The organism is Bacillus marinisedimentorum (assembly GCF_001644195.2).
GTDB classification, from domain to species: domain Bacteria; phylum Bacillota; class Bacilli; order Bacillales; family Bacillaceae_O; genus Bacillus_BL; species Bacillus_BL marinisedimentorum.
Genome location: NZ_LWBL02000054.1, coordinates 1 through 57671, shown reverse-complemented (window position 1 = coordinate 57671; position 57671 = coordinate 1). Strand labels below are relative to the sequence as shown.

Below are 57671 nucleotides of genomic sequence, written 5' to 3'. Positions count from 1 at the left end.
CATCTACTTTCCATGTCATCCGTACAAAACCGGATTTGTCCGTATCGATGATGAACGATCCGTTGCTGTAACGGTCATTGAGGCGCAGGTTCTTTGGATCGACCGCTTTCACTTCATCGTGCTCGGTTTTCAAATAGATGATATCACCGGGGTCAATGGCTTCAATGCTGACGATGCGGTGTGGATTGTTTTTCAATTCCCTCAGCATGACAACGCCGCGTTTTGCCCTCGATGTCTTTTCAAACTCTTTCATCGGCATCCGTTTCATTGCACCGCGGTGGGTGGTAAGGACAAGCTGTGAATCGCCGCCTGAATCGAGCGTCCTGGCACTGACGACGCTATCGCCGTCTTTCAGGTTAATGCCTTTGACACCGGCAGCCCTGACACCGACAACACTTACATCTTCTTCATTGAACCAAAGGCCATACCCATTCCGGGTGGCGAGGAAAAGATCGTGGGTTCCTCCGGTAAGATGGACCTCTATGCATTCGTCATCATTCTTCAGATTGATTGCCATCAGCGGCTTGGAATGCCGCTGTGCCTTATACTGGGACAGCACTGACTTTTTGACCATCCCGTTTTTGGTGACAAACACGAGATATTGATTATCGGAAAAATCCTTTACAGGTAGGGCGTTTATCAAGTATTCCTCTTTCTCGACCGGCAGCATGCTGGCAACGTGCTGACCGAGGTCCTTCCAGCGGATATCAGGCAGCTGGTGGACAGGAAAGTACAGGTAATTCCCTTTATTGGTAAAGAGGACGAGCGTGTCAGTTGTGTTCATTTCGAATTTTCCGATGAGATGGTCCGTTTCTTTCATGCCGAAGTCCTGTCCGTTCGATGCGGAAAACGACCTGAGGCTTGTCCGCTTCACATACCCGTCATTTGTGACCGTGACAATGACATCTTCTGACGGAACGAGAACTTCAAGATCGATTTTGATTTCCTCAATTTCCTCTTCAATTCCTGTTAATCGTTTATCAGAATAATTTTTCTTAATGCGTTGTAATTCCTTTTTAATGACATTAAAAAGCTTTTTTTCACTCGCCAGAATCGCTTCAAGCTCCGCGATCTTTTTGTCAAGCTCCTCTTCCTCTTTCTGAAGAGCTGTAATGTCCGTGTTGGTGAGGCGGTATAGCTGCAATGACACAATCGCTTCAGCTTGCGGTTCTGTAAAACCGTATTCTTTGATTAGATTATCCTTGGCATCACGCTTATCTTTCGATGCCCTGATTGTTGCAATCACTTGATCAAGAATGGAAAGGGCCTTCATGAGGCCTTCGACAACATGCTTCCGATCCCTGGCTTTTTCGAGCTCGTAGCGGGAACGGTTGGTGACAACTTCCTTTTGATGGCTGATATATGCCTGGATGATGCCTTTCAGGCCGAGAAGTTTCGGCGTTTTGTTATGGATTGCGACCATATTGAAATTATACGATATTTGCAGGTCGGTATGCTTATATAAATAGTTGAGGACACCGTTGCTGTCTGCTTCTTTTTTCAGCTCAATGACAATCCGCAAGCCTGTCCGGTCTGTCTCATCCCTGACTTCTGCGATCCCCTCGACTTTTTTATCAAATCTGATTTCATCCATCCGCTTGACGAGGTTCGCTTTATTGATGTCATAAGGGATCTCGGTGATGACAATTTGCTCTTTGCCGCCCCGGACTTTTTCAATTTCGGCCCGTCCGCGGACAACGATGCGGCCTTTACCGGTTTCATAAGCTTTTTTGATGCCGTCAATCCCCTGGATAATCCCGCCTGTCGGAAAATCAGGGCCCTTTATGACAGTCATTAGTTCATCGACCGTGCAGTCAGGCTTGTCGATTTGCATAGTGACGGCGTCAACTACCTCTCCCAGCTGATGGGGCGGAATTTCGGTTGCATAACCGGCCGAGATGCCTGTCGAACCGTTAACGAGCAAATTCGGGAACATCGCCGGCAGCACAACCGGCTCTTCGATCGTATCATCAAAATTGAGCGCAAATTCAACTGTATTTTTGTCAATGTCCATCAGCAGCTCTGATGCAATTGCGGATAAGCGGGCTTCCGTATAACGCATCGCCGCCGGGGGATCACCGTCAACGCTTCCGTTGTTGCCGTGCATTTCAATCAGGACATTTCTTACTTTCCATTCCTGGCTCATGCGCACCATTGCTTCGTAGACGGAAGAATCCCCATGAGGATGGTAGTTGCCGATTACATTACCGACTGTTTTTGCTGATTTCCGGAAGGCTTTATCAGCCGTATTTCCGTCATTGTACATGGCGTATAGGATACGGCGCTGTACCGGCTTCAAACCGTCCCTTGCATCAGGAAGGGCACGTTCCTGGATGATATATTTGCTGTAGCGGCCAAATCGGTCGCCGAGCACATCTTCAAGCGGTAAATCCAAAATTTTCTCTAATTCTGCCATACTAGAAACCTCCAACCTTCATTGCCGTTACACTTGTTCTCCCTGTGTCAGATTATCGTTTTCAAGAATATTTGTTTCTTCGTTCAAGCCGAATTCCACATGGGTTTCAATCCACTTCCGGCGCGGTTCCACCTTATCTCCCATAAGGGTGGTGACCCGTTTTTCAGCGCTGGCGCTGTCTTCTACTTTGACCCTGATCAATGTACGGGTTTCCGGATTCATCGTCGTTTCCCACAATTGGTCGGCGTTCATCTCGCCAAGTCCTTTGTACCGCTGGATGGCATAGCCGCGCCCGACTTTTTTCGTAACTTCCTTCAGTTCATCGTCATCCCATGCGTATTCAATCACTTCTTTCTTTCCTTTCCCCTTGCTTACTTTGTAAAGCGGAGGCAGCGCGATATACACTTTTCCGGCTTCTATAAGCGGACGCATATAGCGGTAGAAGAAAGTGAGCAAGAGCACCTGGATATGGGCTCCGTCCGTATCGGCATCAGTCATGATGACGATTTTGTCATAGTTGCTGTCATCAAGAAGGAACTCAGGCCCTACCCCTGCACCGATCGTGTTGATGATCGTGCTGATCTCTTCATTTTTGAAAATATCCTGAAGCTTAGCTTTTTCCGTGTTGATGACTTTGCCCCTTAGCGGCAGGACCGCCTGGAACTTGCGATCGCGTCCCTGCTTTGCAGACCCGCCTGCGGAGTCGCCCTCAACAAGGTATAATTCGTTTTTTTGCGGATTTTTAGACTGTGCCGGTGTGAGCTTTCCGCTCAGGATGGCATCTTTCTTCCTTTTCTTTTTCCCGTTGCGGGCATCTTCCCTTGCTTTTCGTGCTGCTTCCCGGGCCTGGGATGCCTTCACGGCTTTTTTGATCAGCAGGGAACTGATATCCGGGTTCTCTTCCAGGAAGTAAGAAAGCTTTTCACTTACGACTGCGTCCACTGCCGATCTGGCTTCACTAGTTCCAAGCTTCCCTTTTGTCTGTCCTTCAAATTGGAGTTTCTCCTCAGGCACCCGTACAGATACAATGGCGGTGAGGCCTTCTCGGATATCAGAGCCCTCTAGATTCTTTTCTTTTTCTTTCAGCAAACCGACCTTGCGCGCATATTCATTGCAGGCGCGGGTCATGGCCGTTTTCGCGCCTGACTCGTGGGTGCCGCCGTCCTTTGTCCTGACATTGTTGACAAACGAAAGCATATTTTCGGAAAATCCGTCATTGAACTGGAAGGAAAACTCGATCTCGATGCTGTTTTGTATTCCCTCCATGAAAACGACATCATGCAGCGTGTCTTTTTCCTCATTCAAATATTCCACAAAAGCTTCGATTCCTGATTCATAGTGATAGACATCATGAAAGTCGTGCCGTAAATCGTGAAGTTCTATCCGTAAGCCCTTTAACAAAAACGCGGATTCACGCAAGCGCTCAGACAGGGTATCAAAGTTATACGTAAGTGTGCTGAAAATGGATGGATCAGGTTTGAAATGAACGGTTGTCCCCGTTTTTTTGGTTGTCCCTTTTTTAGTCAGGGATGTGGCCGGCTTTCCGCCGTTTTCAAACCGCTGTTCATATATCTGCCCGTCGCGGCAAATGGTGACAACAAGCCATTCGGACAGCGCATTTACAACAGAAGCACCGACACCGTGCAGCCCGCCGCTTGTCTTGTAACCGCCCTGTCCGAATTTGCCGCCCGCATGAAGCACGGTCAAAATGACTTCGGGTGTCGGACGGCCCAGTTTGTGCATGCCGGTCGGCATTCCGCGCCCGTCATCCTTAACACTTATGCTGTTATCTTCATGGATTGTCACGATTATCTTATTGCCGTATCCGGCCAGCGCCTCATCGACAGCGTTATCGACGATTTCATATACAAGATGGTGAAGCCCGCGGTTGTCTGTACTTCCTATGTACATTCCCGGGCGTTTCCGTACTGCTTCCAGCCCTTCGAGTACCTGGATTGCATCTTCATTGTAGTTAAATTGTTGATTCGCCAATGACTTAAACTCCTTTCAACTGCCAGCTCCAATGGAGTGACTCCATCATACCATACGGGAACACTTGTTTCTATCAAGGTGTATGCAAACGCGTGTAAATGCCGTAACACCTTTCATATCAAGGGTGTATGAAGTAGTGTCTGACTCTTATTGTATCTTTTCCTGGGAATTTCGCAAATGGAGATTTTAAGAACAGCTTGGAAAACCCCCGCAGAAGATGCGGGGGCATTGCAAATCTGTATGAAACTACTGCTTCATCATAGCATGCTCAACTTTGATGCAGCGGTCCATAATTACTGTAATATTGTGTGCCTTCAATTGTTCATATGCTTCATCATGATAGACACCGAGCTGTGCCCAGAAAACGTCCGCACCTATTGCGGCAGTTTCTTTTGCCAGCTCAGGCAGGAACTCGGAGCGCCTGAAAACATTCACGATGTCCACATGGCCTTCAACTTCTGATAAAGCAGGAACAGCCTTGATGCCAAAGACGCTGTCAACATTAGGATTGACCGGAACAATTTCATATCCTGCTTCTTTCATTGCCTCTGAAACGGAATGGGATGTCCGCATCGGATTATCAGAAAGGCCGACAACAGCAATCCGTTTTTTTGTTTTTAAAATTTCAGCGATCTCACCGCGATTCGGATTCTCAAAGCTCATGGTCGTACTCCTTTCGTGATGGTTTACTTCAGAAGCCCGGCTTCGGTCAAAAATTGCCGAGCCACATCTTCGGCTGGCTTGTCTTCATAATCAACCTGGTAATTCATCTGTCTCATTTCATTATCGGATATTTTGCCGCCGAGCTGATTAAGGATGTCCTGCAGTTCCGGGTGTTCATCAAGCGTGCTTTGCAGCATCAGCGGTGCACCCTGGTATGGCGGGAACAGGTTCTTGTCATCCTCAAGCACGGTCAGGTCAAGTTCAATCATATAAGAATCAGTTGAATAGGCATCAATGACATCGACCTGTCCTTCAGAAATGGCTCTTTGCCTGATCCCCGGTTCCATTGTTTTGAGCTGCGCAAAGTCGATTCCATATACGTCCTGCATGCCTGCATAGCCGTCATACCGGTCTGTGAATTCCAGTGTAAACCCGGCAACGAGTTCATCATCGGCTTTGCGGAGGTCACTGATCGTTTCAAGGCCGTATTCTGCCGCTGTCTCTTTCGTCAGTGCGACTGCATACGTATTATTGAATTCCATCGGCTCCAGAAATGCCATGTCATATTTTTCTTTCATACCCTTTTTCGCCTGTTCATATACTTCCCGCCTGTCATTGCTGACGGCTTCTTCACCAAGGTGGGTGACGATTGCCGTACCGGTGAATTCCGGGTAAATGTCGATCGATCCTTTTTGCAAAGCACTAAAAACGAAGGGGGTCTTTCCGAGTCCCGGCTCTAAGGCTACCTCCAGGTCGGAATTTTGCTCGATCAGCAGTTTATACATATTGATCAAGATTTCCGGTTCTGAGCTCTCCTTTCCACCAATCACAAGATCCGGTTCATCGTCTGCCTGCAGAGCGAGAGGCGCAGCTGTGATCAAAACAGCTGAGGCAATCACGATTAACAGCGGCTTTAAACTTGTTCCAGCGGACCGCCTTTCAACAATCCGTAAAATGACATCCAATATAATCGCCAACAGAGCGGCCGGAATGGCTCCAAGAAGAATCAAGTTCACATCCGCCCCTCTGTCAAGGCCAAGCAGGATCAGTTCACCGAGTCCGCCGGCACCTATCAAAGCGGCGATCGTTGTCGTGCCGACAATCAGCACCATCGATGTGCGGATGCCGGCCATGATGACAGGCATCGCGAGCGGGAGCTCCACTTTAACGAGGCGCTTTGAAGAGCTCATACCCATTCCGGTTGCCGCTTCAATCAAGGATGGATCAACTTCTTTTATGCCTGTATATGTATTCCGCAGAATCGGCAGCAAAGCATATGCGATCAGGGCTATAATGGCAGGCGTCTTCCCTATTCCGAACAGCGGAATCAGGAAAGCCAACACCGCAAGGGATGGGATGGTCTGTATAATGGCTGTAAGCCCGATCACCGATTCAGCCGCTTTTTTCCTCCTGGTTAACATGATGCCAAGGGGAACGGCGATCAGCGCAGCGATGACAAGAGAGATTAACGAAATTTGCAAGTGCTCCCATACTTTTTCCAGCAGCACGTCCTGCCTGCTTTCCAAAACGGAAAAAAATGTGCTCATTTTTCCACCCCGCTCGCCTGCAAGCTTTGCTTCTCCAGAAAGTGGATAAGGTCTTCATAAGACAGGGTTCCGGCCAATTTGCCGTTTTTCAGGACTGGCAAAACCTGATAAGGTGTATCTTTAAAGTACCTGACAGCTTCCTTCAGCACAGCCGAGTGTGCCAATACAGGGCTGTCAACCGGTTTCCCGCTGCTGAACGCTCCGCTGTAACTGCCGTCTTCCCTGCGGGCAAAGACAATGCTTTCTGACGAATTTTCCGCCTGGGTATCATCTATGATATATCGTGACGATTCTGACATCATGACATCAACTGCCGTCATCCATGGGGATTTATGCTCACCTATAAATTCACTGACAAATTCACTGGCCGGATTAAGAATTAGCTGCTGGGGTGAATCGATCTGGACGACTTCCCCCTCGCGCATCAGGCAGATTCTGTCGCCGAGCGCCATCGCTTCATCGATGTCATGAGTGACAAATACGATTGTTTTTTTGATTTCCTGCTGAAGGGCTGAGATATCTTTTTGCAGCTGTTCACGGCTTATAGGGTCCAGCGCGCTGAATGGTTCGTCCATCAAAATGATATCCGGGTCAGCGGCAAGGGCCCGGATCACTCCGATGCGCTGCTGCTGGCCGCCTGACAGCTCTGCCGGTTTCCTGTCCCTGAAGATCTCCGGTTCAAGACCGACCATCTCAAGTAATTCATCAACACGGTTCTTTATTTTTTCTTCGCTCCACTTTTTCATTTCCGGAACGACCGCTATGTTTTCTGCTATTGTCATATGAGGGAACAATGCGATTTCCTGCAAGACATAACCAATGTTCCAGCGCAGTTCATGTATGTTATACGAATTGATGTCATTGCCGTTGATTGCGATTATGCCTGTTGTCGGTTCAATAAGGCGGTTGATCATCTTCATCGTCGTTGTTTTTCCACAGCCGCTCGGACCGATAAATACAAAAAACTCTCCCCTTTCTATCGTGAGATCAAGCGAGTTTATCGCCTGTGTTCCATCGGGATATTTCTTGGATACACCCGAAAACGAAATCACAATTACCACTCCTACTTCCCTCTTGCCGGAAACAGCAAGAGGTTATGAAATTAGATTTTAACTATTGGCTTCACTTCAACTATACCATTGGCATGGGAGGACTAAAAATGATAACCCATTCTGGGGGAATTGCATGCTGCTTAAAAACCTTCTTCATAAATGAACTTTATGTGGTGTAAAATGGACTATGGACAACTTTTCATCCAATTTTGCCAGGCGGCATGATAAAATAAGAAAAACAAAAACCATGATATGTAAGGAGCTTCTGTTTTATGGATGTATTTTTGATTATTGCAGCAGCATATCTGCTCGGTTCGATTCCGTTCGGTTTGATCATCGGCAAAGTCGGATACGGGATCGATATCCGCGAACACGGCAGCGGGAACCTTGGCGGAACGAACACGTTCAGGACATTGGGAAAAAAAGCGGGCCTCATTGTTACGACAGGGGATATCTTGAAAGGTACGCTTGCCGCTTCATTGCCGGTCCTTTTCAGCGTGGATATCCACCCGCTGCTGGCAGGTGTCATGGCGGTTATCGGCCATATGTATCCGGTATTTGCGAACTTCCGCGGCGGTAAGGCCGTCGCCACATCCGGCGGTGTGCTGCTGTTTGCGGCGCCATTGATGTTCGTTCTGCTGCTGGCCGTCTTTTTTATCGGTTTATATCTTACAAAATTTGTTTCTCTATCTTCCATCATTGTAGGCATCACCGCTGTGCTTTACAGCTTATTTGTCAGTGATGACCGGGTACTTTTGATTGGCACATCGGTTCTTTGCCTATTTGTCATATACAGGCACAGAACGAATATTAAGAGAATCATGAATAAGACAGAACCGAAAATCACCTGGTTATAACAGGCCGGGAAGCACCTTTCTTGCGGCAAGGTGCTTTTTATATTATGTAGGATCAGTAAGCAAATGAAGGGAGAAAGTGACTATGAATGAAGAGAAAGTGATCTCTGTTTCTAAAGATCTTGTTACCCGGAGGTCACTGGCAGCGGATTTACGGGAACTTGGATTAAGACAGGGCATGACGGTGCTGGTGCACTCTTCGTTAAGCTCCATCGGCTGGGTATCCGGAGGGCCTGTTGCCGTCATCCAGGGGTTGATGGATGCTGTAGGGAAAGACGGTACACTGGTAATGCCGGCTCATTCAGGTGATTACTCGGATCCTGCCGACTGGTCAAATCCTCCTGTCCCTGAAGAGTGGCACCAGGAAATCAGGGACACGATGCCCGCTTACCATCCCGGCTATACACCGGCACGGGGGATTGGAACAATCCCCGAATTGTTCAGGAGCTTTCCCGGAACTGCGAGAAGCGGCCATCCTCAGTACTCTTTTTCAGCATGGGGAAAGAATAAAAAAATGATAACCGAAAAACATCCGTATGATTACGGACTCGGGGAAAACTCCCCGCTCGGCCGCCTTTACGATAATGATGCAATGGTGCTGTTCCTCGGCACGGGTTATGATTCCAATACATCTTTCCACCTTGCAGAGCATCTGGTTCCTTACCGGAAAGAAACAGTGACGGGAGCCCCGGTTTTTAACAACGGAGAGAGAGTCTGGGAAACATTTCGCAATATAGAGTTCAACGATGATGTATTCGAAATCATTGGACAAGAGTTTGAACAGAACGCAGAAGTCAGGAAAGGAAAAGCCGGTGGAGCAGATTGCAGGTTGTTCCGCCAAAAAGCAGCAGTTGACTTTGCGGTAGAATGGCTGACAGATTACTGCGAAAAAGAACGTTCATAAAGAAAACCCGCTGACTGCGACCCATTAGGCGAAGAACAGAGGAATAGTTGATCTATCTTTTTAAAATTTGACATGCTTCGAAATGCTTCCGTACAGAAAAAAGAAGGCTGCTGATTTCAGCAGCCTTCTTTTTTCACGACGCCTGTCGGTTTGATCTGCACCCTTGATAACCGATCATGCGGAGAGGCTGAAGGCGTTTCGGCCTTCTGCTATATTCTTACGCTCAACCGGCCGTTTTGTACAGGGCATCCACCCCCTGACAAACATGGATTTTTATTCTATGGCCAGTTTTATCAAAGACTTTAATTTAAAAGGCCTCCGGTTACATCGTCCACAGTATCAAGGGTGTCATCTACCGTTTCTTCGACCGCCCCTTTTTCTTCACTGCTGTCAGCAGGTTTGGTTTGTTCCTCGTTCGCCTGCTCTTTTTGCAGCAATGTCAATTTTTCGTTTACTTTATCCAGAGTCCCGGATGTTGACGTTATTGACTCCGTCACGCTTTCAAGTTCCTTTTCAACTTCATTCACTGTCATGGTGTTTATCCCATCGGGGTCCTCCAGTTCCTGGATTTTTTCTTTTAAGGATTTTTCCATTTTATATAGCTTTTTCAGTTCTTCTGTTTTTTCCCCGCCAGGTATTTTTTCGGCAAGGGCGATTGCTTTTTCTACCTCTTTCAGCAGTTCTTTAAGGTCGCTTATTGTTTCCTCTGTTGTCTCGAGAAGCTGCTCCGCTGTTTTTCCTGCTGTCCCAGTCGGATCTTCCAGTAAGTCCCTGACCGTTTTTTCCGGATCAAGTGGTACCTGCTCCAGAACCCGGTCTTTTGTTTCATCAATTGTTTCTGTTGTTTTATCAATCACATTTGCGGCATCTTCCGTTATTTTCTTTGCTCCCTCTTCAATGCCGTCCTTAAGCTTTTTGTCCTCTATACCGGGAAGCAGCGCTGTGCCTTCCTCGCCATTTTCATCTTCAGTGCTGCTGTCGCATGTGAAAGGTGCCTCACCGCCGAGAATTTTATTCAATTGTTCCTCGGCTATGTTAGAAGACTTGTCTGGAACGCTGGTTAGTGTCTTGCCAGGTGAAGGCCGGGCGATATCTTCTTTTCCGTATTCTGTCGTCAGTTTAAGGCCGTCTGCCGACATCGTCCCGGTGGACATTCTTGATGCAACAAGTGTCACTTTCGTCAACCCGATTTCCGGATATGTTTCCCCGAAGCTTAAGCACGGACCTTCAAAGTCGAACGAAGACGCATCGACTTCCATATCAGTTACATGGATGGGGCTGTCGGCAGAAATGTGGACAGTCATTGGGCCGTTTGATGATTGCACTTCCTTCACCATCCTCATCCCATAGATCACTGCGCTTTCGTATTTAAAGCGCACGCCCGGGTTGTTTCCATTTTGAATAAGTTCAGGAACAAGCGTTTTCCCGACAATTTTATCCGCGTATATGACAAATCCGTTTGTATCCTTTTCCGCACCATTAGCGGTAAAGGGAGGCAGCAAGAATCCGATCAACAGGATGGATAGAACCAGAACGTTTATGCTGCGATTATTTGTGAAAAAATTCATCATCCTGATCCTACCCTGCAGAAATCTTACCGGCTGTTAATTTGGAAGATCCTTTTTGTGATAGCGGCTGTTTATCAGATTGGTTTGCATTTGTGTTAACTTGCTGCCAGCCGATGCAAAACGATCCGCCGGTGATGCCGAGAATTGTGCCGATGAACATGCCGCCCAGAGCCCCCATTACAGAAAGTACCGAAAAAAAGATGACAAATACTCCGAGAATGGTTGAAAATTGCGGAAAAATGTAAGCCATGACGGCCGTCAATACAATCAAACCGCCAAACAAAAAACCGACAAAGGCCATACTGCCCGGCAAGAAAGCGATTTTCGATAGATTGAAAGGGATCCACAAAATCAGGAGTCCTGCCAGAAGAGACAGGGTGGCTCCGAGAAACGGCCGCTTGCTCCGCCAGTTTTTAAAGGCCGAAGGTTTTTTTTGTTGTTTTGTCGCCATCATCCCGCCCCCTTATTTTTTAATTCTGTCAACAGTGAGCTTCATCCCATTCATGGTGATTGTTTTCTGGAACAGATAATGGGTTTTCAGTTTTGCATCTTTCAGTACGATCGTATCAGATTCTTGTTTGAATTGCTTTTGCCAATCGGTGCTGTTTTGCTCTTTCAGAACCAGGTTGTTGAACTGGGCATTTGCCAGGATGCTTCCGGCATCATGCTGAAGTCCCGTGATCTGGACAGGCTCTGAAGCTTTAATTTCGACCCTGACCCAGTTCCCTTCTGTCACCTCGAACTCTTTCGAAAGGACCAGGCCGTCAATTGTCAGGCTTTCAATAAGGTTCGTTCCCTGGGGTGTGCTGTCGGAACTGCTCGTTTCACCGAGTTTCGGATAAAACGTATATCCATCACCTTCCAACTTGTCGAATTCGACATAAAAATCACCTACTCCGGCAATCGGAACCGCATATGCGACACCCGACATCCCGAATACTGCAGCAAGCAGACCGAGAAACAAAAAACCGGATCCAAATGCCGCGAAAAATTTCTTTTTGTTGATCTTTGATGAGGAAACGCTTTCAACTGCATGTTGACTTTCTTCCAAGTGCACTCACTCCTCACATGTTCTTTGTTTCCACTTTAATGTTAAAAATATTCTGACACAATTCCGTAAAATGTCGTATTACCGCTCATTTCTATATTCTTTTTTATAGTACTTTGGTTATAAAACGGTTACTGCATCAGCCATAAATTAGCAGGAAACGTCCAAAAGAGGTTTGAGCAGTTCGAAAAAAGTGGATATAAGATTAGTTATCAATAATTGAAAGAGGTGAGCAGAATGGAGAACTCCTACAGAATGACACTAGAGGGATATTTGATGCATGCGGTTGATACTATTCAGCAAAACCGGGAGGATCTTCTCGGCAACTGGCGTGAGACTAAAACGTCACTCGGCCAGACGGTAAGAAAACAGGAAGCCATTCAGGCGATTGAAGGTCTTCTATTTGATATTCTTCTGGAAAAACACCATTCAATACAGGATTTCGAGAAACACCTCAAACAGTTTCATTTCCGTTCTGTCTATTTTCAAAACTCGGATAACGAACTATTTATTTTATTGACCTGGCTTGAAAAAACGATCCAGCAAGTTCTCAGGGAGAAAGAAACCGTCAGTGAATTGGATTGCAAGGCTGTCCAGTACTTGTTTTTAAAGCTGAATCAGTTTCTATTCGCTTCTGAACACCAGCGGAAAATTTCGCCGCACTGGCAGGACTCCGTGTTTTTATTCCAGCAATGGCTGATTTCCTCAAGCCGTTTCTTCGATACAGCCCAGCGAATTGCATCAGGACTTGTACACTTCACGCCGTTCACCCGCTGCGCAGTCTTCACGAAATCTCCGGGAGATGGACTGGGGGTCGGGCTTGTCGGATACAAGGTTGAGGGAATTTCATCAATTAAAGAGGAACTGATCAATATACCGCTTATAAAAAACCATATGAAAAGGCTGGAGCGGATGGAGCCCATTTTCATTGAAGAAGCGTCCCTTCATTTCCCCGGCGAGTATACGGAGAAATTCAACCTCGAATCAGTAGCTGTACTGCCGCTTTACGTCCCTTCCCAGAATAAGCTTATCGGCATCGTCATCCTTGATAAAGGACCTGGCAACCGGTTTGCCCCTGTCGCAGAAACGTTTTCGGCGCTCATACAGTTCGGCCAGATTGCCGGTGAAATGCTGTATAAATATTGGGGGGACTTCAAGTTATCTGCAGCAAGTAAAAAAATTCCGCTTTCCCCTCGTGAGCTTGAGGTCCTCCATTATATAGCCGAGGGCCATTCCATTAATGAAGCAGCAGAACAATTGTACTTAAGCAGTTATACGGTAAGGGATTATGTTGCTTCGATTATAAAAAAAACGGAAGCCAAAAACCGTTCCCATGCCATTTCAATCGCTTATCAACATGGTTTAATTTCATAAATTGGTTTTGGTATCAGGGGGATGTTTTAACGATATGCGGATCTCCCGCATCGCAACTTGCCCATTGGCGACCTTTAGGTGCAGACAGAGGCACGGCTGTACTAATTATTATTCTTAAGATTGGCCATTAAGGCGACTTTCATAAAACGGCAAAAAAACCGCCGGAGAGATTCACACGTCCGGCGGACCGCAATGTACAGGATTCAGCTTCCGACAGGAGCTTCAGCACCAAATAACCGCATTGGATTATCGATGAAAATCTTATCAATTTGTTCGGCTGTGACCTCTTCTTCTTTAAGCATCTTTAATATGTTTTCAAACAAATGGTTAGGTCTCCTGTTTACCACAAGCTGTTCAACCTGTACCGGCATGACCGGCGGCCGTCCCAGCCAAAATTCACGGTATCATGGGATAAGAAAACCTGTCCCCGTATCCTTCATTCAAAAGCCCCACAAGCAGCGAAACCCGCTCCGTATCGAATGGAGCACCGACCATTCCCTGCAGGCCGAAACGGTCAAGTGCAACCGAAACGCCGTATTCAAGCGTGCGCTGATAATAGTCAGCAATCGGTCCTGTGACACTTTCAACTGTTTTTCTCATGCTTTTTATCCTCTCCCTGGTTCATTATTCCTGCTTTGTTCTTTCCAGGCCAGGGATCCGGCCAGTGAGGTGTTACGGCACCAGGATCAGCTTGCCCTGTGTTTTTCTGCCCTGAAGCTTCCTGTGCACTTCAGCAGCTTCTTCGAGTGGATATACACCGCCGATTTTCAGTTTCAGCCTGCCTTCTGTGAGATAACCGGTCAATTCGTTGAGGCTTTGCTGGAATAATTCCGGTTTTGTCATGATTTGCGGAAGGAAAAAGCCTGAAACGGTCAGGTTTTTTCCCATTAACAGCGACGGCGTCAGCCTGCTTTGTTCCCCGCTTGCAACCCCGTAAATAACCAATCTTCCAAATGGGGCCATGCAATCAAGCGTTTTGTTGAAAATGTCGCCACCAGCCATTTCAAGGGCGACATCCACCCCTTTTCCGCCTGTACTCTCTTTGACTACCTTTTCCCAGTTATCTTTGGTGTAGTTGACAAGAACATCCGCTCCAAGGCTCTTCGCCAGCTTTAGTTTCTCTTCGGAACTGGCAGTGGCGATTATTTTGCCGGCTCCAAACAGTCTGGCCAGCTGTACGGCAATACTGCCCACTCCCCCTGCGGCGGCATGGATCAGTACACTTTCACCTTGATCAAGCCTGCCCATTGTTTTTAAAATGTGATAAGCACTTAATGCCTGCAGCGGGAAAGCGGCCGCCGTGTTAAAGTCCAGTTCATCCGGTATCGGAATGACGGATCGTTCATCTGTAACGGTGTATTCCGCATAGCCGGTGGCATTTTTGGATCCGATCAAAGCCGTCACCCGCATCCCCTTTTCAACATTTTTTACATCCTTTCCCGTCTCAATGACGATCCCGGCCACCTCGGCGCCTGGAACGAAAGGAAGCGGTGTCGGCACAACATACTGTCCTTCCCTTCTGGCTGTGTCGGCATAATTCACTCCAATGGACTTGATTTCGATTAAGACTTCCCGGCCGGAAGGTGTGGGCTTTTCGATCTCAACCAGCTTAAGAACTTCCGGCTCTCCGTATTCGGTAAACTGTATTGCTTTCATTCGGTTGCATCCTTTCCGTTATCTTCTATGATTCTTATACTTTATATTTTTGTGCTGAAATCATCCGGTCAGCGATTCTGCGGTTTCTGTTTATGCCGCCTTCCGGCAAATAGCGTCCGAGATCATCCAGGACGAGCCTCAGCGTTTGCCTGGCTTCTTCGCCGGAAAGCACTCCTGTCAGGAGCTGCCTGACAACGGCTTCAGCTTCAGTTTGGATGTCAGCGATAAACGATAATGCAAGGTCTTGTTTCAGCGTTTCTTTTTGCTGGCCGTTTGTTTCGATTGCCTTTTTGGTTCTGAGCACAACGGATTCTCCGGCATAAAGGAGAATCGCCAGGTCGGCCAGGTTTTTCAGCGACTCCTGTTCATGCTTAAGCTTTTGGCCGTACACCCGGTAAACGGTGCCGGAACAAATGAGAAAGGCGCGCCTGATGGCGCGGACAGCTTCAAGTTCGTTTTCGAGTGTGCCGTTTACGGTCTGTTCTATACCGCCAATCTTGCTTTCGCTTACAGCTGTCTGCACTGCTTTTTCCAGGTCCAGTTCTCCCGTGGCCGCCTTTTTTAAAAGGGTTGAAGGAATAAGAAGGCGGTTCACTTCATTCGTCCCTTCAAAAATGCGGTTGATGCGGGAATCCCGGTACATCCGTTCCACATCATACTCCTTGATGAATCCGTACCCTCCATGAAGCTGTACTGCTTCATCGGCCACATAATCAAGTGTTTCGGAACCGAACACTTTGCAAATGGAACACTCCACTGCATATTCCATCATGCTTCCAGCGATCAAGCGGTGATCATTTGAATCATACAGACCGCCAAGCGCACCTTCCAGAAGTCCGGAAGTCCGGTACTGCACGGATTCAGCCGCATAGATGCGGGCCGCCATTTTCGCTAGTTTTTCTTTTGACAGTGGAAAATCTGCGATTGCCGTTCCGAATTGTTTCCGCTCAGTTGTATAGGAAAGCGTCTTTTCAAACCCTTGTTTTGCGCCTCCTGTACAGGCGGATCCCAGGTTGAAGCGGCCGAGGTTCAGGACATTCAGGGCGATCACATGGCCTTTGCCGACTTCCCCGATCACGTTTTCAACCGGAACCTCACAATCTTCAAAAATGACAGACCTGGTTGATGACCCTTTGATTCCCATTTTGTTTTCTTCAGGCCCGAGGCTCAGTCCAGGAAAGTCTTTTTCAACGAGAAATGCAGTGAATTTCTCACCGTCCACTTTCGCATAGACGATGAACGTATGTGAGAATTCCGCATTAGTGATGAAAACCTTTGTACCATTCAACAGGTAGTGTGAGCCGTCTTCATTTAGTACAGCAGTTGTTTTTGAAGATAATGCATCAGAACCGGCCTCCGGTTCTGTCAGGCAATATGCCCCTATATATTCACCTGAAGCGAGTTTGGGCAAATACTTTTCTTTTTGGGCCCGCGTGCCGAAATATGTAATCGGAAGGGTGGCGATGCATGTATGATTGGAATGGGCCACCCCGTAACTGCCGGTTGCCCCGACCGCTTCACCGACAATTCCCTTGCTTATTTTATCGAGGCCCAGCCCTTCGTATTTTTCAGGGATACTGTGGGCTAGAAGACCGAGTGAACCCGCCTTTTTCATTAACTTGGAAACCAGGCTGTAGCCCTGTTTCTCGATCTCATCCACAGCGGGAAGGATTTCTTTTTCAACAAACTTTCTGGCGGTATCTGCGATCATGTGATGTTCTTCTGTCATGTCTTCAGGAGTGAAAATGTAGTCGCTGTCAGTTTCTGATGTCAAATAACTGCCGCCTTTTTCATGTACAGATTGAGTCATTGCTATTCCTCCTATTACGATTTACGAAAGAACCGCACCAAACCCTTATATCGTCCTAGCGGCATTCTCACGCGCATATTCGATAAGTGAGGCTGCTTTATCATTGAACCTGGCAAAACGATCATCATTTGTCTGGCCGTTTTTCCAGCGGAAATAGATCTGCTGGCATATCACTGCAAGCTTGAAATAAGCGAACGTAAGGTAAAAATGGATAGCTGAAACATCGCGTCCGCTCTTCTTTGAATAGAGGCTGATGAATTCATCACGTGTCAAGAAACCGTTTGTGACTGTCACCGGCGGCTTTCCGAAACCTTCTTTGAGGATTTCCGGGTCGTCATCCTGGATCCAGTAACTCATTGCAGCGCCTAAATCGGCAAGAGGATCGCCTGCCGTAGTCATTTCCCAATCGAATAAGCCGACCATTTTTGCCGGGTCATTGAAATCGAACATCGCATTATTCAATTTGTAATCATAATGGATAACTGCCGGCCGGGTTGAGGATGGGATGTTTGCGGCCAACCAGCTCTTCAACTCCTCCACGCCTTCAACTTCATCAGTTTTGGCCCGTTCATACCGCTTGATCCAGCCGTGGACCTGGCGTTCCATAAACCCTTCAGGCCTGCTCAATTCCGTTAACCCCGTTTTCGTATAGTCGATGCTGTGCAGCTCCACCAGCCGATTTACCATTTCTTCAGACAGCTTCCGGCAAAATGATTCGGTTACAGCTAAATCATCTGGAAAAGAAGTGTCGTAAACAAATCCTTTTCTCCGTTCCATAATGAAAAACGGGGCACCCAAAATGGACTCGTTCCCAAAAGCGAGCGGTTTAGGGGCAATTGGGAAACGGGGGTGCAATTCTTGCAGCACTTTAAATTCCCTCTCCATGTCATGTGCCTTGGGGGCAACAGGACCGAGCGGAGGACGCCGCAGCACCCCTTCCCACTTCCCAACTTTTATTTCATAAGTCAGGTTTGAATGACCGGCGCCAAACTGTTTCACATCTATCCCGTCCGCTACAGGGAGCTCCAGGTTTGTTTGTAAAAATCGGCCAAGGGACCCAAGGTCGATCTCCTCTCCTTTTCTGACAGGAATTGTATCAAGTGAGTAAGCCATCTTTAAACCTCCTTAATTTGAAAATTCGGAAATATCAAGCCGTGACAAGATATTGTTCAAGTTTTGCCCGCAATGAATCAGGAACTGTCTCGCTTTGCTGCGTGTGGAAATTGAAATAAACGATTGTTTCCAACCCCCTGGCGATCAGTGTACGGCTTTCTTTATCTTTGATCTCATGGGTGAGGCCGAAGCTTTTCGTCCCGATTCGGTGGACAGTTGTTTCAACGGCAAGCGTCTGGCCGAAGTAGCCCTGGCTGAGAAAATCGCATTTCGTTGAGGCAAGTATGAAGTGCCACTCACTGGCATTAAGTTCATAACCGAGCTTACCGAAAAATTCGACCCGTGCCTCTTCTTGATAGATAAAATAACTCGTATTATTGACATGGCCTAAAGCATCCGTTTCCGCAAATCTCACTTTGACTGTTAATTCTTCATGCACGAAAAGTTCCTCCTTCGATTTCAACCGCTGTTTTCCTGAACACTGATCAGTTCTTTATGATTGCCTGGCCGTATTCATACCAGCCTTTACCGGTTTTGCGCCCAAGTTCGCCTGCTATTACCTTTTCTTCGATGAAATGAGGGGGGTTATCTGCAGGATCTCCGGTTTCATCAAAACGCTGCTTCATCACAAAATAGACAACGTCATTCCCGGATAAATCCATTAACTCGAATGGGCCAATTTTATGGCCGAGCGCTTTTTTCACGATCAAATCAATATCTTTGTAATCGGCGACCCCCTGGTCATATAAATTCATCGCTTCTTTCTGCATAGCTCCGAGAATGCGGTTGGCGACAAATCCTGATATTTCTTTATGAATGAGCACACCGGTTTTGTTGATCTTTTCGCATACCGCCAATGTAGTTTGCGCGCTTTCCTCCGATGTCTGTTCACTTACAACAACCTCTACACATTCCATCACAAGCGGCGGGAAGAAGAAATGCATATTGATCACTTTATCCGGCCGGCTTGTTACTCCTGCAATCAGCGAGTTGACAATGGTGGAACTATTCGTAGCCAGAATCGCATCTGAAGGGGCGATTTTGTCAAGTTTCTCGAATACCTCCTGTTTGATTTCCAGTTTCTCGACAACTGCTTCGATGACAAAATCGGCATCACCGGCCGCTTGTTCCAGGTCTGTCGTGAACCTGAGGCGTTCAAATGCTGACTGCATTTCATCTTCCAAAATCTTACCTTTGGCGACCCACTTTTCCATAATCGACTGGAGTTGGTTTTCAGCTTTCTTTAATGCACGTTCGTTAATGTCCTGAAGGGTGGTTTCATAGCCTCCGAGCGCGCAAAGCATACTTATCTGATGTCCCATCGAACCGGCGCCGATGACACAAATTTCCCTTATTTCCATTGGACCGCCTCCGTATATACCGAATGGTCAGTATGTTATAAGCAGGCACCTTTAAAAAAGCTGCCTGTATCAATCACTTTAATGAAATGCCGTTTAAAATCATTTCAACAAAAATGCCTGCCACTTCTGTATCGGATAATTCACCTTCAGGCTTGAACCATTGATAACTCCAGTTAGTCATTCCAAGCACCCCGAGAGCAACAATATCAGGATTAAGACCCTCTTTGAACTCCCCTTTTTCAATGCCCGTTTTGATCAATTGCTGGAGGTTGGCAAGAAACTTTTCCCTTCTCAAGGTGATTTCTTCAATGTGCTCACGGCTTAAATTCCGGATTTCCCGGAAAAAAATCCTTGCCATGAACCCCTGTGATTCAATGCTTGTAATCAGCATCGTAACTATGGTCCGCAATTTTCCCCTTGCTGTTTTGCTTTCATCACCAATGATTTTTTCCTGTTCCTCAAGAACATAGGAAATATAATCAAGGTGAATATCCCTTAATAGTTCTTCTTTGCTGTTGAAATAGTAATAGAACGTGCCTTTAGTGACATTTAGAGAATCAACGATATCCTGGATGGAAGTTTCAGTGAATCCTTGCTTTTCAAAAAGTTTTATACTGGCCTGTACAATTTTTTGTTTCATAGTTGGACTCCTTTTTCCCTTTTTGAACGCTATATTAAATTCCGCCGTTGATTTCCGCTCCAAGCAATCGCTCTCCGCGCCGCGGGGCGGCCGGGAGTCTCCGCGGCCTGGAAATGCGCCTCGGGGCCCCCTGCTTTGCCACATCCGCATGAGTCTAATGCCTTCCACTCCAAGCAATAGTGTCGTTAACCAACAGTGAGCTTTAACACAGCCTTTTTGAGAATTGTATCATACCAGCCAGAATGTTTTTTGTCCAAATTATCGTAAAAGAAAGGATTATCCTTGAACTTCTCCAGCTTTCTCCTCACGTAAAGCCCGCCGCAATATTTTACCTACGCTTGTTTTAGGCAGCTCGCTGCGGAATTCGATTATTTCCGGAACCTTATATGACGCAAGGTTTTCACGGCAATACGCTTTTAATTCCTCAGGAGAGGCATCCTGGCCCTGTTTAAGCACGATGACCGCTTTGACCGTCTCCCCCCTGTACCGGTCCGGAACCCCGATTGTGACCGCTTCCTGCACGGCCGGATGTTCATAAAGCACTTCTTCGATATCACGTGGATAAATGTTATATCCGCTGGCGATAATCAAATCTTTTTTCCGATCGACAATATAAACATAGCCTTCTTCGTCCATTTTTGCGATATCACCGGTATGGAGCCATCCGTCACGGAGCGTGGCCGCCGTTTCTTCAGGCATATTCCAATATCCTTTCATTACTTGGGGTCCGCGGATGACAAGCTCGCCCAGTTCTCCGGGAGCAAGTTCTTCTGTGCCAGAACCGATATCAACCACTTTGTATTCCGTTGAAGGCAGCCCGATGCCGATGCTTCCCGGTTTACGGCCGGCAAACGGAGGGTTGCAGTGTGTTGTAGGTGATGCCTCGCTTAACCCATAGCCTTCGAGAATGTTTGCACCTGTTTTCCTTTCGAAGTCATTCATCAGGCCCAGCGGCATCGGTGCCGATCCGCTGTTGCAAGTTCGGATGCTGTCGATACCGAATTTTTCAGCTTCAGGGTGGCTAGTGATCGCCACATACATTGTCGGTACGCCGGGGAAAACAGTAGGCTGTTCACGCTTGATTGTCTGAAGCACTTCCTCAAGTTCAAATCTAGGCAGCAAAATGTTTTTGGAGGCGGTGTAGACGGCGAGATTCATGCCGGATGTCATTCCGAATACATGGAAGAGCGGAATGACGGTAAGGACTCTGTCCGTGCCTATCTTAATATCGTCTTTGAAAAACATGTATGTTTGTACAAGGTTTGCGACAAGGTTCCGATGCGTAAGCATGGCGCCTTTTGAACGTCCGGTCGTTCCGCCTGTATACTGCAGGACAGCCACATCATGAGCCGGGTCAATTTCCGGATCTTCGACATAACCGTTACCCGATTTTAAAAACGTTTCGAATGAATAATCAGGATCGAACTTTTCCCCGGATGGAGGCAGCGTGACGACGATGATTGTCTTGAGGTTCGTATCAGCCTGGACAGCTTTAACACGGGGATAGAGCTTATCAAGCACAAAAATCGTCTCGGCTCCTGAATCCTGGAGAATCATTTGCAGTTCCCTTTCAACTAACATCGGATTGACCTGCGTAATGATCCCCCCAGCTCTTAATGTCCCGAAATACGCCATAACATATTGCGGGCAGTTCGGGAGCATGACTGCAACCCTGTCTCCTTTTTGCATCCCGTTTTGCTGAAGGGATGATCCGAGCATATCAACCGTCCGGTTCAGCTCATAATAGGAAGTTTCCTTGCCGTAAAATGATAGTGCGGGTTTGGAAGGATGGTCACTTGCAGTATCGCTAAGCAGCTGTGCAACCGGTATATCCGGAACTTCAATTTCAGTGGAAATATGATCAGGATAATGCTTTAACCAGCTTTTCTCCAATCTGAATCCCCTCCTGTGTTATATAAAAGCTTTTATCTGTACACCCGGCATTCTCCAGCATCGTGCCTTCTGAAGCCGCCGGGAGTCCATTCGATTCCCAGAAAAATCACATGGCGTGCATGCCCCCGTCGACAGAAAGAATATCCCCCTGAACATAACTTGATGCATCGGACGCGAGAAATACGGCAGCCCCTTTTAATTCAGCATCAGAACCAAATCTTCCTAGAGGTGTAGCTTCAAGTATCCGGTCGCCGCCGAATTTCAGGACATCCTTTGACATTTTTGTTGGAAAAAAACCTGGTGCAATAGCGTTGACATTGATTCCGTGCGGACCCCATTTCACGGCCAGATCTTTTGTGAACGTGACAACGGCACCTTTGCTGGCATTATAGCCAATCGCGTTTAAAAAACGGGAATCCGCACCGCCCAGGCCTGCTACGGATGCAATGTTGATGATTTTGCCGCTTTTTTGTTGAATCATGACTTTCCCTGCAGCCTGAGACATCAAAAAAGTGCCGGTCGCGTTCACATTCATGACTTTATTCCATGCTTCAAGAGGCATTTCTTCCACAGGTGCCCCCCACGATGCTCCGCTGTTATTGACGAGGATATCGATTTTTCCGAAAGCGGAAAGGGTTTCATCCACTACGTTTTTAACATCGTCAGGGTTGGTGACATCACACTTCAATGCAAGTGTCTTACCCCCGTTTTCTTTCAAGCGTTCTGCTGTTTCTTCGCAAGCTTCCAGCTTTCGTGAGCACACGACGACATCAGCACCCGCTTCTGCAAAACCTTCGGCTATTTGGGCACCGAGGCCGCGTCCGCCCCCTGTGACAATCGCTGTCTTTCCTTTAAGGCTGAATAAATCCATAACGTGCATTATATATTCCTCCTAAACAGGTTGGTGAATTATTGAGACTCTTGCGGGTATTTCTTTAACTCCATCCGTGCAACTGCTTCTCGATGGACTTCGTCTGGACCATCGGCAATCCGCAGTGTACGGGCGTTCGCCCAGTGCGCTGCGAGCGGGAAATCATCACTGACTCCGGCACCTCCGAACGCCTGGATGGCCCTGTCGATGACGTTCAAGGCAAGATTCGGCGCGACCACTTTGATCATGGCGATTTCAGCTTTCGCCACTTTATTTCCGACAGTGTCCATCATGTAGGCGGCTTTCATCGTGAGCAGACGCGCTTGCTCGATTTCGATGCGGGAATCCGCAATCCACTCCCTTATGACACCCTGCTTTGCCAGGGGCTTTCCAAAGGCTATCCTTTTTTGCACCCGTTTTGTCATCAATTCCAGAGATCTTTCAGCCGCACCGATTAATCTCATACAGTGATGGATTCTGCCTGGGCCGAGCCTGCCCTGGGCAATGGCAAATCCTTTCCCTTCCCCCCAGAGGATATTGTCAGCAGGAACACGGACATTGTTATAGTCAATTTCAGCATGTCCGTGCGGCGCATGGTCATATCCAAAGACAGGGGTGACCCTTTTGATGTTGACTCCTGGTGCATTAAGCGGCACAAGGATCATCGATTGCTGTTCATGCCGCGGTGCTTCGGGATCGGTCTTTCCCATGACAATCGCTATTTCACAGCGCGGATCACCGGCGCCTGACGACCACCATTTTGTTCCGTTGATGACATACTCATCTCCGTCCCTGGTGATGCTTGCCTCGATATTCGTAGCATCTGCGGACGCGACACCTGGTTCAGTCATGGAAAAACAGGACCGAATCTCGCCTTCTAAAAGCGGCTTCAGCCAGCGTTCCTTCTGCTGCTCGTTACCATAACGGACAAGCACTTCCATATTTCCGGTATCAGGTGCATTGCAATTGAATACTTCGGGTCCGATTAAAGACTTGCCCATGATTTCAGCGAGCGGAGCATATTCTGTGTTTGTCAGTCCGGCGCCGTATTCGCTGTCTGGCAGGAACAGATTCCATAATCCGGCCGCTTTCGCTTTTTCTTTCAATTCTTCCATGATCGGCGGGATACGCTGCCAGCGGTTTTCCTGTTCATTAAGCTGCTGCTCGTATACGGTCTCGTTAGGATAGACGTGTTCTTCCATAAATTCATTGAGCTGATCCTGTAAGCGCTTTACTTTTTCAGAGTGATCAAAGTTCATTGCCTTATCCCCTTTTGTTTATTTTACTAACCGGTCAGTATGTATGCCTATCTTTAATATAACTCATAATTCAGAAAATTCAAGGCTTCCATCTCAATTTTTTCTATTTTCATTATCCTATGTTGTATTTGGGTATTCTTGCTGAAAAACAAGTGATTTTCGTTTGGAATGGTATAGGGATAAATGTGAAAGATAGTTGAATTCTCTTAAATAATAATCTTTTGGCAAGGTTGATTGATCACCTGATACAGCTATTCTGTGCCCTTATATTTATAAGTACAGTTATCCTCTCTTTGTATATTTCAAAAGAACTTTTTTTATCCTTTAACTTAAATAAGAAGGAGCTTATAACCTTATGTGACAACAAAAAAACGAGTATGAAACCTTTACAGTTCCATACTCGTTTTGAACGCTTGCATTTAAAATGTTACTTGTTATTAAAATTGTATTTTTTCCTTCAAGTATGACTTCAACTCATTAATCGGAAGGCGGACTTGCTCCATCGTGTCACGGTCACGGACGGTCACGCTGTTGTCTTCAAGTGAATCGAAGTCGAATGTGATGCAATATGGCGTTCCGATTTCATCCTGGCGGCGGTACCTTTTTCCGATCGATCCGGATTCATCGTAATCTACCATGAAATCGCCGGCCAACTCCTGCCAGACAGCCTGAGCCTGTTCGGATAGCTTTTTCGAAAGCGGAAGAACGGCTGCTTTATAAGGAGCTATTGCTGGATGGAAATGCATAACGGTACGGCTTGTGCCGTCTTCCAATTCTTCTTCATCATAGGCATCAATTAAGTAACTCAGCGTCACCCGGTCTGCTCCCAGTGACGGTTCGATGCAATATGGAATATAGCGCTCATTCGTTTCCTGGTCGATGTATTGGAAATCTTCACCGGAATGTTCCTGGTGCTGCTTCAAGTCGTAATCGGTCCTGGACGCGATGCCCCAAAGTTCCCCCCATCCGAACGGGAATTTGTACTCGATGTCAGTTGTCGCGTTGCTGTAATGGGAAAGTTCATCATCATCATGGTCACGGAGACGGATGCTGTCTTCATTGATTCCAAGTGAAAGAAGCCATTCTTTCGAGAAGGTTTTCCAGTAATCAAACCATTCCAGCTCATTGCCCGGTTTGCAGAAAAATTCGAGTTCCATTTGTTCGAATTCGCGGGTGCGGAACGTGAAGTTGCCCGGGGTGATTTCGTTACGGAAACTCTTTCCGATCTGAGCGATGCCGAATGGGAGTTTTTTCCGCATTGATCGTTGGACATTTTTGAAATTCACAAAAATTCCCTGAGCGGTTTCAGGCCGTAAATAAATTTCGCTGCCGGATCCTTCTGTGACACCCTGGTGGGTTTTGAACATCAAATTGAACTGCCGGATTCCGGTGAAGTCTTTTGCACCGCACTCCGGGCACTCGATGCCTTTTTCGTCGATCATTTTTTCCATTTCATCGAAAGAAAGACCATCGGCAATGACTTCTTCCCCATTTTCATGGGCGTGTGTCTCGATGAGTTTATCAGCCCGGAACCTCGATTTACATTGTTTGCAGTCAATCATCGGGTCGTTGAAGTTGCCGAGGTGCCCGGAAGCTTCCCACGTCTTTGGGTTCATCAGGATTGCCGCATCCAGACCGACATTATGCGGGGATTCCTGGACGAATTTTTTCCACCAGGCATCCTTGATGTTATTTTTGAGCTCGACGCCGAGCGGGCCATAATCCCATGTATTGGCAAGCCCGCCGTATACATCGGATCCCGGGAAGATGAATCCCCTGTGTTTGGCATGCGAAGTAATCGTGTCCATAGATTTTTCCATATTTCTGATTCTCCTTTAGTCCAATTTAATAGAGATATAAAAAACTCCCGTCCGAGGACATGCATGTCACATGTCCAGGGACGGGAGTCGGTTCCCGCGGTTCCACCCTGGTTGATACGGAAGTATCCCGTATCCCCTTTTGCTGGGCAAGATGCTCCGGAATGCCGTTTCACCATAACATTGTTCCGGGCTTCCACCATCCCCGGATCGCTTTGACAAGTGGTTAAGGCTATTATTGTTCCATCAACGCTTCATCATTATGTTCTAAGTATCCTATATGTTACTCAATAAAAAGATTCCGGTCAAGTGCAGCATGGAAGTAAGTTTTAAAATAAACAATCCCTGTTCAAGACAGGGATTGGCTTCTGTTTAGCAATTTGATTCACTTGTGAACCGCTTTTGTTCCCCATGGATGATATCGAATCTTCCGCCGCCCATGAATGACCGGACAAAATCAAGCTTCGAGTTATCGAAAAATTGGCGGTCCCCCTCATGTACGAGGAATTTCAAGCCGCCTTCCTCCACAACAGTGTCACTGTCTAAAGCTGACTCTTCCAGAGCCAGTCGAAGCTGAGGGCCACCTCAGCCAATGCCCATTGTCAGGCGGATGAAGTAATCTTCTTCGCTCACTTCAAACCGTTCAAGTTCTTTTTTAAGCTGCTCAACTGCAGCATTAGTAACTGAAATCACGTTGTCGACCTCCCTTTTATGTGAATAGTGTAGCAACACATGTTTTTATACGGCAATAAATATGCTTGCCGGGGTATTATGACACTGGCTTATTATAACATAAGTGCTTTTATAGGAAAGCCGTATCCAAAAATATTTATGACATTTCAGCGATATTTCAATTTCATTTACAAATCGTAATCATTACGATATAATACGGCTATGTCAATATGCTGTATCCGAATGAGAAAGGAGATAAACACTTGAAAAGAATAATGAAGGTTGCTATCATATTTTCCCTTGTTCCCATCCTTTTCCTGGCAGGCTGTGCCGGGGGAAATAAAGAGGACATGCCTAAAGATGGCGAGTTATCCATTTATACTTCATTGTTCCCAGTCGAAGACTTTACTGAAAAAATCGGTGGGGAACATGTCAAAGTCACCAATATCATGCCGCTGGGCGGGGACGCCCATACATTTGAGCCGACCCAGAAAACGATCGTGAAAGTTGCTGAAGCCGATGCTTTCATTTATAACGGAGTCGGAATGGAACCCTATGCAGACAAAATGGAAAGTGCGCTGGAAAAAGAAAACGTGAAATTTTACGAGGCTTCGGCAGGCATCGAGTCCGGAGAGCATGATGAAAAAGAAGAAAATCACGAAGGTGAAGAAGGAAATGAAGACGATGAACATGCCCATGGCGATGTGAATCCGCACATCTGGCTTGACCCGGTCCTTGCTGTTACGATGGCTGAAAATATTAAAAATGCGCTACAGGAACTGAAACCTGAAGCGGAAGATGACTTTGAAGAGAATTTTAAAGTTCTGAAATCCGATCTTGAAAAGATCAATGCGGAGTTTGAAGCGGCTGCCGGAAAAACATCCACTAAAAAGTTCATGGTTTCCCATGCTGCCTACGAATATTGGGAAGACCGCTACGGCCTTGAGCAGCTGGCCATCACCGGTCTTTCACCATCTCAGGAACCAACGCAGGCCGAACTTGAAAAGCTGATAAAGCAAGCACGCGAGTACAACATCGATACGATTTTATTTGAGCAAAACGTCACACCGAAAGTCGCTGATATCATAAAGGAAGAGATCGGTGCAGATGTTCTTTACCTCCATAATCTCGCTGTCCTTACAGAGGAAGATGTGGAAAATGATGAAGATTACTTCAGCCTGATGAGGAAAAACATCAAGTCGATGGAAAAAGCGCTGGATTAAACTTGAAAGAGCCCGCACAAAATGGCGGGCTCTTTTTGCTATTTTAAATCTACCGCTACATCACCATTGCCGACAGAAAGGTTTATTCGGTGTTCACCCTCGCCGAGTATGAGCTCGCCTTCTTTTTTATAGGCGGGACTATCTTTCCGGTTCGGCCGGATCCAATCAGCACTCCCTTCAACAGTACCGTTTTTTGCAGCGGCTTTAACTGTTGCATTACTGGTTCTGGCAAGACTGAATTCCATATCGCCATTTGTGAGACCGACCTTCCAGTCATCTGTTACTTTCCCCTGTTCTGCTTCAATCGAGCCGTTCACCCCTTCTGCCTTCACCTCTCCCTCTATATTCTTCAATAGAATATCCCCGTTGGTAAGACTGGCATCAAGGCCGTTTTGCACATCGAAAACTTCAATCTTGCCATTCACCAATCGAATTTCCGCACCGTTCGAAAGTTTCTCTGCAACTATTTCGCCGTTCGTTACGTTGATGGATGTATACAGGTCGGATGGGAGATGGACCTTGAGGTCTGAATGAAACCGATCCAGGTTCAAAAACGATGTCTTTTTCGGCTGCTTAATTTTAAAATAAGCTTTATTGCCCGATGTCGTGTAAGTGATGGCATCATTGAAGGCGTTTTCTGCCTCCTGCCTGTCTTCAGCGTTTGCTTCAAGTGTTCCTGATACCATCAATTCATCTGTCTCTTCACCTTCCAAAACAAGATCCGCATTCGGAATTTCAATGTAGATTTCCTCAATATTTTCTTCAATTTCATAGGACTCATTAATATCCCGGGAATATTCAGACGTGCTCACAATTCCTTTTACTGCTGTAAATAGCCCGGATGCTTGCATGGAATAAACACCGATGGAGATAAAACCGAGAAAAATAAGCAGGAAGATACTTAAAAAGTCTATTTTGACCGGTGTGTCTTTCCGATACAGCTGGTGAAAAAGGATTTCAGCACCAAGCAAAATGAGCAGAAACGGCCATCCATTGGCAATAACTCGGTCGAGCGGTATATTCCACACCTGGTTGCCGAGCCAAACCACGCCGATGGCGATCAGAGAAATCCCGGCGGTGAACGTACCGATTTTCCAGTTTCTCATTTGAGTTCCCCTTCTTTCCAGTCAGCATCAGGAGCATCCTTGTCCTCTGGTTCATCTGCAGGCTCACGCACTCCATCATCCTGAAATGCAGGAGATTCTAAGCTGCTTTCTGCCCGGCCGGACTCTGTCTCGTGGCCGCTGCTGCCTCCTCTGCCCTTTATTAAATACCAGCCAAGTACGATGAGGAGGACACCGACAAGTGCGTTTCTCATCATGATGAATAGCGGCATGTTGAAAAAGTAAATGGTGAGTTTATCAAGGATCAACAGAATGCCAAAGACGATCAGGCCCCAGCCAAGTAAGTCTTTCCGCTCATGCAGATGCCCCCACTCGATAAACGGACGGTCCGGATGCCCGTCTTCTGTTGTTACAAGCCGGTGCTGCTGCAGGGCGTCGAATAAACCGAAAAACCAAATAACAGGCATTAAAAACCCGAAAAGATGAAATAGGTCACTGAGAAACATAACGGAGAAAAAGGCAATCATAATTTGGAGGCCCCTGTTCATCAAGCCGAGATAAAAATGGCCGAGCCCCGGGACAAAGGATAAAAAGAATGTCAGTCCTTTAGATTTTTGCTGCATGGAAATTTCCCCCTTCTATTTGATCAAATCGATCACTTTATTCCAGTTGAACTGTTCGAGTACGTTAAAACCCTCATTAAGGCCGACCTGCATATAATCGGTTGTTTGATCGAGAGCACCAATCATATAAGTAGGCAAACTGCTGAATTCCTGCATCCACCCGTAATAGATGAAGAGGAAAGTTGCAGCGGCGGACAGGCCCAGGTTCAGCCATGTGGCTTTATTCGACAGTCGGCGTTTTCCGGTCTTTCCAGCTTCAGAAATTAAACTATGAACAGGCTGGCCAGGCAAGGACGCCATGACAGCTTCTGTGAATTCCCCGTCATCCCAATTGTCTACAGGCGAGTCCCAGGCAGCATGAAGTTCGTCCAGATCCTGTTTCAATTCCCGGCAATGCAAACATGTTTGGAGATGATTCAATACGGCCTCTTCCTTTGCAGGTTCAAGTGCACCGAGCTGAAGCGAAATCAGTGTATCTTGATTGATATGTCTTTTCATCCCAGGCCCTCCTTCCTGAACTGTTCGCGAAGCATCGCTTTTGCCCGGTAAAGCCTTGATTCGACTGTTTTGACGGCTATGTCCAGCTTTCTTGCGATTTCCTGGTAAGATAACTCATCAAAATAATAGAGTTTCAATACCGATTGGTACTTATCCGGCAGGCTATTTATCCGTCCTATGATGAATTCATGATCGGCTTTGTTGATCAGCAAATCCTCCGGAAGCAGTTCCTGGATCGGCACGACTTTCTCACTAACCGTGATATCCTGCTCCATTTTTTCCTTGGAATGTTTCCGTTTCCAGTCGAGTGCTTTATTCATGGAAATACGGTAGACCCAGGTTGAAAAACTGGATTCATTTCGGAATGAGCCAATTGAACGGTAAATCTGTACAAAAACTTCCTGTGCGATATCTTCAGCATCTTTGCGGTTTCCTGTCACTTTAAAGGCAACCGAGAGCACTTTACGTTCATAGCGGGAGACAATATCTCTGAAATAGTCACGTTTGCCGGATTGCACATATTTGATTAGTTGATCGTCACTGTACATTGTCTCCCCCCTTTTTGGCCCTTCCATTTACTTTGACGAACCTAATCGGCTGAACCCTGCAATTATTTTTAAATAGGTATATATTTCTCCTGATTGAATGAAAAATAAGGTGTAGGAGGTGCTGTCATGGAAAATAAAAATAACAGACGCAGAGACATACCCGATTTTGATGAACTTAATGACAGGATGATCATGGAGGCCTCAGAAAGCCCGTCTCTTGTCATAAAAACGAATTTGGATCCTGCCGATCCCAACGAAAAAAACCCGTATATAGACCGGGGCGAAACGCAGGAAAAGGAAAATAGGAAATTCAACCGTTTTTTCGGAAACAGCGGCAATAACAGTTAACAGGGGGGTCCGGCATCATATGCCGGACTCTTATTTATTGCAAGCTTTGCCCTTATTCGTAATTTTGCGTCCAGTCCCTTTTTCATTTCAGGTTCAGAATTTATTTTCTTCGCTGCATCTTGTAGTGTCTCAACGGCGAATACGTCCGCTGTAAGAGAGGAAATGAATCTGGTTCCCTTCTCAGCTCAAGACTCCGCCGATAAAAACTTTGCCAAAAATCCACCGCAAGATTAACATAGCCATTCATGCAAAGAGAAATCCGTTTATGAATACTGGCAACTTGATTTTGAGGATTGGATTTTACAAAAAAATGAATTATTGGCATTATGCTATGGAATTCATGGTTGAGATGGTATAAACTAGAAAGTAAATATTTTTCAGCTTGCAAAAAATACAGCGCAGACTGGTTAATTTGCAGTACAAAACTGCAAAAAACAGCGTTTAAAAAAAATACATGCTGTAATCATTGTAAGCGTTTACTATTGCGAGGGAGTGTTGTGCGATGGAAATAGCTAAAATCGGGGATCTGGTGGCTTTCAAAGAAGGCATGCGGGGGAAGGTCGAAGTTGTGTATGAAAACAGCGTGATCGTCGATCTAACCGTCATGGACAATTATCAAGAATTGGATTTTGAAAACTCGAAAACGGTAGTCAACCATAAAAAATATGAGATTCTTGAATCTGTTTAAGCGATTAGCCAAAAAAAGCAGCCGGTCCGGCTGCTTTTTCGCTGTTAAGGAAATGATTAAATGCAAGCGTTGCGGATAAAAAGCCAGGAGGGAATCGTCCAGCTCCAGGCGCCAGCGCATTTGTTCCTCCAGCTCCATGTGCCAGCGGCTATCGTCATAAGCGGTGATCCCCTCCGGGAGGAAAGAACACCTCCCTGCGGGTGCCCCCGCTTATGCGTACGCCGCTAAGCGGGCGCCTTGCGCATTTGTTCCTGCTACAAGAAAACCTTTATGTAACGGCCGGGAGTATCCCCTTTCACCGCTTTTTCCGTTCTTCGGCTTCATCTTCAAGCGCATTCGCAATCCGTTTCAAATCTTTGCCCATCTCATTCAGAATCAGCAAAAGAAAAACGATAAGGCCGAGCAATACCAGATTCACAACCATTTCCACCATCGTTTCACCTCTTCATCTCAATCAATCATTACCGTTTCTGCTTCTCATATTCTACCATAAAAACAGGCAGTCATCATGAACGTTTATCGTATCGATTAGAAGAAAATCCATTTTTTAAATTTTTCTATAATTGTTCAAAAAAACATCACAGGTGCATGTTGTCGTTTCCATTGCCCCATTTTATGATTGAAGTATAAAGAAAGAACATCTTTGTTTAATCAAAATTCACCTGGAAGGGGATCGAGTCATGAAAATTTCAATTTCGAAACCTGCTCTTCAATGGTATAAAAATGAAATGGATTTACACAACGGTGATTTTGTCCGCCTCTTTGCCCGTTATGGAGGCCATAGTACGATACAGCAAGGATTCTCACTCGGAATTTCGAATGAACAGCCGAAAGACATGGGTGTACACTATACTACAGACGGCATCACGTTCTTTGTTGAAAAAGATGATGAGTGGTACTTTGATGATTATGACTTGAATATCAAATATGATAACTTCATTGACGGCGTAGAATTTGAATATAAACGCCCTGCACACTAAGTAATAATCTGCAGCTAAGACACTGAATGGTTCGTCTTCGGAGAGAAACATTATGTATACCATAGGAATTAGCATACCAATAAACATAGAATTGGTATGCTTTTTTCGTTCTATAGATAAATTTGCATGAAACAACTTATTACATTACTGCGGGAGCCTGAAACGTACGATGTGTTGGTGAAAGCCTTCTTGTTTTAAAATTTCAATCTGCAAGTCACCGATCAGGTCAAAGTGGGGGTATTGTGACCGGTGGTGGATCCATTCTTCTTTGAGCCCATACTTTCTTCCCCATTCAGCCAGTTTACTAATGTTGCTGCAGCCTGCTTTTGTTACAGTATGAATGGTCGGATAACGGGGGTGGACCCAGTAGTGCGTGAGAAAAGCGATTTCGCCGCTTTCCACTCTGCACTTCCAGTTTTCAAGTTCATCACGCTTGATTCCAAATGCCATCAAATCGTCCCTTTCCGCTTATTCCTTTGCACGCTCATAGACTTCGTGCCATTCCTTGAAATTCCGTTTCAGTGACAGCGGCCTGAACGTATCTTTTTTAACAAAGGTATGAACAGATTGACCGGTAACGGCCAGTTCCCCATTTCCATTGAATATCTCATAGCTGTAGGTCAGCCTGAGTCGGCTGTAATCACTGATCCACGTTCTGACCACAGCGTGCTGCCCGTATCGGACCGGTTTCTTGTAGGAAATGTTCAAGTCGAGTACGGGGGCAACCACTCCTTCGTTTTCGACCTCAACATAATCAAGGTTAAGCTCTTCATTTAGTGCGGTTCTGCCGAGTTCGAACCATACAAGGTAATTTGCATGGTAAACAACGCCCATCTGGTCTGTTTCCGCATAACGTACTTTAATGCTTGTTTCGGCAACTGTCAAAACGGGTTGCTCCTTCCATCATCTGATTTTCTTCAATGCGTTTTCCAGATCATCTCTACAAATTGAGGATAATTTTTGAGGATCAAGCTGTTTATCATTATTTTTCATGAGCCGGAAAGCTTGCTCCTGGATGGCTTCATCAATCAGATTCGTGATAAATCGGCCATTTCCCTGCATCTGATAGTCTGCAAGGAACCCCTGTAAATACTGTGCTGCTTCCTCTGCAAGCGAATATCCGTATGAATCGGAATAGTGAATGGCCATCTCCGCCATTTCCCCCGGGCTGTAATCGGGGAAGTGAAAATACTTTTTGAAACGTGATGCGAGTCCTGGATTGCTTGCCAGCAACTTCTTCATTTCCTCGGGATAGCCGGAAAGGATGACGACCAAATTTTCATTATGGCGCGTCATCTCATCTACCAGCGTATCGATTGCCTCTTTTCCGAAATCACGCTGGGTGCTGGACAACAGGCTGTACGCTTCATCGATAAATAAAACGCCGCCGAGTGCTTCTCTGATTTTTTTTCTTGTTTTAATTGCCGTTTGGCCCACATATCCTGCGACCAAATCCGAACGGCTTGTGATGACCAGGTGGCCGCGCTTTAAAATCCCTGTATCTTTCAGTATTTTTGCAAATATCTTTGCGACTGTCGTTTTGCCTGTCCCCGGATTGCCGGAAAACACGGAATGGAGTTGGATAGGAACGGCAGGAAGATCAATATCGCGCCTCTTTTGCTGAATATTGATAAATGATGAAAGGGTTTTGACTTCCTCTTTAATGTTTTCAAGTCCCACCAGTGACTCGAGTTCCTCCAGCGGGGACCGTATATCATCCTGTTCCGGTTCGAGTTTCAGGTCTTCTTTTTCGAGCACTGTATAATCGATGACATCTTCCGATTCCCCCGACAGCCGGGCACCTTTCGTAAAAATGGCATCAAGGACAATATTTTTAACTGTCCTGGCATTTCCGAAGGATTCATCTACCTGTTCCTTTTCAATCCGCTTTTCCAGTTCCCTCAGCGCATCATCGGTGAAGGTATAATCGTTATCCATTGCAACCTTTTCGGCAATTTGCAGCAGTTCGCCAGCCGTATAATCTGGTAAGTGAATGTGATTGCTTTCCGGAAAGCGGCTTCTTAATCCCGGGTTGGACCATAAAAACTGACGCATCTCTTCAGGATAGCCGGCCAATATAACGGCAAATTTTCCGGCGTATTCGCCTCCTGTCATCGCTGAGACAAGTGTGTCCACCGCTGTCTGCCCATAATCACTGCCTGACTGTCCTTCACGTTTCAGGCTGTAAGCCTCATCAATAAATAAAACGCCGCCGATTGCCTGTTTGATTACTTCCATTGTATTTTCTTCGGTTTGCCCGACGTAAGCTCCGACCAAACGGGACCGGTCCGCTTCGGTGACATCAGCCCGGGGCAGGACGCCGAGTTCGTGATATATCTTTGCAAGCATCCGGGCGAGTGTCGTCTTTCCCGTTCCGGGGTTGCCTGTCAGGATCATATGGAGGCTGACTTCATCCTTGAACGCAAAGCCCAGCTCTTTCCTCCTCTTTTGATAGTCCAAAAAGTGATAAAGCCTGTGTACTTTGGTTTTTACAGCATCCAGTCCGATCATGCTGTCCAGTTCATTCAGACAGCTGGTCTCTTCAGCCGGCTCTCTTTCATCAGCAGCCGTTTCCAGCCATTCTTCCCGTATATCTTTGATTTCCTGGACGGCTGCTTTCATGTCGTCAAGAAAATTCGATGTATAAAAAACGCCTGTCAATGATTCCAGATACTGTTCTGACGCCCGGATAAGGGCAGTAGCCAATTCAAACAGACGATAGAAACGTTTCTTCAGCACACTGTATTTTTCAGCTAGCAGCTCATCATCAGCCCGGTCAGCAGCCTTTTTCCCGTCAATAAGCAGGAATTCGTGTTTATCGTAACTTTCAAGAAATGAGCGGCTCGCCTGAATGTGTTCTTCAGCGGCACTCCGTTTCGTAGGACGGTTATCTGTTTCACGAAGTACCGGGAATTGAAGGGTTTCAACAGCCTGAATTGTTTCTTTTAGCAGATTTTCAGCTTTTAATTGCTGAGCTTGCCGATTATCCGGATCGAGTGACAGGGCCCGTTCTATCCATTTCAATGTGAGATGATCACCTTTACCCATCCGTTCCGTTCGTGCGGATGCAAGCAATAAGAGCAGCCCAGCTTCCAGTTCATCGTATTCGGACTGTCCGGAGTGCCGAATTTTTTCGACCTGGCGAAGCACCTTCAGGACCTCACCCTCACTGAAGGTCTTTGATTGCTGCCATTTTTCAAGCAACTGTTTCAACTCGTTATATGTTAAAAGCTGATTCTCTCTCATAGGAATCCACCAACCTTTTGAAGTTCACGATATATTCTATCACAAACGGTAGGAACACTCATGCCCAGTGTTTTTGCGGCAGAATCCGTTTTACCGTATAGGAATATAAGTTGCCGGCAAAGAAGTATTTCAAAGGATTGGGTGTTATAGGATATAGATTGTTGCAACTTCGTTTTAATAGGCTCGCCAATCGGCGAATTTTTTTAAAGTTATTAAGCAAGATCAATGTCCAGCTGCGAGCCCTGGCGGCTATCGTCATAAGCATTGCCGCCCCATGAAGGGGAAAAGCGCCCTTCCTGGTGCGTCCCCGCTTATGCGTGCGCCGCTAAGCGGGCGCTTTTCGCATTTGTTCTTTAGGCTGCCTTGAAATAAGAAGAGGCAGCACTGGGCTGCCTCCTCTTATTGTTGATATCCGTTTTTACGGTCGTCAGCTTCGTCCTGGATTTCACTGCGCATCGCTTCCAGGCTTTCTTCCCGCCGTTCGTTTTTGTTTTTGATTTGTTCCTGCTCTTCTCCGGAAATTTCCCCGTTTTGCAGGGTTTCTTCAGCTTCTTCAATGTTTTCAATCGTATTCTGGACCATGTCCTGGATCTTTTCAACGTTATCACTGCGGTCATCAGGTTTTGGCTGATTCTGTTTCATTAAATAAAGCCTCCTTATGCTGAATTCCATTTTTATTATGCCGGGTGATCTTCCCCTTATTCACCTTTTGTTTGCATAACATCCGGGTGCTGTCCGGATTGATCCTGCATTTTCTTGCCCTTATTGCCGCCGGCTTCACGCTGCTTTGTTCCGACATGGTTAGGGTTGAAGTGCTTATTGTTCCTTTTTGGATTACTCATGCAAAAGTGGCTCCTTTCCATATGATTAACGATAGTATGCTGGATAATCGGTCTCTTTATGTACGAACATCCCCGTTGAACAAATCTGCCTCGTCACAAGAAGGCTGAAATTAACATTATACTTCAACAAAAGAAAAAACCGGGCGCGTCAGCCCGGTTTTTACATTTTTTCTGATATTTTTCGTTCGAGGCGTTCTTCGAGTTTATCCAACGCCCTTTTGTCGCTTAATAATTCTTTTTTATTTTCAAGAACCAATTCCCTGAATGAACGCTTGTTTGGCTTGCGCATTTTTATCACCCTCGTTTCCTTTATTCAATTTCATTCTACAAAATATTATTTCCCAAAACCGGTTTAATTATTACAAATTTTCGAAAAAATATCGCTTTTATATATATTTTGTGGAATTTTGTTGTAAAAAAAAGAAAAAAGAGGGGATATCCCCCCTCTTCTAGTCCATTTTGTTTATGGTGGTTTTCATATAATCGTATGACATGGCACCTGTGAATTTTGTAAACACCTTACCATTTGAATCCACAAAATAACTTGTAGGAATGGATACAATAGAATACTTTCGATTCACATTGTTTTCAGTATCCATTAGGATTGGAAACGTCAAACCAAAATTTTCAACAAATTCGGCCACGTTTTCTTCTTTTTTCTCAGACATTGTCGCATTGACGGCAAGAATCTCGACCTTATCGCCTGATTTTTCGTAAAATGACTGCATGTCCGGCATTTCGGCCCGGCAAGGCGGACACCAGGTTGCCCAGAAGTTGATGATGACTTTCTGGCCACGGTAATCTGAGAGGCGTACTTGTTCACCTTCCAATGTTGTAAGTTCAAAATCAGGAGCAATATTGCCTTTTTCAAGACCGATTGTCCCTTCTTCTGAACTGTCAGTGGCATCACTATCATTTAGAATTACATCATAAAGCCCATAACCGATTAACCCGGCAATAAGAAGAATCGCTATCCATTTTTTCACGTTACTCCCTCGCTTACTCTTTAATGTCCTTGTCTTTCAATAGCAAATACAAACTGAGGCTCAAGAAAACCCATTGCTGCAATGAAAACATGAAGAGAAAAATGTCCCGGTAATGCAAAAAGCCGGCTGCAACCTGTCCGATACTGAACCATAACAGGACTTGCCAAGCAATATCCTTTTTTTTCCTTAAAAGATATAAAGCAAGCAGAACAGCCAGTGCTGCCTGAAAACCATGGTACATCGCTTCTTCAAAAAATAAAGCAAGGAGATGGTACACACCGGTTCCTGCCAGAACAGCAAGTAAATACTCATATAAAAGCCCAGGCAGGGATCCTGCCATTTTATTCAGTCTAAAACGCATAAAAAGGACTGCGCCCGCAATGCCAAGCCAGGCTCCGATACTGCCTCCGGTAAAATAAAGAATGGAAATCGGATTGCTTACAGCAGAAACGGGATGTAAAATGATATAACTTAATTTCCAAATTGCAAACCAAATAACTGCAGCATTCAATGTTTCATTCAACCAGTCAGCAGCATGCTGCCGGTCTTTCTTCCGAAGTGTCAGCTGCAAGGTAAAATAACCGGCCGCAAAAGATGCGGCCAGGATCATCCATAAATATTTGATCACGAATGGCCCGACTTTTATTGCATCCATTAACATTACTGAACTACCTGCCCTTCTTTCCCAATACTACCATTAAACCATAAATTATTTTCATTTTAAATAATAATACTCTATATGGTATGAAAACAATACGGTATGTGAAATTATATCATCCCTGCCTTCTTGATATCTGACATGATCCCCGGCTGGCCGGGCATCCAATTCGCAGGTGTGCCTTCACCTGTTCTTGTGGTGTACTGGAGGGCATCTATCAGCCTGAGCAATTCAATACTGTTTCTCCCTACTTTCATTGGATACAAAAGCCTTGCAGCAATGACACCTTCTGGATCAATAATGACTACTGCCCGATATGCTGCCCCGGTTTCTTCATTCAATACACTGTAGGCCCTGCTGATTTTCTGGTTCCTGTCGCTTATAAGCGGAAAATTAATCTTTGCAGCTGACGGGGATACTTCTGTAAACACTTTGTGCGCATATACGCTGTCTGTGCTGATCCCGATCAAAACCGTATCCCTTGCCCGTAATGCCGGATTTATAGCAGCGACCGCTGCCAGTTCTGTCGGTCATACAAATGTAAAATCAGAGGAATAAAAAAACAGCATGACCCACTTGCCCTTAAATTCGCTAAGTTTTATCTTTTTGATGGACTCTGCATAATAGGCATCTGCTGAAAAATCGGTTGCGATGTCACCAATACCAGCACAATAAGGCTGACCCCACTTTTGATTGAAATTGCCTGTTTTCATTTTTCACCCTCCTATTCTTTTTTTAGTTTATGGTTTTAGTAAGTTATTGTGCATTTTCAATACGGTATGTGAAATTAAAATTTATTCCCATTTATCAAATGAACTGATATGTAAGAAAATACAATCTAAAAAACGAGCAGCCCTTTCGGCTGCTCGTTTTGTTATAACGGTTATTAAGCTTTCAGTTTATCGCGAAGCACCATCTGGAGGATGCCGCCATGGCGATAGTAATCGATCTCCACTTCACTGTCAAACCTTACCAGTGCTTTGAATTCTTTTACAGAACCGTCCACTGATTCAGCACGGACATTAACCAGATCATGCGGATTGACGTTCTCATCGATTTCAACCGAAATTGTTTCTTCACCTGTCAGGCCTAGCTTATCAGCATTTTCCCCGTCTACAAACTGAAGCGGCAATACGCCCATCAAAACGAGGTTGCTGCGGTGAATCCGCTCGAAGCTTTCCGCAATGACTGTCTTGATGCCGAGCAGGTTCGTGCCTTTGGCCGCCCAGTCACGGGAACTGCCCATGCCGTAATCTTTACCGGCAAGCACAGCAAGGCCTGTGCCGTCTTCCTGGTATTTCATGCATGCATCGTAGATATACATGACTTCATGTGTCGGCCAGTACGTTGTCCATCCGCCTTCAGTGCCAGGTGCGATCTGGTTGCGGATACGGATATTGGCAAATGTGCCGCGCATCATGACTTCATGGTTTCCGCGCCTTGAGCCGTACGAGTTGAAATCCCGCGGCGATACGCCGTTTTCTTGCAAATATCTTCCGGCAGGACTGTCTTTGCCGATTGCGCCAGCCGGTGAAATATGGTCCGTTGTGACGGAGTCGCCGAATTTGCCGACTACGCGCAACTTGTTAAGCGGCTTCACTTCATCCGGGTCTTCGGAAAGCCCTACGAAGAACGGCGGATTTTGAATGTATGTGGAATCTTCATCCCACTTGTAAAGCGGCTCATCTGTTGTTTCGATTTCATTCCACTCTTCATTGCTGTCAAATACTTGCTCATATTCTTTCTTGAACAATTCAGGTGTTACAGCATTATTGATCTCTGCTTTGATTTCTTCCATTGAAGGCCAGATATCAGCAAAGTATACATCATTGCCATCTTTGTCTTTGCCGAATGATTCATTCTGCAAGTCAAAGTTCACAGACCCGGCGAGTGCATACGCGACAACGAGCGGCGGTGAAGCAAGATAGTTCGCTTTCACGAGCGGATGGATGCGTCCTTCAAAGTTCCGGTTTCCGGAAAGAACGGAAGCAACAGTGATATCATTATCAGCAATCGCCTGCTCAATTTCTTCCGGAAGCGGTCCGCTGTTTCCGATACAGGTTGTGCAGCCATAACCGACAAGGTTGAAGCCAAGCTGATCCAAATATGGCATAAGGCCGGCTTTTTCCAGGTATCCAGTTACAACTTTCGAGCCTGGTGCAAGGGATGTTTTCACATAATCAGGCACAGTCAGCCCTTTTTCAACCGCTTTTTTGGCGACAAGGCCGGCACCGAGCATTACGTATGGGTTGGATGTATTCGTACAGCTTGTGATGGCAGCAATTGCTACAGCACCCGTTTTCATAACCGATTTCGATCCGTCCGGATGGTCTACGTCAACTTCCTTATCAAACTCTTCAGGCTTGAGGCCAAAGCCCTGGTTGCCGGCTGGTGCGACAATCGCTTTACGGAACTCTTCCTTCATAACAGAGAGAGGGATCAAATCCTGCGGACGTTTCGGCCCGGACAGATTCGGCTCAATCGTTGAAAGGTCAATGTGAACGAGATCAGTAAATGTCGGGTCTTCCTTATCCGGTGTATAGAAAAGGTCGTTCGCTTTGGAATACTCTTCTACAAGCTTGATATGTTCTTCTGAACGGCCGGTCAGGCGCAAGTACTCAAGGGACTCGCCGTCAACAGGGAAGAATCCGCATGTCGCACCGTACTCAGGCGCCATGTTGGAAATTGTCGCCCTGTCTGCAAGAGGCATATCCTGTAGGCCAGGCCCGAAGAACTCGACAAATTTGCCGACAACATTGCGTTTTCTCAATTCTTGCGTGACACGCAAAGCAAGGTCAGTTGCAGTCGTTCCGCTCGGGAGCGATCCGGTCAGCTTTACGCCGATGACATCAGGCACAGGGAAATAAGAAGGCTGGCCGAGCATCCCGGCTTCAGCTTCGATTCCGCCAACACCCCAGCCGAGAACGCCGAGTCCGTTGATCATTGTAGTATGTGAGTCTGTGCCGACGAGCGTGTCAGGATAGGCTTCAAGCTCACCGTTTTCACCTTCCACTCCATGAACGACATTTGCAAGATACTCCAGGTTCACCTGGTGCACGATGCCTGTCGCCGGAGGAACAGCACGATAATTTTCAAACGCCTTCCCTGCCCAATTCAGGAGATTGTAGCGTTCTGCATTCCGTTCGAATTCAAGCTGCATGTTGTACTGTAGCGAGTCAGCCGTTCCGAACTTATCCACCTGTACAGAATGGTCAATGACAAGATCAACCGGTACTTCAGGATTAATCTTATTTCCGTCGCCGCCCATGTCAGCCATTGCTTTGCGGAGCGACGCAAGGTCAACTACAGCAGGCACACCCGTGAAATCCTGCAAAATGACACGTGAAGGCTTAAATGGAACATCGATGGACTTCAGTTCCTTTGTGCCCCATTTTGCCAAATTTTCAATATGCTCCTCTTTGATCACCCTGCCGTCATACTGGCGGAGCACCGCCTCGAGCAATACCTTGATGGAATAAGGCAGCTTTGAAACATTGCCGATTCCGGCTTCTTCCAGTGCTTTCAATCGATAATAGTTGTACGTTTTTCCTTCTACTTCAAAGGATGAACGCGCTTTAAAAACATCATTTGCCATATGTATAACCCCCTTATCGAATATAATGATATACTAATTCTTTTTAATTGTCGAAAAAAAACAAATTCCACTGCCAGATAAGCTGGAGCGTCTTTGTTCCTTCCCCTTTTCAATCATAGAGCAACATACTTCATAAGTAAATGACAGGTTAGTTATTAAAAAACATAAGAAATCCTAATGGTGAATCCTCAGGAAGGAAAGGGCAAGCCCATCCCCCTTAAAAGAACGACTTGATTAATAAAATGACTCCTGCCAGGAGCCAAATCAGCATACCCGGTCATATAGGCGGAAACGTTTTTTTCCGCCCGTTCTCAGGTGCCGAATTAATACCTCATGAACTGCATTGCTGATTATCTTTCACATTGTTCACCCCGTGTCGAGACTTCACTATCTATTGTTACATAATGGAGATGGTCTTGACAAAAGATACAACCAGGGAGGTGTCATCAAAATGGCAAAACGAAAAGCGAACCATCTCAGGCCGGGAATGAACGCTGCCGCAGCCCAGGGCATGGGCACAGGATATAATGAAGAACTGTCCAATGAGCCTTTGACTGAAGAACAAAAACAAAACAATAAAAGACGAAAAAAGAACCAGTGACGCCACGTAAGAAAAGCGCAAGGCCCCCGCTTAGCGGCGTACGCATAAGCGGGGGCACCCGCAGTGAGGGCTGTTTTCACTCCCGGAGGGGAGCAGCTGATCCGCATCCCAAACGATGCCAGACCAGCAAACCCTGAGTACCCCGGGCATGGTAATTTGCACGTTTTTTTTCACCTTTTCAAGCAAGCTGACGGTCAAAACCGGGCTGTTTACTCATATACACGATCATTCCAACCATTTAGGCCCGGTAACCAGCCGGATTTGTCTCATTTTATAAAAAGACTATTACTGTTTCTTCCTATTTCACGCCAGATGACTGTTCCTACGCGCCATATCCCCGGCTTTTCACGCCGTATTCGAACAACCGCAATCAAGGGGTTGCACTTTCGCGCGGAATCCCGTTTCTTTCACGCCAAACGATCACTGTTTCACGCGTAATCTCACATATTTCATGCCGTAGAGGCCAACTTTCACGCCGGAGCAGCTGTTTCGCGCCGTTCAGCCCGGCTTTCACGCCAAACCGGCTCCTTTTTTCATGCATGGCGACAAACCCTGGCTCGCAGCTGGACACTCGAAATGCGCAAGGCGCCCGCTTATGACGATAGCCGCTGCCGCCTGGTACTGGACATTGATCTTGGTTGAAATTTATCCTTTCTTACCTATTAAAGAAAACTCGCCGATGGCGAGCCTAAACAGTATTACGTTGAATAGATATTGTTCGTCTCTATACATGACTTATTCCGTTATGTCCCAACCTCTCACCTATTCTTCAAACCTGATTGCATTCACAATCGACGACAGGTCGTTCTGGAACTTGCGCAATTGCTCCTGCTGGTGTTCAGACGCAGTTTCAAGCGCATTATTAATCTGCTCATATGCCTCGTTGATTTCCTGTTCCAAATGGCTGAGCTGTTTTCCATAGCCGCTTGAATCTTTCACGATTTCTTTATGGGCGGCCTTTGCCTGTTCATAGCCTTGCTGGGCCGCCTGGAATGACTGCTGCTTATCTTTATGATACGGCATCATGCAAACCTCCTTCGTGTTTGTATGAATAGTGTTGCCGCCGAATAGCATTTCATTCACCAAATGCATGAAACGGCTGTTCACGCACACACTATGTGCAAAAGGAGGTTACACAGATGGCAGAAAAAAATACGTTCAAAGACATGAGGAAAAATGCCCCTAAAGGCAATCAGCCAACCCAGCCGGAACCGCTGAGCGGCTCCAAAAAAGTGAAACAGCGGAATCACACCCGCCAGAATCACGGCGAAGGGCATTAATTCCAATTCCGTCCGGTAAACAGCAAAGCCCAAAATGCTTTTTACGCATCGTGCCGTTCCAATGTCTGCAGCGCAGCAACAACTACTGCAGTATCTTCCCGGGAAAGTGTCCTGAAATCGAGAATGACTTTTTCATCACGGGCACGGGCAATGATGGCCGGACTGTGATTTCTCAGTGACTCCAACAGTCTGCTTGCATTCATTTTTGGATGTGTGACGGCGGCGGCCGCAGTCGGCAGTTCGACATCCGGCATGGTGCCGCCGCCGACCTGTGATATATCACTGATCAAACGGACATTATACGCCGAACCGCCCGTTTCAATTGCTCGTTTGAAAGCCTCGGCGGTTTGCCGGATATCCTCAATCGGTTTTAAGATGTCGCGGACAGTCGGAATTTCTAGAATTTCTTTACTTCCGAGCACGTAAGCCTTCAATGTTGCCTCAAGTGCGGCAAGTGTCATTTTATCGACTCTGAGCACCCTTGCCAGCTGGTGCCTTTTCAGTTGATCAATCAGTTCCTTTTTCCCGGCGATAATGCCAGCCTGCGGACCGCCCAAAAGTTTGTCTCCGCTGAACGAAACGATGTCCGCACCTGCATCGAGCACTTCCCGGACTGTCGGTTCATTCCCGATGCCGTATTTGCGGTAATCATACAAAGCCCCGCTTCCAAGATCTTCATAGAAAATGAGGCCTTCATTCTCCTTTTTTATTGAAGCCATTTCACTGGTTGAAACCGTTTTAGTGAAACCGATCGTTTTGAAATTGCTCGTATGCACCTTCATGATCATTGCCGTCTCTTCTGTTACTGCATGTTCATAATCATGAAGGTGTGTTTTGTTTGTCGTGCCGACTTCCACCAGCTTCGCCCCGCTTTCTTCCATTATAGAAGAAACCCGGAACGAACCGCCGATTTCAACGAGCTGCCCTCTTGAAACGATGACTTCCCTGTTTTCGGCCATGGCCCTCAAAACCAAATAAACCGCCGCCGCATTGTTATTGACAACCATGGCAGCCTCCGCCCCCGTTGCTTCCACCAGCCACTCCTCAATCAATGTATGGCGCGAGCCTCTTTTCCCTTCTTCAAGCCGGTACTCAAGGTTGGAATAGTTTTCGGCCGCTTCTGTCACTTTCCTGATCGCTTCATTGCTGAGCCTGGAACGTCCCAGGTTTGTATGTATGATGGTGCCTGCGGCATTTATCACTTTTTTCAACTTATACTCAGTCATCTCTGTCGTTTTTTTCGCTGTTTGCGCAAAAATGTATGCTGTAAACGCTGCTTCGGTCAAAGCGCCCTCCCATGAACCATCCAAAAGGCGCCTTCTCAATTGTTCGATTCCAAATTGAACTGCCCCGGTAAGTTTATCGGTTGATAGCCCGTTCCCCTGCAGCAGCTCCGTGAACCGTTCATCTTGCTGGAGCTTATGGACCGGCGGGATATGGCGTAAATGCTGTTTCATCATAAAAGTCCTCCGTCTCATATCATCATTCATTCATTATATCATGTTGCACTCTCCATTTCCCAGCACGGGAAAACCGCCCATTTTTTGCTGCCGGGCGATAGACCTGCTCACATTTAATAACGGGCGAATAATATATACCGGTAAGAAAGGAGGCGGCAATATGGACGGTAAAGAAGAAAAGTTCCCTGAACTTCGGCGCCTTGCGAATATCATGGACCGGTTTTTCGATGATCCGTTCACGGAATTTTTTGGCCAGCAAGGTTTCCGCGCCGATGTATATGATTCTGATGATAAAGTGGTGATTGAAGCTGAACTTCCCGGTTTCTCGAAAAAAGATATCAATATCGAAATCATCCATTACGGCATCAAGATCACAGCCCTCCGCAGTGAAAGTTCTGAAATCAAAGATGACGCTAAACATTACACACGGCGGGAAAGGTCGCGCCGAAGCGTTTCACGCACCATTCCTGTTAACTTCCCTGTATACCCAGACTCCCTCAAGGCAAGCTACAAGAACGGACTGTTATTGGTCACGATCCAAAAACCGGTTTCCGCTGCCGACGGAAAGCCCTATATCGATATTGAATGACCAGTGTATCCCGGTACACTGGTTTTCACATTTTTCAAACAGGCAATATATACGGGCTATCCCATAGTTTTTTGAAATTGGCTATACTATAATAGATATTGTTACATAAAAGGAGGTGCAGGACCATGTCACATTTAACATCTGGAAATGACAACAATGGAGAAAAAATAAAACTGACGCAAATGACCGCCAAATCCGGTTGAGGATGCAAACTGGGTCCTGAAGACCTGGCGCAAGTTTTGCGCCATTTACCTGAACGCAAACCAGATCCGAACCTGCTTGTAGGTCTTGATACGGCGGATGATGCCGGCGTTTATAAAGTCAGTGATGACCTTGCCCTGATTCAGACCGTCGACTTTTTCACGCCAATTGTCGATGACCCATATATGTTCGGCGCCATTGCTGCCGCCAATTCGCTTAGTGATGTATATGCGATGGGCGGAGAACCGAAGACGGTCTTGAATATTGTGGGCTTTCCGATCGCCAAACTCGGAAGCGAAATGCTCGCTGAGATCTTGAAAGGTGCTGCTGAAAAAGTCGAAGAGGCGGGTGCCATTACGTTAGGCGGTCATTCCATTGATGACCAGGAGCCTAAATTCGGCCTGTCTGTCACGGGGTTTGTCCACCCTGAGAAGTTTTACAAAAACATCGGCGCCCTGCCGGGAGATGCCCTTGTACTGACAAAACCGATCGGCGTCGGCATTATGACTACCGGAATCAAAAAGGATGCTGTTACAGAAGAACAGAAAAAAACCGTTACCGATACAATGGCAATGCTCAATAAAACAGCAAGTGAACTGCTGCATCGTTACCACCCGCATGCCGTCACCGATGTGACCGGCTTTGGACTGCTCGGGCACGGCAGTGAGATGGCGGAGGGCAGTGAAGCGAGCCTTGTTTTCTATCTGGATGATGTTCCAGTTCTGGATGGAGCGGTTGAACTGCTCAAACAGAACATCATACCTGGCGGGTCAAAATCCAATCACCGCTGGTTAAAGGAGACTGTCAGGTATGAAGAAGGGCTTTCTGTCAATGACCAGCTGCTCCTTTGCGACGCTGTCACGTCAGGAGGGCTTTTAATCAGCATGCCGAAAGATGAGGCCGTGGATTATATCGAGCAACTTCACCGACACGGCCTTTCAGAAGCCCGTATAGTCGGCGAGGTGACAGAACAGAAAGACTTTCCGATTGAAGTATACAGGCGGAAGACATAACAAAACGGGAGCATAGGCTCCCGTTTTGTTATGTCCATCTATTTTGCTGTTTCCTCTTTGATGAGTTCTCCGAGCTTCGTTGCAACCCATTTCCTTTCCTGACCGCCCCTGACAGTAATCCCGATACCATCCCATAATTCAAGCAAAGGAACAAGATATTTGCGCGACAGACCGAGCACCGCTTTTGCTTCCTGAAGGGTGAATGTGCCGTCTGTCGCTTTATGCACCCTTCTGACCGCATCGAGCAATGCCTTCTTTGAAATGAGCAGTTGATCATCAAGCGGATAGCCCTTTTCAGTCTGGATGAGATGCTGTTTGAATTCTTCCGCTTCTTCTGCAGGTATGCCTTCTTTTTCGGCATATTCCATGAATGGTTTTACCTCAAGCCCATCTTTTTCAAGTGACTCGCCAGCATTTACCATCCTTGTCTTCCATGCTTTCGGATAATGCGGCGTAAAATCGGCAAGGGCAATGAATTGGCCGCGCCGATCAAATTTCCCTTCTTCTGCCGCTTTCTCGATGACATAATCGAGCATCCGTTTCGGATAAAGCCCCGTCAGCGACTGAATAATCTCCGCTTTATTGATTCCGGCCCTGAGCGGATATTTTTCATGAAAGCCGGCAAGATTTGCCGTGATCGTATTGATGATTTCATCCCGATCGCGGATAAGCGCATAAAAACCTCCCGGCATCACATCGATTTTAGTCCCGGCGTCTTCACCGGCAATCGCTTCATCAAAAGCCGTCTCATCTAATGAGGTGAATTTAAGGATATCTTTTTTAGAGAGCAGTTTTTCCTCTGTCAAAATGAAGATGATCCGTTCAATCGGCGTGCTCTCCTTTTTTCGGCCGAGCATCGCCATTGTGTCATTGCCAAACCTGTACTTTTCGCCTTTCGGATCGATCACCCAGCCGCCTCCGACTGTTTCGGCCGGAGTCGGGCGCCTGACAATGAACCGGTCCCCGCGTTTTGTCACGATTTTATGATCGAGGCGGAACTGGCACAGCACTTCCTCCCTTCCATCTTCAAGTTCATTCCGGTCAAAAAAGATGATTTTCCCCATCACTTCTGTCGTACCTATGTGAAGCTTGATGGGGCTCCGCTGCTTCAGAGGCATCCGCAGGCTTTTCACCGTCGTCATCGTCACATCAATTGTATCAGTCACGACAAAATTCCGGGAGGATACGAGCACATCGCCTCTTTTCAAATCATGCCGCGAAATGCCGCCGAGGTTGATCGCGGCCCGCTGGCCGGCAACCGCCCGTTCTTTATCATGATGATGGACCTGAATCTGACGTGCTTTTACTTCAAGGCCGGCCGGAAGCACAACAAGCGAACTGTTTTTCTCGACATAACCTTCATAAACGGTGCCGCGCACGACCGTTCCCTGTCCCTGCACAGTAAATACCTGATCAATCGGCAGACGGAACGCTCCCCTTACATCCCTGATTTCCGTCTTCTCGAGCTCTTCCTTAATTTTCGCCCGCAGCTCCTCTATTCCGGCCCCATCCAGGCTATCCACCGACACCATTGGTGCTTCAGCGAAAATGGTTCCTTCGAGCTGTTCCTTGACATCTTCCTCTACCAGTTCAAGCATCTCTTCTTCCACACGGCTTATTTTTGTAAGTGCGACAAGGGCATGTTCGATGCCGAGAAAGTTCAGGATTTCAACATGTTCCCGTGTTTGCGGCATTACCCCTTCATCTGCAGCAACAACAAGAATGACCATATCGATTCCGGCCACGCCTGCGATCATTTGCCTGATGAACCGCTCATGCCCGGGTACGTCGATGATGGACACTTCCATGCCTTCGCCGAGATTCAAGGGCGCGTAGCCAAGTTCTATTGAAATGTTCCGTTCTTTTTCTTCCTTCAGCCTGTCAGTTTCAATGTTTGTAAGCGCCTTTGTCAAAGACGTTTTCCCGTGATCAATATGTCCGGCCATTCCGACCGTAAAATGCAATGTATCCAAATTATCACCTGCTGTATGTTATAGTCTCCTTTAACTTTAATCATAAACGGTTCCTTCATCAACCTTAAATACCGTACAACGCTTAACGTTCACAATTATGCTATAATTTTATCCTTGCTGTGCAGCAGCGTATCAGCTATAATTGTTATTGTTCGCTAAAATGATGGGGCCGGCTGGGGTACTGGTGTCCCCCGAGGTCTTCAAAACAGGACATTACCATTTATCCCTTAAAACGCCTTTATATCAAGGTTTTAAGCGGTTTTCAACTTAAAAGTACCACTAGGTTAAAACATGATTTTTCATCATGTACTTGTGCTTACATACATCAAAGACCTAGTGATCTAAACAAGCACATAAATTATAGTCTACCTCTCACAAAATTAACTTTTGGGGAGGTTTTTTTATGGACTATTTTGCAAAAAGACGGTCAAGAGGTAAGCCAACAGGATTCAACACAAGAATGAAAAAGTATGATTTAACCCTCACAGAAATGTTTGAGCGATTCATGGAAGTAAAGAAAACAGAAGGATTATCAAAGGTGACAATTAATGATCACTACACACATTTCTTATATTTCTGTGAGTTTATCGGACAAGATTTACAAAATCAAGAAATTAACGCTGATATTTTCAGGAAGTATATTTCTTATATGCTTGAAGAAAGACAAGTTTCTCCTGTTACCGTAAACGCTAGAATCAGACCTTTAAGAACATTACTTCGCTTTGCTTACAATGAAGGTTGGATAGAAGAACCAGTGTTTGAAAAGTTTAAACCATTAAAAACGCCTGAAGATACCATTGAATCCCTTACACCTGCTGAAATTAAACTAATCTTTGCTCAAATTGATGAAACAACATATGCAGGTATGAGAGATAAGGCAATGCTATACACCTTGCTTGATACAATGGTTAGAATTTCTGAACTACTAAAAATCAGGCGTGAAAATGTTGACTTAAAAAATGGAATTATTCAACTTGAAGCACATGAAACCAAAATGAAGAGAAAAAGGATTGTTCCGATTTCTCTAAAGACAATTAAAGTCCTTCGTTACTATATGAGTGAAACAGAAGTTTTCGGCTCTGACGTTTTATTCTTAACCTACAATGGAGATAGCATTGATTCAAATACTGTCAGAAAACGTTTAATGGATTATGCCAAAAATGCAGGAATTAGTAAACGTGTCTCTCCTCATGTATGGAGACATAGCGGTGCTTTACTCTATATCAAAAACGGCGGTGATCCATTTAGTTTACAGAAAATACTTGGTCACACTGATATGTCAATGGTACGGAAATATATACAAATGACTAATACAGATGTGAAGGCACAACATAATTACTTTTCACCACTAAAAGGCGTTATCAAATAAAATTAAGGGATGGGATAATATGAAAGCTATTAAAAAGAAATATCACGTACATGGAACAGTTACTCTGCCTTTTTCCGTTGAAATTGAAGCAGTTAATGAAAACGCAGCACAAGCAATTGCACAATATCAATTGAATGATTTAACCATACAACAAGCATTACTAACCCTTATCACTAATCATGGAAAAGTCATCTTGCCAGAAATCCATAACCATGAAATTGATATAGAAAACACATTTGAAGATTAATTACCAAAAGGCAGGGGCTAATTTCCCTGCCTTTCTTATACAACTTTCGCACAAGTAAGTATTAATAACCCTCTTTTGGTTAAATCATGATGTTGGACTTTCCATGTCCCATTAAGTAAATCAAACTCGTTATTAACCGCCAACTTTCCCCTATTTACTTCATTATCCTGCAATACAGCCACTATTTCATTCTCCGCTACATTAATCGCATTGTCAGTATCCACCGCAAATGATTTATTATCAACTACTACACTTATATGTATCGGCTCACCTTCTATGGTTTCATAAATCGGCTTACCATAAGGATCAGTACCTGTTTGTACTTGTTCAACTTCGCCTGGTACAACAATTTCATGATTACAGTACCGCATGAGGGCTTTATATTTTCCTATATTAAGGGTTTGTGTTTCGGTAATAGTTAAATAGTTGAATCCCTTGTAGTCAACTAAATCACCCATATAAACCGCCTGAAGCGTATGTATGTATCTATCTTCATGTTCACCAATTGCAGGAGTAGTGATTAATGCTTTTTGTTTTGTTCCATTAATCAATACTTCCTGTCCTGCTTGTTCAATTAGATATTTCACATCATTTGTTGTATTAAAAAGGTTAAACATGTTCGCCCTCCTTCCATTATGAATTGAACAACATAAAGAAATTACTATCTGATTGATCATCCGTTTTCATGTTTCGTATTTTCCTATCCAATTGATCAATTCTTGATTGGATATTCTCCGAAAAGTCGGAAATGGATACATCATCTTGTTTGTAATTCTTCATGTTGGATGGATTGTTGGCAATTGATTCAAGGATAGATAAAGCCGTTTTATATATGTTCCTTTTGCTGGTTGCTGATTGCGGATTATATTCTTCATGCGGTTGTAGGTTGTTCTCTTGCAGGTAGATGGATAATTCCTCTTGCGATAAGTTAATTGATTGCACTTCCAGTTGAAGGCGTTGTAAGTTAGTCAAAATAAATCACTCTCCTTTATAAATAAAAAAATAAGCCCAAAAGGACTTATTCACTCAAATGCTTTTTTGTTTTCCCATTCCTCTTTATCTTTCTTATCTTTCCAATCAAGAAACTCTTCTAACTCTTTATTAGTCATATCATCAGGATTACCCGTTTTATAAAATTCATTTTTGTCTTGTTGCTCGTTCAATACATCAGAAATGAATATTGTACCGACAAACAAAAATACCGCAGCAATAGAAACAAAAAACAAATAAGGAATAAGTTTTGACTTAGTTGATTCTTTAATTTCACCTAGATAATCAAATTTCTCATGACACATTGGACAAATAAAGGTATCTTTTAATTCAAAACTTCGTAATTGTTCATTTAGAGGTATCTTATAATCCTTTATCGGCTGAAATTCCTGTTTATAACCACAATCACAAACACCCACAATGCCACTTTTTCCAGAATGTGATTTAAGAGTATTCATCTAATCACTTCCTCAATTCATAAATTACTTAAAGTCGATTATCTTATAACTGCAATTGCTTATTGATTCATTGTAAGGTGTCATAATATCAAAAGATTTTCTACTGTTTGGAGACAAACCTTCACTTCCTACAGCGTATGTCCAATCAGTGTCGATAATATTCCCTGAAGCATCGGTATAAGTCGCTTGCACTTTAATATATGAATACTTTATTCCTGTCGGATTTTTTACATATCCTTCGACATAAACGTAATCTCCATCAACCTTACAACTTGTTTCCTCTAACTTTAAAGTTTCCGTTGATTCACCTGCCACTACACCATTCGTTGAATTGCCCGATCCATTATTTCCATTGGTATTCGTGTTACTAACAGTTCTTGATTGAAAATCATCGTTTTCATCATAATATGTATGAGTCATTACGGTATCTTCAAGGGGATTTGAAGTATCATAATCTATGGAAAATATGCTCGATTTTTCTTTCATATCTATTACAGAGATAGAATCAATTGAACAATATTTATTCCTACCACAATCCAAAAGCACATTTTCAATATTTTCATCTACTACTTCCGCTATACTGTACAAAACGTTGAGTTTTTCTGTATCCCCTAACTCTAAAAATTTTTCTGTTGCATTACCAATTACGTTATATGTATAAGATGTTTTACCGTTATATTTTACAGGTTCTTCAATATTATCTCTACTAACATTAATAAACAAAACATACTTTGCAATCTCTTCATTATTAACCAATTGTTCATTTAGATTCTCAACGCTACTTTCATCTAATGAGAAAAAATTTAAGTAAATTACTACGCTACCAATCATTGACAAGACAATAAGTAAACTGATAATAATTCTTTTATCTTTCCACACCGCTATTCCCTCCTTCTCATTGTATAGTTAAATTCTACCATGATTATAGGAGGGATTGATCAAATTGTCGGAAAATAATAGTAAATATTGAAAGTTTCAATAGAAAAAGCACCCTGGGTAGAGTGCATGTGAGTGATCAGGTGGAATTGTAGTTTTTTTGGGCGTGAAAAATTGAGTATGCTATGCCGAAATCTAGCCAATTAGGGGTATCAATAGCCACGATATACAGAATGAATTGCCTATATAATTTACGATATATAGGCAATTGCACTCTAGTAGACATAATGCATGTTATCGGAAGTAGTTTTAACCTTATATAATATCAATATCAAAACCTTTTAGTCAACATCAGTTTATCATCATATTAGGAAAATGCAAGCCCTATATATAATAACATGCGGATTTTTTTCAATATTACTCCTATTATCTCCACTTCCCATCATTAAGCCGTTTTGACTAAATCCACCTCTAGCATCACACACCCCTAATCAGCCACAACATACAGTATCAATCTACCTCTTCCCCGCTTAAATTATTTCCCTGATTATTTCCCTCATCTCTATTACCTTCATCCTTTAACCGTTCCAACTCCATCTGGACATCATTTGTATATGGACTATGATTAAGCACACTCTCCAAACTAATCGCCTTCATTTCATCCAGTTGCTTCAGATTCTCTATGATTTCCTTGTCATTAGAAGGCATAGCATAATGAAATACCATATCCAGCGTTTCATACTCATCGGCTTCAAACTTGATCCCTTTGTATTCAAGTAACCGCCTAACCTTGTCAAAACGCTGTTCTAGTCCTTCTCTCATGAATTGTTCATTGAAACCGGCTTTGATATTAGCCAATGAGAACAATAACTTAATACTAACCTCTGACAAGTTACTAATATCCGTCTTATTCATTGATACAGCAGGCGTTTGTGATACATCAAGTAACGCTTGCAGCAATGTTTTATAGATACTTTCAAAGCTCTTATAATCCAACTGGTTACTAACCATTTTAAAATCAGAACCATCATCAAGATTAACTCCACCGCCAACAACATGAGAAGGTAGTCCATCACCTTTCAACTGTTGACCGATAGCAACCGGAATCGGATTCATAAACTTATAGAACCCATCAGTGTACTTACTGATCAAGTCCTCCATTGAATCAAGAATACTAATCCAATCTTCTAATTCACTTCTGCCTTGTACTTCACTCAACTCATTTTGATTGTTATATACAATAGGCAAGCCAGCAAGGTTATGATACCTACCAGTAAGTCGTAATTCTCCACCTAGATTGTCGTATTTCTCTACTGTATCATCAGTGAACACAGTATAATAATCCACTCCATCAAGCATATACGCTTCGATAAAGGCAATTAGATTGTTTTCATGGTCATATATTGGATAACTATCAGCCGGATCAATTAATTTACTTTTAATCATGCCTTTATCCAGATAAACATACTCTGCCACTTCTCCATATTTAACAACTTTGTCAAGGATATTAAAGTTAATCCGGTCATACTTACCCTTCTTATTTACCTTTTGATACTCCTTTACAACTCCCTCATTACCTGTCATTGTTAAAGGGTTTTGAAGCAAATAAGCGGTTTGATAATTCAATAGTGTCTTAGCATACTGCAATACAATCTTTCTAGGTACAAACTCTTTACCGTTATACATTTCATTTGGTCGTTGAGTAATCGCATGAGAACCATTCAAATAGTCCTTCAGGTCACTTATCTTATTCACCTTCTGTTGACTGGCAACGGTATTAATCTCTTCCAAAAACCAATCAGAACGCCCCTCATGATACTCTTTTATGTATTGTTCTAATTTCACTTTGTCGCCCCCTCAAATAAAATAAAAAGACACTCCCATATAATGAGAATGTCTACACATACCACTTTCCAACTTTCATGCCCTGGACTGCCAACGCACAACTAATCACAAGGTCATCATGATTCTTTTCGCCTTTCTTATTTCCCATTTTGCCTTCATTTTCTTGGAATATCTGCATTTGCTGAAGTGTTTCTTTACACTCGATATTGTATAAGCCAGTTTCAAACTGTTCCTTATAGTCACTAATTAATACTGATTTACTGGCATTGGTTGTCATAAAACCCAATTGCATTTTCTTTTTTCCACGTTGATCAAACATCTTTTGCTTATATAGATTCAAATAACCGTAATCATTCCGCAGCCGTTCCAGTAAAGGTAATCCGTAACTGTTCCTTTCTACTGTAAGGAAAGCATAGTTAAAATACCTTCCAATAGCATCAACAATTTCAGCAAACTTATATACTGGTACTTTATTATGATAGAAACTTGCCACTTGCTGGCCGTCAGAATCAAATATACTAACTGTTGAATAGTCAGCCCCACTACCTGAAGCCGTATCCACTCCACCATAATATTTCATGCCACGTTTAGGCAGGTAATATATGTAAAATCCTTTATTTATGTACCTATGTAATACTTCCGGCACTTCATCAATTAACTGTTTCCTATCCAATGGAGTAAGTACATGATTAATCCGCTCTAACACTTTCGATTGATCAAATACCGCATTACCACTTGTAACGAATGATTCAAGTGGGTTTGAAGGATATTCTTGTTGAAACTCCTGTAATTCCATATCAAGCAACTTGTATCTTCTCCACATTAAAAAACGCAGGTTTGCACCTGCATCATGTAATACCTTTTCTGTTGGCTCTAATTCCTTCACGGATAATCGAACGCCTTTGTTATCTTCCTTAAACCATTTTTCCGCTTCATCATGGTCATGTTTGAATTGTTTCTTATATAACTCATGAAAGAAAGGAATGAACATTGCTTTATACTTACTGTTTCCTTTCCACGCCGACATAAACAATTTGTAATAGTTGTTGCCAGTACCGTTAGAAGTTGTTTCAATTGTTAATTGGCTTGCTTCACCTTTCATGAGTGACTGTTCAGCCGACAACAATTGCATTTCTTGTCTAGTGTAAAAGGCATACTCTGACAAATGAATATAAGAATATGTACTACCTCGCCCGATTGATTTATTGCCAGCAACCATACATGTAATCCGTGAACCATTTTCAAACCATAATTCATCCCTATTTGCTCGCCTGACAGCCGGAAATAATTCACTATACTTATCTCTCGGTAACCATTCATTCATCTGTTTTAACTTTTCAAATAACGCCTTTGAAGAATCCAATTTGTAACTGACAATAAGGATATTTTCATTTTCATTCTTGATTGCTCTCCATAACGCTTTAGCCAGTGTAAAAGTAGAAATTCCGCCCTGTCTGGCTTTTGAAACTATAACAAACCTATTCTTATTCATTAGATTATTTAACTCAACCTGTGCCGAATTAAGCTCTAGTTTCACTTTCTCATTGTTGTTATCAATAATGTAAATAAAATTCTTAGAGAACAATTCAAAATCATCCATTATCAACTTTAACTTTTCTGTTTTAGTCATTTTCTTTTTCGCAGCCATCATCCCACCTCCCAGAACAAAAGAAAAAGGAGTGCTATAAGCACCCCTAAATCTCTAATGTTATACTATGTAATATTAAGATTTGGTTGTTTTTATAAAATCATCGTAATCCTCTTTGACTCTTTGAAAGAGTTTTGCATTACCTCCCGTATCAGGATGGAGAATACGCAATAACTTTTTAAACTCCTTTACTACTTCCTGATTTGTAACACCAGAAGACAACCCTAATTCTTCTCGATAATTTTTAGATGGTAAAATTAAATCCTGTCCAAATAACTTTTGTCGGTACTGTCTTAAATCTTCATCGGACATATCACTAAAAAAACTATGAGAATTACTGGTATTTCTATTTTCATCAATGGTTTGTTTCATTGATTTCATTTTCAAATTCAAATTTTCTTGTCTAAGCCTATCAACTTCAAGTTGTAGTTTATGATTTTCCTTAGCAAGAACACCTCTTTCCTTTTGTTTTATTTTATACTCCAATTCCTTAATCCGTTTATCCTTATCTCTTCCAGTACGTTCATTGATAAATCTTTGTAAATCATCATTCTCAATTATGTATCCTGCTTTTCTGTTTTCTGTTCTTTTTGCTTTTATCTTACCTTCTCTTAACCACCGTCTAACTGTTTGAATGCTATCCGTAACACCCGCTGATTTTAACTTTTTAAATGCTTGGTCTGTATTCATTGATTACCTCCTAGATTTAATTTTATATACAGTAACATTATATCATGTAACATTATAATTTGTAACATTAAATCTCTAAATCATCATCTTCTTCTATTTCATCTTCTTCCGGCTTACTGAACGCCTTTTCAGCAAGTTTTGCATGACTGGATATATCTTTCTGCAACTGCAAGAACAATTTAACTGATTGCGGATCTCCTGATTTGGCTTGTTCGGACACTTTCTTATAAATATCATCTAAATCATTTGCAATAAGCCCATTCAGATATATAGCAAGCAACTGTTTATAATCCGCAGTACGCTCCCATGCAATAAATCCATTCAATGTTTTCTTACCGACATACCGCAAAAACTCTTTTTCTGTTTTCTTTGGCAGTCGTTGATCATATCGAATATCATGTTTCCATAAGAAATATTCCTTTTTGAGTTTAGGAACGTTACTTAACGCTTCGTAAATGTTCAATTTCTTCACGCTCCTTTTTTAGGAATTGTTTATTTAATTCCAGCATGTCATACACTCGCTGATTAGATTCTAATAATTGGTCAATACCTTTCTGGACTTCAGTTAATGATGTTTTCATTTCACTCATATCTGACTTAATTTCTGTAATTGTTTTATTAA

61 protein-coding genes (1 of these 61 running past the window's edge) are annotated in these 57671 nt (G+C 44.6%); 13 read left to right on the top strand and 48 right to left on the bottom strand.

The annotated features are described in order from the left end of the window. The 5 genes from parC to A4U59_RS16435 form a co-directional block, all read right to left on the bottom strand. A protein-coding gene (parC, locus tag A4U59_RS16455; protein ID WP_066174796.1) for a DNA topoisomerase IV subunit A crosses the window boundary here: on the bottom strand, window positions 1-2416 show its 5' portion. Its footprint begins 23 nt before the window's first position; 2416 of the gene's 2439 nt are visible here — the first part of the coding sequence; it begins with the start codon at window positions 2414-2416; the stop codon falls past the left edge of the window. Between the two features lie 27 nt (window positions 2417-2443). Then, entirely contained in the window at window positions 2444-4408 is a 1965-nt protein-coding gene (gene parE / locus A4U59_RS16450; protein ID WP_066174793.1) for a DNA topoisomerase IV subunit B, read from the bottom strand. Window positions 4409-4654: 246 nt separating this feature from the next. Next, window positions 4655-5071, bottom strand: a complete 417-nt coding sequence (locus tag A4U59_RS16445; RefSeq protein WP_066174792.1) for a CoA-binding protein — start codon at window positions 5069-5071, stop codon at window positions 4655-4657. Window positions 5072-5094: 23 nt separating this feature from the next. Beyond that, window positions 5095-6618 carry an ABC transporter permease/substrate-binding protein gene (locus tag A4U59_RS16440; RefSeq protein WP_066174790.1) on the bottom strand — a complete coding sequence of 508 codons (1524 nt, stop codon included), beginning with the start codon at window positions 6616-6618 and terminating at the stop codon, window positions 5095-5097. Further along, complete coding sequence (locus tag A4U59_RS16435; RefSeq protein ID WP_066174831.1) at window positions 6615-7670, bottom strand: ABC transporter ATP-binding protein; 1056 nt, start codon at window positions 7668-7670, stop codon at window positions 6615-6617. The genes A4U59_RS16440 and A4U59_RS16435 overlap by 4 nt, the downstream gene beginning before the upstream one ends. 272 nt (window positions 7671-7942) lie before the next feature. Between A4U59_RS16435 and plsY the strand changes: the two genes are divergently transcribed. Both plsY and A4U59_RS16425 read left to right on the top strand, forming a co-directional pair. Beyond that, window positions 7943-8527 carry a glycerol-3-phosphate 1-O-acyltransferase PlsY gene (gene plsY / locus A4U59_RS16430; RefSeq protein ID WP_066174787.1) on the top strand — a complete coding sequence of 195 codons (585 nt, stop codon included), beginning with the start codon at window positions 7943-7945 and terminating at the stop codon, window positions 8525-8527. An 82-nt stretch (window positions 8528-8609) separates the two neighbouring features. Further along, window positions 8610-9428 carry an AAC(3) family N-acetyltransferase gene (locus A4U59_RS16425; protein WP_066174786.1) on the top strand — a complete coding sequence of 273 codons (819 nt, stop codon included), beginning with the start codon at window positions 8610-8612 and terminating at the stop codon, window positions 9426-9428. 302 nt (window positions 9429-9730) lie between these two features. Here the strand turns inward: A4U59_RS16425 and A4U59_RS16420 are convergent, their stop codons facing one another. Genes A4U59_RS16420 through A4U59_RS16410 form a run of 3 tightly spaced genes read right to left on the bottom strand, consistent with a single transcriptional unit; the run spans window position 9731 to window position 12047 of the window. Then, on the bottom strand, window positions 9731-10996 hold the full coding sequence (locus tag A4U59_RS16420; RefSeq protein ID WP_169823992.1) for a coiled-coil domain-containing protein: 1266 nt from the start codon (window positions 10994-10996) through the stop codon (window positions 9731-9733). 10 nt (window positions 10997-11006) lie between these two features. Further along, window positions 11007-11447: a DUF6114 domain-containing protein gene (locus tag A4U59_RS16415; protein WP_066174783.1), complete on the bottom strand. Its 441-nt coding sequence runs from the start codon at window positions 11445-11447 to the stop codon at window positions 11007-11009. Between the two features lie 12 nt (window positions 11448-11459). Next, window positions 11460-12047, bottom strand: a complete 588-nt coding sequence (locus A4U59_RS16410; RefSeq protein WP_083270904.1) for a DUF6230 family protein — start codon at window positions 12045-12047, stop codon at window positions 11460-11462. 234 nt (window positions 12048-12281) lie between these two features. Between A4U59_RS16410 and A4U59_RS16405 the strand changes: the two genes are divergently transcribed. Further along, window positions 12282-13418 (top strand): response regulator transcription factor, encoded by a 1137-nt coding sequence (locus tag A4U59_RS16405; RefSeq protein ID WP_066174781.1) that lies wholly within the window; start codon window positions 12282-12284, stop codon window positions 13416-13418. A gap of 396 nt (window positions 13419-13814) precedes the next feature. Here the strand turns inward: A4U59_RS16405 and A4U59_RS16400 are convergent, their stop codons facing one another. The 12 genes from A4U59_RS16400 to A4U59_RS21445 form a co-directional block, all read right to left on the bottom strand. After that, a complete protein-coding gene (locus A4U59_RS16400; protein ID WP_066174779.1) occupies window positions 13815-14018 on the bottom strand; it encodes an amidohydrolase family protein in 204 nt (67 codons plus the stop codon). Between the two features lie 72 nt (window positions 14019-14090). Then, complete coding sequence (locus A4U59_RS16395) at window positions 14091-15074, bottom strand: quinone oxidoreductase family protein (protein ID WP_066174777.1); 984 nt, start codon at window positions 15072-15074, stop codon at window positions 14091-14093. A 34-nt stretch (window positions 15075-15108) separates the two neighbouring features. Beyond that, window positions 15109-16884, bottom strand: a complete 1776-nt coding sequence (locus A4U59_RS16390; RefSeq protein ID WP_066174775.1) for an acyl-CoA dehydrogenase family protein — start codon at window positions 16882-16884, stop codon at window positions 15109-15111. A gap of 45 nt (window positions 16885-16929) precedes the next feature. After that, the gene (locus A4U59_RS16385) at window positions 16930-17997 is read right to left on the bottom strand and encodes a phosphotransferase family protein (protein ID WP_066174773.1); all 1068 of its coding nucleotides are present in this window, start codon (window positions 17995-17997) and stop codon (window positions 16930-16932) included. Between the two features lie 34 nt (window positions 17998-18031). Beyond that, window positions 18032-18436: an acyl-CoA thioesterase gene (locus tag A4U59_RS16380; protein ID WP_066174771.1), complete on the bottom strand. Its 405-nt coding sequence runs from the start codon at window positions 18434-18436 to the stop codon at window positions 18032-18034. 46 nt (window positions 18437-18482) lie between these two features. Further along, window positions 18483-19358: a 3-hydroxyacyl-CoA dehydrogenase family protein gene (locus A4U59_RS16375; protein ID WP_066174769.1), complete on the bottom strand. Its 876-nt coding sequence runs from the start codon at window positions 19356-19358 to the stop codon at window positions 18483-18485. Between the two features lie 73 nt (window positions 19359-19431). Beyond that, window positions 19432-19998 carry a TetR/AcrR family transcriptional regulator gene (locus A4U59_RS16370; protein WP_066174767.1) on the bottom strand — a complete coding sequence of 189 codons (567 nt, stop codon included), beginning with the start codon at window positions 19996-19998 and terminating at the stop codon, window positions 19432-19434. Between the two features lie 276 nt (window positions 19999-20274). Continuing rightward, window positions 20275-21891 carry a long-chain-fatty-acid--CoA ligase gene (locus tag A4U59_RS16365; protein WP_066174765.1) on the bottom strand — a complete coding sequence of 539 codons (1617 nt, stop codon included), beginning with the start codon at window positions 21889-21891 and terminating at the stop codon, window positions 20275-20277. Window positions 21892-21997: 106 nt separating this feature from the next. Continuing rightward, entirely contained in the window at window positions 21998-22771 is a 774-nt protein-coding gene (locus A4U59_RS16360; RefSeq protein ID WP_066174763.1) for an SDR family oxidoreductase, read from the bottom strand. Between the two features lie 29 nt (window positions 22772-22800). Next, window positions 22801-24021: an acyl-CoA dehydrogenase family protein gene (locus A4U59_RS16355; protein ID WP_066174761.1), complete on the bottom strand. Its 1221-nt coding sequence runs from the start codon at window positions 24019-24021 to the stop codon at window positions 22801-22803. Between the two features lie 437 nt (window positions 24022-24458). Further along, window positions 24459-25841, bottom strand: a complete 1383-nt coding sequence (locus tag A4U59_RS16350; protein WP_066174760.1) for a glycine--tRNA ligase — start codon at window positions 25839-25841, stop codon at window positions 24459-24461. A gap of 369 nt (window positions 25842-26210) precedes the next feature. Then, a complete protein-coding gene (locus A4U59_RS21445; RefSeq protein WP_157888210.1) occupies window positions 26211-26351 on the bottom strand; it encodes a hypothetical protein in 141 nt (46 codons plus the stop codon). Window positions 26352-26773: 422 nt separating this feature from the next. On the opposite strand from A4U59_RS21445, the gene A4U59_RS16345 reads away from it, so the two are divergent. Further along, complete coding sequence (locus tag A4U59_RS16345; RefSeq protein WP_106406360.1) at window positions 26774-27733, top strand: metal ABC transporter solute-binding protein, Zn/Mn family; 960 nt, start codon at window positions 26774-26776, stop codon at window positions 27731-27733. Between the two features lie 38 nt (window positions 27734-27771). On the opposite strand, the gene A4U59_RS16340 is transcribed toward A4U59_RS16345, so the two are convergent. Genes A4U59_RS16340 through A4U59_RS16325 form a run of 4 tightly spaced genes read right to left on the bottom strand, consistent with a single transcriptional unit; the run spans window position 27772 to window position 30466 of the window. Then, window positions 27772-28839 carry a DUF4097 family beta strand repeat-containing protein gene (locus tag A4U59_RS16340; RefSeq protein ID WP_066174759.1) on the bottom strand — a complete coding sequence of 356 codons (1068 nt, stop codon included), beginning with the start codon at window positions 28837-28839 and terminating at the stop codon, window positions 27772-27774. Continuing rightward, window positions 28836-29420 (bottom strand): hypothetical protein, encoded by a 585-nt coding sequence (locus A4U59_RS16335; RefSeq protein WP_066174756.1) that lies wholly within the window; start codon window positions 29418-29420, stop codon window positions 28836-28838. The genes A4U59_RS16340 and A4U59_RS16335 overlap by 4 nt, the downstream gene beginning before the upstream one ends. A gap of 15 nt (window positions 29421-29435) precedes the next feature. Further along, window positions 29436-29918 (bottom strand): anti-sigma factor, encoded by a 483-nt coding sequence (locus tag A4U59_RS16330; protein WP_066174754.1) that lies wholly within the window; start codon window positions 29916-29918, stop codon window positions 29436-29438. Next, the gene (locus A4U59_RS16325) at window positions 29915-30466 is read right to left on the bottom strand and encodes an RNA polymerase sigma factor (RefSeq protein WP_066174752.1); all 552 of its coding nucleotides are present in this window, start codon (window positions 30464-30466) and stop codon (window positions 29915-29917) included. Before A4U59_RS16325 ends, A4U59_RS16330 begins: the two co-directional genes overlap by 4 nt. A 126-nt stretch (window positions 30467-30592) precedes the next feature. On the opposite strand from A4U59_RS16325, the gene A4U59_RS16320 reads away from it, so the two are divergent. Both A4U59_RS16320 and A4U59_RS16315 read left to right on the top strand, forming a co-directional pair. Further along, on the top strand, window positions 30593-30814 hold the full coding sequence (locus tag A4U59_RS16320) for a hypothetical protein (RefSeq protein WP_066174749.1): 222 nt from the start codon (window positions 30593-30595) through the stop codon (window positions 30812-30814). 502 nt (window positions 30815-31316) lie between these two features. Then, on the top strand, window positions 31317-31502 hold the full coding sequence (locus A4U59_RS16315; RefSeq protein WP_066174747.1) for a YkvS family protein: 186 nt from the start codon (window positions 31317-31319) through the stop codon (window positions 31500-31502). Window positions 31503-31797: 295 nt separating this feature from the next. On the opposite strand, the gene A4U59_RS21440 is transcribed toward A4U59_RS16315, so the two are convergent. After that, window positions 31798-31935, bottom strand: a complete 138-nt coding sequence (locus A4U59_RS21440; protein ID WP_157888209.1) for a hypothetical protein — start codon at window positions 31933-31935, stop codon at window positions 31798-31800. A gap of 247 nt (window positions 31936-32182) precedes the next feature. Between A4U59_RS21440 and A4U59_RS16310 the strand changes: the two genes are divergently transcribed. After that, entirely contained in the window at window positions 32183-32482 is a 300-nt protein-coding gene (locus tag A4U59_RS16310) for a HesB/YadR/YfhF family protein (protein ID WP_066174745.1), read from the top strand. A gap of 144 nt (window positions 32483-32626) precedes the next feature. Here the strand turns inward: A4U59_RS16310 and A4U59_RS16305 are convergent, their stop codons facing one another. The 10 genes from A4U59_RS16305 to acnA all read right to left on the bottom strand — a co-directional run bounded on the left by A4U59_RS16305 (window position 32627) and on the right by acnA (window position 41809). Then, entirely contained in the window at window positions 32627-32932 is a 306-nt protein-coding gene (locus A4U59_RS16305; RefSeq protein WP_066174743.1) for a hypothetical protein, read from the bottom strand. Between the two features lie 18 nt (window positions 32933-32950). Next, a complete protein-coding gene (locus A4U59_RS16300; RefSeq protein ID WP_066174740.1) occupies window positions 32951-33367 on the bottom strand; it encodes an acyl-CoA thioesterase in 417 nt (138 codons plus the stop codon). A gap of 18 nt (window positions 33368-33385) precedes the next feature. After that, a complete protein-coding gene (locus A4U59_RS16295) occupies window positions 33386-35728 on the bottom strand; it encodes an AAA family ATPase (RefSeq protein WP_066174737.1) in 2343 nt (780 codons plus the stop codon). Between the two features lie 399 nt (window positions 35729-36127). Further along, window positions 36128-36370, bottom strand: a complete 243-nt coding sequence (gene tlp / locus A4U59_RS16290) for a small acid-soluble spore protein Tlp (protein ID WP_066174733.1) — start codon at window positions 36368-36370, stop codon at window positions 36128-36130. Window positions 36371-36426: 56 nt separating this feature from the next. Continuing rightward, on the bottom strand, window positions 36427-36570 hold the full coding sequence (locus A4U59_RS16285) for an acid-soluble spore protein N (protein WP_066174730.1): 144 nt from the start codon (window positions 36568-36570) through the stop codon (window positions 36427-36429). Window positions 36571-36730: 160 nt separating this feature from the next. After that, window positions 36731-36859, bottom strand: coding sequence for an FbpB family small basic protein (locus A4U59_RS16280; protein WP_066174727.1), 129 nt, complete (start codon window positions 36857-36859; stop codon window positions 36731-36733). 160 nt (window positions 36860-37019) lie between these two features. Further along, complete coding sequence (locus tag A4U59_RS16275) at window positions 37020-37556, bottom strand: TlpA disulfide reductase family protein (protein ID WP_066174725.1); 537 nt, start codon at window positions 37554-37556, stop codon at window positions 37020-37022. Between the two features lie 13 nt (window positions 37557-37569). Continuing rightward, complete coding sequence (locus A4U59_RS16270; RefSeq protein WP_169823991.1) at window positions 37570-38211, bottom strand: hypothetical protein; 642 nt, start codon at window positions 38209-38211, stop codon at window positions 37570-37572. Between the two features lie 113 nt (window positions 38212-38324). Then, window positions 38325-38927, bottom strand: coding sequence for a peroxiredoxin (locus tag A4U59_RS16265; protein WP_245680576.1), 603 nt, complete (start codon window positions 38925-38927; stop codon window positions 38325-38327). Window positions 38928-39100: 173 nt separating this feature from the next. Next, a complete protein-coding gene (gene acnA, locus A4U59_RS16255; protein WP_066174709.1) occupies window positions 39101-41809 on the bottom strand; it encodes an aconitate hydratase AcnA in 2709 nt (902 codons plus the stop codon). Between the two features lie 451 nt (window positions 41810-42260). Between acnA and sspO the strand changes: the two genes are divergently transcribed. Continuing rightward, window positions 42261-42410: a small acid-soluble spore protein O gene (sspO, locus tag A4U59_RS16250; protein WP_066174706.1), complete on the top strand. Its 150-nt coding sequence runs from the start codon at window positions 42261-42263 to the stop codon at window positions 42408-42410. A gap of 370 nt (window positions 42411-42780) precedes the next feature. On the opposite strand, the gene A4U59_RS21435 is transcribed toward sspO, so the two are convergent. Together A4U59_RS21435 and A4U59_RS16245 are read right to left on the bottom strand one after the other, a co-directional pair. Further along, window positions 42781-42951, bottom strand: coding sequence for a hypothetical protein (locus A4U59_RS21435; protein ID WP_157888208.1), 171 nt, complete (start codon window positions 42949-42951; stop codon window positions 42781-42783). Window positions 42952-43172: 221 nt separating this feature from the next. Continuing rightward, window positions 43173-43433: a hypothetical protein gene (locus A4U59_RS16245; protein WP_066174703.1), complete on the bottom strand. Its 261-nt coding sequence runs from the start codon at window positions 43431-43433 to the stop codon at window positions 43173-43175. 116 nt (window positions 43434-43549) lie between these two features. Here A4U59_RS16245 and A4U59_RS16240 point away from each other — a divergent pair, with 116 nt between their 5' ends. Next, window positions 43550-43690: a small acid-soluble spore protein P gene (locus tag A4U59_RS16240; RefSeq protein ID WP_066174700.1), complete on the top strand. Its 141-nt coding sequence runs from the start codon at window positions 43550-43552 to the stop codon at window positions 43688-43690. A gap of 41 nt (window positions 43691-43731) precedes the next feature. Here the strand turns inward: A4U59_RS16240 and selA are convergent, their stop codons facing one another. Next, the gene (gene selA / locus A4U59_RS16235; RefSeq protein WP_066174822.1) at window positions 43732-45147 is read right to left on the bottom strand and encodes an L-seryl-tRNA(Sec) selenium transferase; all 1416 of its coding nucleotides are present in this window, start codon (window positions 45145-45147) and stop codon (window positions 43732-43734) included. Window positions 45148-45310: 163 nt separating this feature from the next. Between selA and A4U59_RS16230 the strand changes: the two genes are divergently transcribed. Both A4U59_RS16230 and selD read left to right on the top strand, forming a co-directional pair. Further along, window positions 45311-45739 (top strand): Hsp20/alpha crystallin family protein, encoded by a 429-nt coding sequence (locus A4U59_RS16230; protein WP_066174697.1) that lies wholly within the window; start codon window positions 45311-45313, stop codon window positions 45737-45739. Window positions 45740-45921: 182 nt separating this feature from the next. Continuing rightward, window positions 45922-46953 carry a selenide, water dikinase SelD gene (gene selD, locus A4U59_RS16225; protein WP_425388920.1) on the top strand — a complete coding sequence of 344 codons (1032 nt, stop codon included), beginning with the start codon at window positions 45922-45924 and terminating at the stop codon, window positions 46951-46953. A 38-nt stretch (window positions 46954-46991) separates the two neighbouring features. Here the strand turns inward: selD and selB are convergent, their stop codons facing one another. Beyond that, a complete protein-coding gene (gene selB, locus A4U59_RS16220) occupies window positions 46992-48926 on the bottom strand; it encodes a selenocysteine-specific translation elongation factor (protein WP_106406359.1) in 1935 nt (644 codons plus the stop codon). 403 nt (window positions 48927-49329) lie between these two features. Here selB and A4U59_RS16215 point away from each other — a divergent pair, with 403 nt between their 5' ends. Further along, complete coding sequence (locus tag A4U59_RS16215; RefSeq protein WP_066174692.1) at window positions 49330-50295, top strand: tyrosine-type recombinase/integrase; 966 nt, start codon at window positions 49330-49332, stop codon at window positions 50293-50295. 19 nt (window positions 50296-50314) lie between these two features. Further along, entirely contained in the window at window positions 50315-50542 is a 228-nt protein-coding gene (locus A4U59_RS16210) for a hypothetical protein (RefSeq protein ID WP_066174688.1), read from the top strand. 35 nt (window positions 50543-50577) lie between these two features. On the opposite strand, the gene A4U59_RS16205 is transcribed toward A4U59_RS16210, so the two are convergent. The 9 genes from A4U59_RS16205 to A4U59_RS22065 form a co-directional block, all read right to left on the bottom strand. After that, the gene (locus A4U59_RS16205) at window positions 50578-51159 is read right to left on the bottom strand and encodes a hypothetical protein (protein WP_066174685.1); all 582 of its coding nucleotides are present in this window, start codon (window positions 51157-51159) and stop codon (window positions 50578-50580) included. 16 nt (window positions 51160-51175) lie between these two features. Continuing rightward, window positions 51176-51514, bottom strand: a complete 339-nt coding sequence (locus A4U59_RS16200) for a hypothetical protein (RefSeq protein WP_066174683.1) — start codon at window positions 51512-51514, stop codon at window positions 51176-51178. 50 nt (window positions 51515-51564) lie between these two features. Continuing rightward, window positions 51565-51990 carry a hypothetical protein gene (locus A4U59_RS16195; protein ID WP_066174680.1) on the bottom strand — a complete coding sequence of 142 codons (426 nt, stop codon included), beginning with the start codon at window positions 51988-51990 and terminating at the stop codon, window positions 51565-51567. 24 nt (window positions 51991-52014) lie between these two features. Continuing rightward, window positions 52015-52869 carry an FxLYD domain-containing protein gene (locus A4U59_RS16190; protein ID WP_066174676.1) on the bottom strand — a complete coding sequence of 285 codons (855 nt, stop codon included), beginning with the start codon at window positions 52867-52869 and terminating at the stop codon, window positions 52015-52017. 507 nt (window positions 52870-53376) lie between these two features. After that, complete coding sequence (locus tag A4U59_RS16185) at window positions 53377-54711, bottom strand: phage portal protein (RefSeq protein ID WP_066174673.1); 1335 nt, start codon at window positions 54709-54711, stop codon at window positions 53377-53379. 52 nt (window positions 54712-54763) lie between these two features. Further along, complete coding sequence (locus tag A4U59_RS16180; RefSeq protein WP_066174671.1) at window positions 54764-56359, bottom strand: terminase large subunit domain-containing protein; 1596 nt, start codon at window positions 56357-56359, stop codon at window positions 54764-54766. A gap of 75 nt (window positions 56360-56434) precedes the next feature. After that, window positions 56435-57049: a hypothetical protein gene (locus tag A4U59_RS16175; protein WP_066174668.1), complete on the bottom strand. Its 615-nt coding sequence runs from the start codon at window positions 57047-57049 to the stop codon at window positions 56435-56437. Between the two features lie 67 nt (window positions 57050-57116). Further along, complete coding sequence (locus A4U59_RS16170; RefSeq protein WP_066174666.1) at window positions 57117-57512, bottom strand: hypothetical protein; 396 nt, start codon at window positions 57510-57512, stop codon at window positions 57117-57119. Continuing rightward, the coding region (locus A4U59_RS22065) for a hypothetical protein (RefSeq protein WP_211274957.1) at window positions 57487-57671 on the bottom strand (185 nt) is incomplete at its 5' end. The genes A4U59_RS16170 and A4U59_RS22065, both read right to left, overlap by 26 nt.

Coding starts and splice junctions, on each gene's coding strand:
- A4U59_RS16445 (WP_066174792.1), bottom strand. CDS start 5,071: ATGAGCTTTGAGAATCCGAATCGCGGTGAGATCGCTGAAATTTTAAAA.
- A4U59_RS16440 (WP_066174790.1), bottom strand. CDS start 6,618: ATGAGCACATTTTTTTCCGTTTTGGAAAGCAGGCAGGACGTGCTGCTG.
- plsY (WP_066174787.1), top strand. CDS start 7,943: ATGGATGTATTTTTGATTATTGCAGCAGCATATCTGCTCGGTTCGATT.
- A4U59_RS16425 (WP_066174786.1), top strand. CDS start 8,610: ATGAATGAAGAGAAAGTGATCTCTGTTTCTAAAGATCTTGTTACCCGG.
- A4U59_RS16420 (WP_169823992.1), bottom strand. CDS start 10,996: ATGAATTTTTTCACAAATAATCGCAGCATAAACGTTCTGGTTCTATCC.
- A4U59_RS16415 (WP_066174783.1), bottom strand. CDS start 11,447: ATGGCGACAAAACAACAAAAAAAACCTTCGGCCTTTAAAAACTGGCGG.
- A4U59_RS16405 (WP_066174781.1), top strand. CDS start 12,282: ATGGAGAACTCCTACAGAATGACACTAGAGGGATATTTGATGCATGCG.
- A4U59_RS16400 (WP_066174779.1), bottom strand. CDS start 14,018: ATGAGAAAAACAGTTGAAAGTGTCACAGGACCGATTGCTGACTATTAT.
- A4U59_RS16395 (WP_066174777.1), bottom strand. CDS start 15,074: ATGAAAGCAATACAGTTTACCGAATACGGAGAGCCGGAAGTTCTTAAG.
- A4U59_RS16390 (WP_066174775.1), bottom strand. CDS start 16,884: ATGACTCAATCTGTACATGAAAAAGGCGGCAGTTATTTGACATCAGAA.
- A4U59_RS16385 (WP_066174773.1), bottom strand. CDS start 17,997: ATGGCTTACTCACTTGATACAATTCCTGTCAGAAAAGGAGAGGAGATC.
- A4U59_RS16375 (WP_066174769.1), bottom strand. CDS start 19,358: ATGGAAATAAGGGAAATTTGTGTCATCGGCGCCGGTTCGATGGGACAT.
- A4U59_RS16370 (WP_066174767.1), bottom strand. CDS start 19,998: ATGAAACAAAAAATTGTACAGGCCAGTATAAAACTTTTTGAAAAGCAA.
- A4U59_RS16360 (WP_066174763.1), bottom strand. CDS start 22,771: ATGCACGTTATGGATTTATTCAGCCTTAAAGGAAAGACAGCGATTGTC.
- A4U59_RS16355 (WP_066174761.1), bottom strand. CDS start 24,021: ATGAACTTTGATCACTCTGAAAAAGTAAAGCGCTTACAGGATCAGCTC.
- A4U59_RS16350 (WP_066174760.1), bottom strand. CDS start 25,841: ATGGAAAAATCTATGGACACGATTACTTCGCATGCCAAACACAGGGGA.
- A4U59_RS16340 (WP_066174759.1), bottom strand. CDS start 28,839: ATGAGAAACTGGAAAATCGGTACGTTCACCGCCGGGATTTCTCTGATC.
- A4U59_RS16335 (WP_066174756.1), bottom strand. CDS start 29,420: ATGCAGCAAAAATCTAAAGGACTGACATTCTTTTTATCCTTTGTCCCG.
- A4U59_RS16330 (WP_066174754.1), bottom strand. CDS start 29,918: ATGAAAAGACATATCAATCAAGATACACTGATTTCGCTTCAGCTCGGT.
- A4U59_RS16325 (WP_066174752.1), bottom strand. CDS start 30,466: ATGTACAGTGACGATCAACTAATCAAATATGTGCAATCCGGCAAACGT.
- A4U59_RS16320 (WP_066174749.1), top strand. CDS start 30,593: ATGGAAAATAAAAATAACAGACGCAGAGACATACCCGATTTTGATGAA.
- A4U59_RS16315 (WP_066174747.1), top strand. CDS start 31,317: ATGGAAATAGCTAAAATCGGGGATCTGGTGGCTTTCAAAGAAGGCATG.
- A4U59_RS21440 (WP_157888209.1), bottom strand. CDS start 31,935: ATGGTGGAAATGGTTGTGAATCTGGTATTGCTCGGCCTTATCGTTTTT.
- A4U59_RS16310 (WP_066174745.1), top strand. CDS start 32,183: ATGAAAATTTCAATTTCGAAACCTGCTCTTCAATGGTATAAAAATGAA.
- A4U59_RS16305 (WP_066174743.1), bottom strand. CDS start 32,932: ATGGCATTTGGAATCAAGCGTGATGAACTTGAAAACTGGAAGTGCAGA.
- A4U59_RS16295 (WP_066174737.1), bottom strand. CDS start 35,728: ATGAGAGAGAATCAGCTTTTAACATATAACGAGTTGAAACAGTTGCTT.
- tlp (WP_066174733.1), bottom strand. CDS start 36,370: ATGAAACAGAATCAGCCAAAACCTGATGACCGCAGTGATAACGTTGAA.
- A4U59_RS16285 (WP_066174730.1), bottom strand. CDS start 36,570: ATGAGTAATCCAAAAAGGAACAATAAGCACTTCAACCCTAACCATGTC.
- A4U59_RS16280 (WP_066174727.1), bottom strand. CDS start 36,859: ATGCGCAAGCCAAACAAGCGTTCATTCAGGGAATTGGTTCTTGAAAAT.
- A4U59_RS16270 (WP_169823991.1), bottom strand. CDS start 38,211: ATGGATGCAATAAAAGTCGGGCCATTCGTGATCAAATATTTATGGATG.
- acnA (WP_066174709.1), bottom strand. CDS start 41,809: ATGGCAAATGATGTTTTTAAAGCGCGTTCATCCTTTGAAGTAGAAGGA.
- sspO (WP_066174706.1), top strand. CDS start 42,261: ATGGCAAAACGAAAAGCGAACCATCTCAGGCCGGGAATGAACGCTGCC.
- A4U59_RS21435 (WP_157888208.1), bottom strand. CDS start 42,951: ATGCATGAAAAAAGGAGCCGGTTTGGCGTGAAAGCCGGGCTGAACGGC.
- A4U59_RS16245 (WP_066174703.1), bottom strand. CDS start 43,433: ATGCCGTATCATAAAGATAAGCAGCAGTCATTCCAGGCGGCCCAGCAA.
- A4U59_RS16240 (WP_066174700.1), top strand. CDS start 43,550: ATGGCAGAAAAAAATACGTTCAAAGACATGAGGAAAAATGCCCCTAAA.
- selA (WP_066174822.1), bottom strand. CDS start 45,147: ATGAAACAGCATTTACGCCATATCCCGCCGGTCCATAAGCTCCAGCAA.
- A4U59_RS16230 (WP_066174697.1), top strand. CDS start 45,311: ATGGACGGTAAAGAAGAAAAGTTCCCTGAACTTCGGCGCCTTGCGAAT.
- A4U59_RS16215 (WP_066174692.1), top strand. CDS start 49,330: ATGGACTATTTTGCAAAAAGACGGTCAAGAGGTAAGCCAACAGGATTC.
- A4U59_RS16210 (WP_066174688.1), top strand. CDS start 50,315: ATGAAAGCTATTAAAAAGAAATATCACGTACATGGAACAGTTACTCTG.
- A4U59_RS16205 (WP_066174685.1), bottom strand. CDS start 51,159: ATGTTTAACCTTTTTAATACAACAAATGATGTGAAATATCTAATTGAA.
- A4U59_RS16195 (WP_066174680.1), bottom strand. CDS start 51,990: ATGAATACTCTTAAATCACATTCTGGAAAAAGTGGCATTGTGGGTGTT.
- A4U59_RS16180 (WP_066174671.1), bottom strand. CDS start 56,359: ATGGCTGCGAAAAAGAAAATGACTAAAACAGAAAAGTTAAAGTTGATA.
- A4U59_RS16175 (WP_066174668.1), bottom strand. CDS start 57,049: ATGAATACAGACCAAGCATTTAAAAAGTTAAAATCAGCGGGTGTTACG.